Source organism: Shewanella sp. 2_MG-2023 (genome assembly GCF_030548905.1).
In the GTDB taxonomy this organism is placed as follows: Bacteria; Pseudomonadota; Gammaproteobacteria; order Enterobacterales; family Shewanellaceae; genus Shewanella; species Shewanella electrodiphila.
Map to the genome: position 1 here is coordinate 57,672 of NZ_JAUOSO010000015.1, position 57,671 is coordinate 115,342.

The 57,671-nt window shown below is 38.3% G+C and carries 44 protein-coding genes and 4 tRNA genes (2 of these 48 cut by a window edge); 29 read left to right on the forward strand and 19 right to left on the reverse strand.

The features are described 5' to 3' along the window. The 4 genes from Q4600_RS15255 to Q4600_RS15270 all read right to left on the reverse strand — a co-directional run. Positions 1-1,218, reverse strand: partial view of a hypothetical protein gene (locus Q4600_RS15255; RefSeq protein WP_303517163.1) — the 5' end (the start) only. 1,269 nt of this gene lie to the left of the window's left edge; the window shows 1,218 of its 2,487 coding nt (coding positions 1-1,218); the start codon lies at positions 1,216-1,218; the stop codon falls past the left edge of the window. A 303-nt stretch (positions 1,219-1,521) separates the two neighbouring features. Then, positions 1,522-3,756 carry a tetratricopeptide repeat protein gene (locus Q4600_RS15260; protein WP_303517162.1) on the reverse strand — a complete coding sequence of 745 codons (2,235 nt, stop codon included), beginning with the start codon at positions 3,754-3,756 and terminating at the stop codon, positions 1,522-1,524. Between the two features lie 194 nt (positions 3,757-3,950). Beyond that, positions 3,951-5,663 carry an alkaline phosphatase family protein gene (locus Q4600_RS15265; RefSeq protein ID WP_303517161.1) on the reverse strand — a complete coding sequence of 571 codons (1,713 nt, stop codon included), beginning with the start codon at positions 5,661-5,663 and terminating at the stop codon, positions 3,951-3,953. 136 nt (positions 5,664-5,799) lie between these two features. Then, complete coding sequence (locus Q4600_RS15270) at positions 5,800-6,654, reverse strand: hypothetical protein (RefSeq protein ID WP_303517160.1); 855 nt, start codon at positions 6,652-6,654, stop codon at positions 5,800-5,802. A 288-nt stretch (positions 6,655-6,942) separates the two neighbouring features. On the opposite strand from Q4600_RS15270, the gene Q4600_RS15275 reads away from it, so the two are divergent. Continuing rightward, positions 6,943-7,191: a YdcH family protein gene (locus tag Q4600_RS15275; RefSeq protein WP_102527273.1), complete on the forward strand. Its 249-nt coding sequence runs from the start codon at positions 6,943-6,945 to the stop codon at positions 7,189-7,191. Between the two features lie 313 nt (positions 7,192-7,504). Here Q4600_RS15275 and Q4600_RS15280 read toward each other — a convergent pair whose 3' ends face one another. The 3 genes from Q4600_RS15280 to Q4600_RS15290 all read right to left on the reverse strand — a co-directional run bounded on the left by Q4600_RS15280 (position 7,505) and on the right by Q4600_RS15290 (position 13,386). Next, the gene (locus Q4600_RS15280; RefSeq protein ID WP_303517159.1) at positions 7,505-8,776 is read right to left on the reverse strand and encodes an ectonucleotide pyrophosphatase/phosphodiesterase; all 1,272 of its coding nucleotides are present in this window, start codon (positions 8,774-8,776) and stop codon (positions 7,505-7,507) included. Positions 8,777-8,981: 205 nt separating this feature from the next. Next, positions 8,982-12,185: an efflux RND transporter permease subunit gene (locus tag Q4600_RS15285; RefSeq protein WP_303517158.1), complete on the reverse strand. Its 3,204-nt coding sequence runs from the start codon at positions 12,183-12,185 to the stop codon at positions 8,982-8,984. A gap of 4 nt (positions 12,186-12,189) precedes the next feature. Continuing rightward, positions 12,190-13,386 carry an efflux RND transporter periplasmic adaptor subunit gene (locus Q4600_RS15290; RefSeq protein ID WP_303517157.1) on the reverse strand — a complete coding sequence of 399 codons (1,197 nt, stop codon included), beginning with the start codon at positions 13,384-13,386 and terminating at the stop codon, positions 12,190-12,192. Between the two features lie 431 nt (positions 13,387-13,817). On the opposite strand from Q4600_RS15290, the gene galE reads away from it, so the two are divergent. Together galE and Q4600_RS15300 are read left to right on the forward strand one after the other, a co-directional pair. Then, a complete protein-coding gene (gene galE, locus Q4600_RS15295; RefSeq protein WP_303517156.1) occupies positions 13,818-14,849 on the forward strand; it encodes a UDP-glucose 4-epimerase GalE in 1,032 nt (343 codons plus the stop codon). Positions 14,850-15,315: 466 nt separating this feature from the next. Then, a complete protein-coding gene (locus tag Q4600_RS15300; protein ID WP_303517155.1) occupies positions 15,316-16,917 on the forward strand; it encodes a glycoside hydrolase family 43 protein in 1,602 nt (533 codons plus the stop codon). A 105-nt stretch (positions 16,918-17,022) separates the two neighbouring features. Here the strand turns inward: Q4600_RS15300 and tal are convergent, their stop codons facing one another. The 3 genes from tal to xylB form a co-directional block, all read right to left on the reverse strand. Next, positions 17,023-17,973 (reverse strand): transaldolase, encoded by a 951-nt coding sequence (gene tal / locus Q4600_RS15305; protein WP_303517192.1) that lies wholly within the window; start codon positions 17,971-17,973, stop codon positions 17,023-17,025. A gap of 37 nt (positions 17,974-18,010) precedes the next feature. Further along, positions 18,011-19,330 (reverse strand): xylose isomerase, encoded by a 1,320-nt coding sequence (gene xylA / locus Q4600_RS15310; protein WP_303517154.1) that lies wholly within the window; start codon positions 19,328-19,330, stop codon positions 18,011-18,013. 73 nt (positions 19,331-19,403) lie between these two features. Next, entirely contained in the window at positions 19,404-20,864 is a 1,461-nt protein-coding gene (gene xylB, locus Q4600_RS15315; RefSeq protein WP_303517153.1) for a xylulokinase, read from the reverse strand. Positions 20,865-21,071: 207 nt separating this feature from the next. Here xylB and Q4600_RS15320 point away from each other — a divergent pair, with 207 nt between their 5' ends. The 10 genes from Q4600_RS15320 (at position 21,072) to Q4600_RS15365 (ending at position 34,491) form a co-directional block, all read left to right on the forward strand. After that, positions 21,072-22,028, forward strand: coding sequence for a Gfo/Idh/MocA family protein (locus tag Q4600_RS15320; protein WP_303517152.1), 957 nt, complete (start codon positions 21,072-21,074; stop codon positions 22,026-22,028). 257 nt (positions 22,029-22,285) lie between these two features. Further along, entirely contained in the window at positions 22,286-23,320 is a 1,035-nt protein-coding gene (locus Q4600_RS15325; RefSeq protein ID WP_102527282.1) for a LacI family DNA-binding transcriptional regulator, read from the forward strand. A gap of 363 nt (positions 23,321-23,683) precedes the next feature. After that, a complete protein-coding gene (locus tag Q4600_RS15330) occupies positions 23,684-24,400 on the forward strand; it encodes an NUDIX domain-containing protein (RefSeq protein ID WP_303517151.1) in 717 nt (238 codons plus the stop codon). 134 nt (positions 24,401-24,534) lie between these two features. Continuing rightward, positions 24,535-25,890, forward strand: coding sequence for a glycoside-pentoside-hexuronide (GPH):cation symporter (locus Q4600_RS15335; RefSeq protein WP_303517150.1), 1,356 nt, complete (start codon positions 24,535-24,537; stop codon positions 25,888-25,890). Between the two features lie 120 nt (positions 25,891-26,010). Then, positions 26,011-27,048, forward strand: a complete 1,038-nt coding sequence (locus Q4600_RS15340; RefSeq protein WP_303517149.1) for a glycoside hydrolase family 43 protein — start codon at positions 26,011-26,013, stop codon at positions 27,046-27,048. A 373-nt stretch (positions 27,049-27,421) separates the two neighbouring features. Beyond that, positions 27,422-30,394: a TonB-dependent receptor gene (locus Q4600_RS15345; protein WP_303517191.1), complete on the forward strand. Its 2,973-nt coding sequence runs from the start codon at positions 27,422-27,424 to the stop codon at positions 30,392-30,394. 199 nt (positions 30,395-30,593) lie between these two features. Next, on the forward strand, positions 30,594-31,322 hold the full coding sequence (locus Q4600_RS15350; protein WP_303517148.1) for a SapC family protein: 729 nt from the start codon (positions 30,594-30,596) through the stop codon (positions 31,320-31,322). Between the two features lie 129 nt (positions 31,323-31,451). Then, positions 31,452-32,939 (forward strand): tryptophan halogenase family protein, encoded by a 1,488-nt coding sequence (locus Q4600_RS15355; protein WP_303517147.1) that lies wholly within the window; start codon positions 31,452-31,454, stop codon positions 32,937-32,939. Positions 32,940-32,945: 6 nt separating this feature from the next. Next, positions 32,946-33,629: a DUF6445 family protein gene (locus Q4600_RS15360; protein WP_303517146.1), complete on the forward strand. Its 684-nt coding sequence runs from the start codon at positions 32,946-32,948 to the stop codon at positions 33,627-33,629. A gap of 13 nt (positions 33,630-33,642) precedes the next feature. Next, positions 33,643-34,491, forward strand: a complete 849-nt coding sequence (locus Q4600_RS15365; RefSeq protein WP_303517145.1) for a ThuA domain-containing protein — start codon at positions 33,643-33,645, stop codon at positions 34,489-34,491. 1 nt (position 34,492) lies between these two features. Here Q4600_RS15365 and Q4600_RS15370 read toward each other — a convergent pair whose 3' ends face one another. After that, the gene (locus Q4600_RS15370) at positions 34,493-35,482 is read right to left on the reverse strand and encodes an SMP-30/gluconolactonase/LRE family protein (RefSeq protein ID WP_303517144.1); all 990 of its coding nucleotides are present in this window, start codon (positions 35,480-35,482) and stop codon (positions 34,493-34,495) included. A 206-nt stretch (positions 35,483-35,688) separates the two neighbouring features. Between Q4600_RS15370 and Q4600_RS15375 the strand changes: the two genes are divergently transcribed. Next, positions 35,689-36,891 (forward strand): endo-1,4-beta-xylanase, encoded by a 1,203-nt coding sequence (locus Q4600_RS15375; protein WP_303517143.1) that lies wholly within the window; start codon positions 35,689-35,691, stop codon positions 36,889-36,891. A gap of 562 nt (positions 36,892-37,453) precedes the next feature. Continuing rightward, entirely contained in the window at positions 37,454-38,620 is a 1,167-nt protein-coding gene (locus Q4600_RS15380) for an endo-1,4-beta-xylanase (protein ID WP_303517142.1), read from the forward strand. Between the two features lie 153 nt (positions 38,621-38,773). Here Q4600_RS15380 and Q4600_RS15385 read toward each other — a convergent pair. The 3 genes from Q4600_RS15385 to Q4600_RS15395 form a co-directional block, all read right to left on the reverse strand. After that, positions 38,774-38,850, reverse strand: a tRNA-Val gene (locus Q4600_RS15385). Positions 38,851-38,872: 22 nt separating this feature from the next. After that, positions 38,873-38,949 (reverse strand) — tRNA-Val (locus tag Q4600_RS15390). Between the two features lie 204 nt (positions 38,950-39,153). Then, entirely contained in the window at positions 39,154-40,524 is a 1,371-nt protein-coding gene (locus Q4600_RS15395; protein WP_303517141.1) for an MATE family efflux transporter, read from the reverse strand. A gap of 30 nt (positions 40,525-40,554) precedes the next feature. On the opposite strand from Q4600_RS15395, the gene Q4600_RS15400 reads away from it, so the two are divergent. Continuing rightward, complete coding sequence (locus Q4600_RS15400; RefSeq protein WP_102527292.1) at positions 40,555-41,196, forward strand: riboflavin synthase subunit alpha; 642 nt, start codon at positions 40,555-40,557, stop codon at positions 41,194-41,196. 38 nt (positions 41,197-41,234) lie between these two features. Here Q4600_RS15400 and Q4600_RS15405 read toward each other — a convergent pair whose 3' ends face one another. Next, on the reverse strand, positions 41,235-41,435 hold the full coding sequence (locus Q4600_RS15405) for a CPXCG motif-containing cysteine-rich protein (protein ID WP_102527293.1): 201 nt from the start codon (positions 41,433-41,435) through the stop codon (positions 41,235-41,237). A 356-nt stretch (positions 41,436-41,791) separates the two neighbouring features. On the opposite strand from Q4600_RS15405, the gene thrS reads away from it, so the two are divergent. From thrS to Q4600_RS15430, 5 genes are all read left to right on the forward strand, one after another. After that, positions 41,792-43,720 carry a threonine--tRNA ligase gene (gene thrS / locus Q4600_RS15410; RefSeq protein ID WP_102527294.1) on the forward strand — a complete coding sequence of 643 codons (1,929 nt, stop codon included), beginning with the start codon at positions 41,792-41,794 and terminating at the stop codon, positions 43,718-43,720. Between the two features lie 3 nt (positions 43,721-43,723). Beyond that, positions 43,724-44,266 carry a translation initiation factor IF-3 gene (infC, locus tag Q4600_RS15415; RefSeq protein WP_102527295.1) on the forward strand — a complete coding sequence of 181 codons (543 nt, stop codon included), beginning with the start codon at positions 43,724-43,726 and terminating at the stop codon, positions 44,264-44,266. An 88-nt stretch (positions 44,267-44,354) separates the two neighbouring features. Next, positions 44,355-44,549 carry a 50S ribosomal protein L35 gene (gene rpmI / locus Q4600_RS15420; RefSeq protein WP_055023949.1) on the forward strand — a complete coding sequence of 65 codons (195 nt, stop codon included), beginning with the start codon at positions 44,355-44,357 and terminating at the stop codon, positions 44,547-44,549. A gap of 18 nt (positions 44,550-44,567) precedes the next feature. Beyond that, positions 44,568-44,927 carry a 50S ribosomal protein L20 gene (gene rplT / locus Q4600_RS15425; protein ID WP_012325107.1) on the forward strand — a complete coding sequence of 120 codons (360 nt, stop codon included), beginning with the start codon at positions 44,568-44,570 and terminating at the stop codon, positions 44,925-44,927. 108 nt (positions 44,928-45,035) lie between these two features. Continuing rightward, on the forward strand, positions 45,036-45,578 hold the full coding sequence (locus Q4600_RS15430) for a GNAT family N-acetyltransferase (RefSeq protein ID WP_303517140.1): 543 nt from the start codon (positions 45,036-45,038) through the stop codon (positions 45,576-45,578). 42 nt (positions 45,579-45,620) lie between these two features. Here the strand turns inward: Q4600_RS15430 and trxB are convergent, their stop codons facing one another. Further along, a complete protein-coding gene (gene trxB / locus Q4600_RS15435) occupies positions 45,621-46,571 on the reverse strand; it encodes a thioredoxin-disulfide reductase (RefSeq protein WP_303517139.1) in 951 nt (316 codons plus the stop codon). A gap of 157 nt (positions 46,572-46,728) precedes the next feature. Further along, positions 46,729-47,208 (reverse strand): peptide-methionine (S)-S-oxide reductase MsrA, encoded by a 480-nt coding sequence (msrA, locus tag Q4600_RS15440; protein ID WP_102527298.1) that lies wholly within the window; start codon positions 47,206-47,208, stop codon positions 46,729-46,731. Positions 47,209-47,382: 174 nt separating this feature from the next. Here msrA and astE point away from each other — a divergent pair, with 174 nt between their 5' ends. The 5 genes from astE (at position 47,383) to nadA (ending at position 53,515) form a co-directional block, all read left to right on the forward strand. After that, positions 47,383-48,414, forward strand: coding sequence for a succinylglutamate desuccinylase (gene astE, locus Q4600_RS15445; protein WP_303517138.1), 1,032 nt, complete (start codon positions 47,383-47,385; stop codon positions 48,412-48,414). Between the two features lie 150 nt (positions 48,415-48,564). Next, a complete protein-coding gene (locus Q4600_RS15450; RefSeq protein ID WP_303517137.1) occupies positions 48,565-49,743 on the forward strand; it encodes a thiamine pyrophosphate-dependent dehydrogenase E1 component subunit alpha in 1,179 nt (392 codons plus the stop codon). 2 nt (positions 49,744-49,745) lie between these two features. After that, a complete protein-coding gene (locus Q4600_RS15455; protein ID WP_303517136.1) occupies positions 49,746-50,723 on the forward strand; it encodes an alpha-ketoacid dehydrogenase subunit beta in 978 nt (325 codons plus the stop codon). 9 nt (positions 50,724-50,732) lie between these two features. Beyond that, a complete protein-coding gene (locus tag Q4600_RS15460) occupies positions 50,733-52,340 on the forward strand; it encodes a dihydrolipoyllysine-residue acetyltransferase (RefSeq protein WP_303517135.1) in 1,608 nt (535 codons plus the stop codon). 107 nt (positions 52,341-52,447) lie between these two features. Continuing rightward, complete coding sequence (gene nadA, locus Q4600_RS15465; protein WP_303517134.1) at positions 52,448-53,515, forward strand: quinolinate synthase NadA; 1,068 nt, start codon at positions 52,448-52,450, stop codon at positions 53,513-53,515. Between the two features lie 77 nt (positions 53,516-53,592). Here nadA and gap read toward each other — a convergent pair whose 3' ends face one another. Together gap and Q4600_RS15475 are read right to left on the reverse strand one after the other, a co-directional pair. Further along, entirely contained in the window at positions 53,593-54,603 is a 1,011-nt protein-coding gene (gene gap / locus Q4600_RS15470; RefSeq protein ID WP_303517133.1) for a type I glyceraldehyde-3-phosphate dehydrogenase, read from the reverse strand. Positions 54,604-54,837: 234 nt separating this feature from the next. Then, positions 54,838-55,668, reverse strand: a complete 831-nt coding sequence (locus tag Q4600_RS15475) for a DUF2989 domain-containing protein (protein ID WP_248956422.1) — start codon at positions 55,666-55,668, stop codon at positions 54,838-54,840. Positions 55,669-55,869: 201 nt separating this feature from the next. Here Q4600_RS15475 and Q4600_RS15480 point away from each other — a divergent pair, with 201 nt between their 5' ends. The 3 genes from Q4600_RS15480 to Q4600_RS15490 form a co-directional block, all read left to right on the forward strand. Further along, positions 55,870-57,306 carry a glyceraldehyde-3-phosphate dehydrogenase gene (locus Q4600_RS15480; RefSeq protein ID WP_229368680.1) on the forward strand — a complete coding sequence of 479 codons (1,437 nt, stop codon included), beginning with the start codon at positions 55,870-55,872 and terminating at the stop codon, positions 57,304-57,306. 239 nt (positions 57,307-57,545) lie between these two features. Continuing rightward, positions 57,546-57,621: transfer RNA gene (locus Q4600_RS15485), tRNA-Gly, on the forward strand. A gap of 10 nt (positions 57,622-57,631) precedes the next feature. Further along, positions 57,632-57,671 (forward strand) — tRNA-Cys (locus Q4600_RS15490) (it continues 34 nt past the right edge of the window).

Below are 57,671 nucleotides of genomic sequence, written 5' to 3' on the forward strand. Positions count from 1 at the left end.
TGTAGCGATTGGTAAAAGTGACGTGGGTTGTCCATTTGTTGGGTACCGGATGAGGCCAACGTCCATTGAAGCGGTAACAACATCACCATTTTCAGTAATAGCAATACCTGAACCCACAGTGTTAGAGGCGCCAGTTTTGAAATTTTCAGTCCAAGTCTCGCCAGCATCAATACTCCTCCATATGCCCCAATAAGTCGTGAAGTAGAGTATGTTTTCATCTTTGTAATCAAAGTTTACCGACATGATTTTACTGATATCGTTCTGGTTCCAACTTCGGGTTGGGTTTGTATTTGAATAATCAATTTCTTTTAAACTGTTTTGCCAGGTTTTCCCTGAATCATGACTGACCAAGATCCCCGACTTCCAATCTTCATACCAAGCAACTATAAGACTGAACTCACCTAAGCTATTACTCTTGACCGCGAGTCTATGTGCCACACTCGTATCAGAGATGTGTGCTTCAAGATTAAGAGACTCCCAATGCACACCGTCATCAACAGAAATTAATACCTGATTGTTGCTGGTAGCAAATAGATATTGCTGGTCATTTAATCCAGCTACTGTGAGATCCAGTGTCGTACTCGGATGTTGTTTCGTCAGTTGCCATTGATCGTCTAGCTGACGAAAAATATAACGGCTAGTTGATGTGCCTGCCACTATAGTGCCTTGATTACTAACAATAAGACTTGAAATTACTTCTTCTGATGGGGTTGTGATCAGTAGTTGAGCATGTTCAGATTCATAACGATAGATATTGCCTTTTCTGTCACCAAAAATGAATTCAGTTGGTATTGACTCATCGATCGCGATGTTATTGAACGTTTCCCATCGTTTGAAATTTACGTTATCGGGGAGGTTGTTGAGGTCTTGCCATGTTTCACCCCCATCAATGGTTTTAGAAATACCTGATTTTGTTGTTGCGTAACCAATGAGTGGTTGAGATGTAGAAAAGACAATATTCGATACACTCAGGTTAGCAAGACCTGAATTAGTTTGTTGCCATTCAGCTTCTGCAAAACCCGCATTCCAGATCCCTGAAACATCCGATATTAAGTAAACTTTATCGTTGTGGCTTAAAATTTTAGGGTAAGCACCGCCACCAGACCAGTTTAATTGGTGTTGGTTTGTTGGACAAATTTTGACTTGTTCTGCTAAACAAGATGATATTGACAATATAGCCACAACTAATGTGATACACCGTATAGAAGTAATATCCATATTCAATTTATCCCTTAGCGTAAAATTCATCTTTAACTTTTAAATAAAGTAGTACTCAATATTATAGTGAGATGGTGGGTTAATAACGCCAACTTTAGTTGGAAATACAGTTATAAGGATGAATTATACTCAGCAATCCTTTCGATTTTGCTACGAAAATATTGCAGCACTAAAATACTCAACATGCATTCATATAATTGCTTCCTCACTCGTTCAAAAGAGAGGAAGCCATTATTTAAAGAATGATTGTCTTATCAATTATTGTCCTATCAATTATTGTCCTATCAATTATTGTCCTATCAATTATTGTCCTATCAATTGTTGTACAACTTGCGGGGGGACTATCTTAGCAAGTTGATTGATACAAGCTTGTGTCGTTGGATCTCGATGCCTAATTTTAAACTCACAAAGCGCATATAGATGTTGAGGATTGCCACCAACTTCATAAGCCTTGGTAAGCGACTTCATTGCTTGGGTAACACTGACTTTTTCTTGCGCAAGACCTAGTACATACCAATATTGTGGGTTAGTCGCTTCAATCTCAGTTGCTTGCTCAAAATAATCAATCGCACCTGTTAGTTGTTGCTGTCTGAAAAGATTTAAGCCAGCGCTGTACCTTAACAATGCTGCCTTTGGTTGATTCGCAATCCCTTTTTTTAAGGTGGCTAATGATCTCTCATCATCACCCAGTTGACGGTATAAGTCTGCAAGGTTTGCATAGCTTGTTGCAAATATTGGTTCTATCTCGATGGCTTTTAAGTAAAGTTTTTCTGCTTGCGTTATGTTGCCTTTAGCGTTGTGAATATTACCGAGGTTCATCAATCCGAAACCTCGGTCAGAATTGAATTGTTGAATTTCAATATATTCATTCAAAGCAGGGGTCAATAGTGCTCTTTGAGCATCATTCATATTTTGCCATTCACTCATCAAAGTGCTGGCAGTTTCAGTTCTGACAGCATATACAGGATCACTGAGTAATGGACTGACTATTTGCCAGCGGTCATTAAACGGATAAGGAGCAGAACCGGTTAATGCACCTAATCTTATTTGAGGGTCTTTATGCTTTATACCTCTCATCACTGCGACCATAGTATTTTGGCTTGGGAATCTATCCATTCTACTAAGCGCCGAAGCCCGGATAATGTTGGATTCTAGGTGGTTTTGAGCAATATATGAAAGCTTATCTCCACTTGTTTGCACACCGGCAGATGCTTGTGCGAATGCTAACGAAAAACTGTCACTGTTTTGATAACTGGAGTCTGGAAATTGCTTTTCAAGGGCATTAACAGCCCATAGATTAGATTTTTCATTGTGACAAGAGGTACATACGTTTGGTGTGCCGATTTTTTTACTAATATCGGGTCTAGGAATTTGAAAACTATGATCTGCTCTAGGGTCTACTTCCATATAGGTTGTTTTTGGCATGTGGCAGGTTACACATTGAGCAGCTTCAGTTCCATCTTGGTGTTGACTATGTTTGGCTGAAGTATATTCGCTAGGTAAATGGCATTGAAAACAAATTGATTCAATTGGCGCTTTAAGTTTAGTACTGTGCGGATTATGACAATCGCTACATACAACGCCAGCAGCGTGCATTTTAGATTGTTTGAACGACCCCATGACAAAGACTTCCTCGTAAATTTGTCCGTCGGGATAATATAAACTTGGTGTAATTGCATTTAGATTATATTTATCGAAAAAATCACCTTTAATAGGGTCATGACTGTTATTGAGTTGTGCTCTTCTACTATGACATTGGGCACAAGTATCTAACTGATCGGAATCTGTCAGTTGTTTAGGTTGAAGTATTTTTTGTCCTTTCGTAAATTCCCATGAGCCAACTTTAGGTTTCAAGTTGCGATCAAAGCCATTTAAGGGATTCGTATTATTAGGAGTTTGAGCCCATATGATGTGCTCGCTTGCCGGCCCATGACACGCCTCGCAGGCAACGTTAATTTCAGACCAAGTGGTGTTATAGGTGTTTGTTTTACTATCATAGTTTTTGTCGATGTTTGTAGAGTGGCAATCTGCGCACATATAGTTCCAGTTTTGGCCATTATTAGTCCAAAAAAACTCATCATGTACATCCATGTCAGGATAAAGATTAAACCAACGTTGGCCACCTTGGCCTTTATCTCTGCTATCCCAAGCTAGTGGAATAAGTTGCACTCTACCATCCGGAAATTTAACCATATATTGTTGTAATGGCTCATAGCCAAATGTATAGCTAATTTCATAGTCATGGCTTTTACCGTCAGGTCCTTTGGTATTGACCCAATATTGAGTGTTTTTACGATAAAACCTATGTGATTGATTGTTTTCTTGAAGTGTTTGATTATCAAAATTACCGAGAACGGAATCTTCACTAGCATGGCGCATGGACATATCGTGATGAGAAGCTTGCCAGTCAGAATACTGTTGCTGGTGGCAGTCAACACATTGTTCAACACCAACATAATCAGCAGCGACAGAGTGAGTTTGATGTATAACAAAAATGATGACTAAACAAATAAAAACAACTAGCTGATTGAATTTCATATTAAAACTGTACCCAAGATTAATTAACCCTATCTTAAGGTCTAATTAACAAATCACCAACACCAAACCTGTGACTATTTGTAAAATTCAATCTCACTATGAGTTAATCATTTTTATAATGAGAAAGGCTGCCTACAGCAGCCTTTACACCAACATCTATAAATTGAGGTGGATTTACGTTGAGAAGCTTGTCGCTACTTTACCAAAACCTCTTTTAGTGGGTATCCGACAGCACTTGAAGGAGCGTTGATATTCATCAATGCACTGAGTGTCGGTGCTAAGTCGACAGTTGCAACAGGCCTGTTTATAGTTTGTCCTTTAAGTTTCATGCCAGCAAATATAATAGGAACATGGGTGTCATAGCGCCACGGAGAACCATGTACAGAGGCAACATTGAGACCGTCAAAATCTGCCACAAACACATTTGGCTCAAAAACTAAGTAAATATCTCCTGAGCGGCTAGGGTAAAAACTGTTTTGCACTTTTTGAGTAATTTCATCGTTAGGCACATTGCCATTTAATAAATGATTAAAGCTATATGCTCGATGAATACCTGAAACACTATTGAGTATATTAGCGACTTGTGTTGTTGCTTCCGCTAATGGCACTTTTTGTTTAGCTAGCTTGTCATGATCCAAATTAATATAGGGTTGCCATGCATTAACAAACAAATCCCCTGTAATTTTCCATTTGCTTTTTAAAGACTGAATGGCAGCATTTTTTTCTAAACTTGCTAAGTCGAAATGTTTAGCTTTGATACCAAATTGCGTTAAGTATCCCGGCGCCTCAGGAGCACCATGATCAGCTGATAACACGATCAGTGTGTTTTCTAAACCAATGTTGTCATCAATAAAACCAAATAAAGAGGCCAATGTCCTATCGAGTCTCAGTAGATTATCTTCTGCTTCTAAGCTGGATGGGCCAAAGATATGGCCAACATAATCGGTTGACGAAAAGCTTATCGATAAATAATCAGTCACGATTTGGTTATCATGACTATTGTTACCAAGATTATTGTTAGTAATGACTGTTTTAGCGAAATCAGCAGTCATTTCATCACCGATAGGACTTACGGTTAAAAAAGTACTAAAGTAGGGGTTATCACTAGGGCCAAATTCATGTGGGAATGTAATTCCGTAACCTGGCAATTTTGTTTTCCAATCGTGATTCTGATTATCACCGAATAAATATTGCTGAGCAGGTTTTGATAATTGCCATTGGGTGTTGGCATATGTCGATATTGGATTCGCTTTATTCCAGTTTGTTACCCATTGTGGATATTGTTTGTAATAATAATCGCTACTAACAAATTCACCGGCTGATTTAGAAAACCAAAATGCTTTTCCTGTGTGACCTGCTAATGTGATAGCTCCGCGGTCCTTAACTGATACTGCAAAGACTTTAGATTGGCCATTGTTACTGGCAGTAAGCTCATCACTAAACGTAGTCACCATAATATTTTTTGGTGAACGGCCTTCAACTTTACTGGCTTTTTGTGTGGGATCGATTTCATTTTTCGCATCGACAGCAGCATTTGCACTTAAAAGTGGGTGTTGTTCATCTTGTACATTGTAAATTGGTTGCTGCATTTGCTTATCAAACCATAAATTACTCACCATGCCGTGTGTTGAAGGATGTGCTCCTGTGGCTAGCGTTGTATGCCCGACAACCGTTTCAGTAATCGCATGTTGATGATGAGCTTCTTTGTAATAAACCCCTTCATTGATTAAATATTCAAAGCCATCGTCAGAGAAATGCTGCTGATAACGTTGCAATAAATCCCCCCTGAGTTGATCTACAGTGATTTGTAAAATCAATTTTGGTTGTTTTGCCTGAGCATCTTTGAATGGGGTGACTAGTGTAATTAAGCTTATCGAGACGATTGATATTGCTGGAAGCCATTTCATCAACTATTCCTTCTATTAGTACTATTTGATAACAAATCCTTGTATGAATAGTATTAGCAGAGAAATAGGCAATGATAAATAATGCTTTGGTGTTGATAAGCAAAGAAAAGGGTATTGTTAAAGTAAATTCTTAAATCTACTGATAGCCAGATAAATGTTGCTGACACATTGCTAAATTAAAACGAATTTTATCTAACCATGTTGAAGCTTCATTATCAGATAAATACCAAAAGCCTGATAATTTTTCAGGGTATTGGTCGAAAAACACTTGTTCAACATCAAGCAGTTTTTGTTGTGTCACTGCAGCCAACCAAGCAGACTGCGGAAGTTGGTTAAGATATCGTAAATTATTGAGGGCAGCATGGGAGCTTTGATTTTGTAACGTTAACTCAATCATTAACTGATATGGGTCATGTATTTGATGCTGAATAGAATCAGTTATAGGTATAACTTGTGTAACACGGCTAGATTTTTGAGTCTGGAAATCAGTTTTCCGTGCTGCCGTTTCATTCAATAATAGAGCAGGCCACATAGCTTGTTGTGCATTACTTTGTTGATGAACTTCTATTGCAATCCTACGTTCACCAAGCCAATTATGAACAACACAGGGTAAATGTTGTTTTAACGACATATCTTCACTGCGTTTAAGGCTAGGTAGTAATGACATTCTTTCAAGTGCTAACTCACAGTTTAATCGACTAAATAACACAAAACTGACTAACCCAGATGAAGGCCAGCATTTGAGCTTCAATTCTAATTCGCGAGCGACTATTGATAAATTGGTTGTTAACCAATCACTATGAGGTCCAGTAACGACAAAATCTTCAGTTGAACCTGCATAAGGACCATTACAAATATTGATAATGTTATCGCCACTAGCAATAGTGCCATTAAATATAATGGTATAACCGTGAGTAGCAGCTTGCCAATCACCATTGGCATTACCAATAATAGTGACTTTGCCAAATTGGGGTTGTGCTTTAGATGTCATATTGAATTCGATTCGTACTCTTTTTTATAGGCATATATTTTAGCAGTGATTCAGTACTTTTATTCAAAGTTTTGAATAGATTAGATCAAACACCTTGTATTTATAAAGGGTTGAATGTTTTTTGAGCACTTATTTTGTGTCAGAAATTCTATATTGAGAAAATATGCTTGTATTTTATGCTAAGTGCTCTACATTTTATATGAGATTTAAAGTTGAAAATCGTTACCTTCAAAACTCGAAAATAGAACCAATGAACATGTAATATTAAGATAAATAAATGAGGCTTATATGTTAGGTGAAAATCACTCTCTTCGAAATGAATTTCCTGATCACTTAGACACCATTGCAGCGCTAAATAAATCTGATGCTGAATTTGCAACTGTATTACAGCAATACGATAAGTTGGACAAACAAATTCGTGAATTAGAATTAAAAGATTCACCCATATCTGATGATTCTATTCATGACTTAAAGCAACATCGCGTTGAGATGAAAGACAAGTTATATCAACAAATCATGGCGGCCGAGAAAAGTTAGTGACATTCAGTACAACAAAGGCCAATTGAATTTGGCAATTGGCCTTTTAAGTTGGATTTGTATAATTGATTTTTTACACAAAACGTACCTGATAGGCTATTCACCCGTTATCAATAATTTTATATCTCGTTTGTGCATCTCTTTACCTAAGCAAACAGGTTACCACGAAGGCGTTTTGCCTCAGCAATCATGTGATTCATAATGTTCTCTTACATTTACGCTTTCAATGCGGTAACAAACCAATTTAACCGTTTAGCTTACTCAGTTAACTCGTCATAAAAGGCTTTAGATTGGTTTTATCCATTTAGTTGTTTTAATGTTTTAAAAGCGGACTTAATACTGACAATTCACCATCAATCTTTTCTGTTACTGTTAAACCTAAAATATGAGCGATGAGAGGGTACAGGTGAATGTTTTTAGCTTGTTGTATCGTAGCGCCTTGTTTAAACATTGGCCCTTGAGCATAGAGTACGGTATTCATATCTGAGATTACTTCAGGATCATAACCATGCTTGCCGATAACGCCTGGTTTAGCATCAGTACTAGTAATATAGTAATTATTACTCACAATGACAGCATCCCCAATTGAAGCATTACCGGTAAAGTGCAGGTGGCTTGGCACATCTGCTTGTAAGTAAAACTCGAGTCCTTCAACCTGAGAAACCAACTCTTTAAGTTGCTTGAGATCCTGTTGTTTATCTTTACCCGTTGCTGTGACTAACGAAAATGCCGCGTCATTGTTAAAAATAAACTTTTTAATTAGTTTTTGATTATTGGCGATTAACTGATCTGTATATACCCGATCAAATTCATCCACTTTTGCCATACCATGATCTGAAGTGATAATCACGTTAACTTCAAAAGGTAAATCTTTTAATTCAGTAAGCAAATTACCGATCATAGTGTCTATATATAGTACTGCATCTCGCGTTTGTGATGCTTCTGGACCATGGTGATGTCCTGCGCTATCAACATCTGAAAAGTATAATGTCACGAATTGTGGTCGTTCATCTTCAGGTAACGAAAACCAGTCGATCACTTGCTGGACTCTTTCTTCATTAGGAGTACGTCCATCATATTTGAGCCAGTAATTCGGTCTAAAACCCGCTATTTCAGCTTCTGAACCAGGCCAAAAATAAGTAGCTGACTTTAACCCTTGCTGACGCGCTAATGACCATAACGGTACACCTTGATAAAATTGACCATCCGTTACGGCTTCACTAATGTTCATCGCATAATCACGTTCTAATTCAGGATTATAAAAACGGTTTGAAATAATGCCGTGATTCGCAGGATACAGGCCGGTAACGAGTGTCAAATGATTCGGGAAAGTGACTGTTGGAAAGGAGGGCACAAACTGCTTAACGGTGGCAGCATTGTTGGCAAACTCTTTGATATGTTGTGGTTGGTGTAGTTCATTATAGTCATAGCGATAACCATCAATTGATATCAACAATACGTGTTCTTGTGTAGATTCTGAAGCATGATTAAACGGCTGTTGTATATCGGTAGCTGTGACAGATATCGATAATATAATACTGCCTAATGTAAATATGAATTTCGAAACTAAGGGAATCTTTGACACAATTGATCCTTACTAATTATTGTTATGTTCATTCTCATCATAGCGTCACTATATGACATTCTTTTGTAGTTGTAGCTGATTTAACAAAACGTCTAGGCATCGATACTAAATTTATGAGCTATTACAAAAAAAGCGAAACTGACGTTTCGCTTTTTTAATTAAGGTAATCGTTTAACGATAAACCGATTAATACATACTGAGTTATCTAACTAGCACGATGACTAGGTTGTTGCTCTAAGCCTGAATTTGTTTCGGCTGGTTCCGGAACATATAATCTCCAAATTCTTTGAGCAATACCGCGCATATCTTCAATGGCAATATAAAGACAAGGGATTAAACAAAGCGTCACAACTGTTGCAAACAAAACACCAAAGGCTAGTGATACAGCCATAGGAATAACCATCTGCGCTTGCATACTGGTTTCTGTCATAATCGGCATCAAACCAATAAATGTAGTTAACGAAGTCAACATGATCGCTCTAAATCGACGACAACCCGCATTAATAACCGCTTCATTTAACGGTATACCTCGCTTACGAGAGTTATTAACGTAATCGACCATGACCAGAGAGTCATTCACCACCACACCTGCAGCTGCAATAATACCGAATACAGAAAGGGCACTTAAATCAATACCTAAAATGATATGGCCTAACATCGAACCAATAACACCGAATGGGATCACAGACATAATCATAAATGGCTGTACGTAAGATTTAAGCGGGATAGCAAGTAAACTGTAAATCACTAACATTGAGATTATAAAATCTCGTAGTTGCGTGTCAGCACTGTCCAATTGCTCTTGAATATTACCTGACACTTCACTTTTAACCCGTGGATATTTGGTTAATAGTTCTGGCATGAAGTTATCACGAATATCTTTTGCAAGTTTAAACGGCTCAGCTTGCTCAGCATCTACAGATGCCCATACATTAATAGTACGATTACCGTTTTCGCGGCGAATACTATTAACCCCTTGTACTACTTCAATGTTAGCGACTTCAGATAAGGGAAGTTCTGCACCTTGAGGTGTTTTAATTAATACCTCTTGTACCAAGGCGATGGAGTTTCGTTGTGCTTCAGGGTAGCGAAGCATTACTTTAATTTCTTCACCATTACGAATGATACGTTGTGCTTCAAGACCGTAAAAACTATTACCTACCTGCGAAGCAATATTCGCCAGGGTTAGCCCAAGACTATGGGCTAATGGTTTTAAGTTAAACTGCACTTCTTTCGCTGAAGACTGACGGCTGTCATTAACGTCACTAACCCCTTTTAAGGTATTAAGCTTATCTTTTAGTGCTTGAGAAGCAGCGATCAGCTGTACGTCATCGTTGCCTTCTAATCTAAAGCTAATATCACCATCATCGCGTCCACCACCAAACAAGCTATCTTGGACTTCAAAAGACTTAACGCCGGGTATTTTCGGCATTGCTTGACGCCACATTTCAGCGACTTCAAAGGTATTAATCGGCCTTAATTCTGGGTCAACAAGTTTGGTTCTTACTTCAGCACGAGTACGACCTTGTAATTCAACTTGTAATTCAGCAATCATGCCTTGCCCGTATTTATCTTCAAGCTCAGTTTCAACTTGTCTTAATGCGGCTTCGATAGAATGCGCTGCATCAAGTGTTGCAGTCTCTGCTGCATCAACATTCATTTCCAAGCTGATCCTTGGAAAATCATGTGGAATTTTGGGTTGCCCAATAAAGCGGACTAAACCACTAATATATAACGCAGCACAAATCACAATGAGCATAATAAAGGTTGAAATAACCGCATAACGGTATTTAACGGCTAATGTAAGACTTGGTTTGTAGATATTACTGATAAATAGGGTTAAGTACTTCTCAATTTTACCCTGAATAAAATTAACCCCATTTCGTAACCAATCTAAAGGATTTTTAGAGCCTGGTTGAACAACCTTAGGTTTATTCATGTGGGCTAAATGAGAAGGGAGGATCAGTTTAGATTCTACTAATGAGAACAGTAAACAGAGTATCACTACAAAACCGATTGCCTGACCAAAGGCAGAAGAAGGGCCATCATCAAGAGTGATTGGCAAAAATGCGGCTATGGTGGTTAATACACCAAATGTTGCCGGCATTGCGACACGCTTTACACCACGGATCACGCTATCAATATTCTGACCATTTTCTTGGCACTCAGTATGGGCACTTTCACCCATCACAATGGCGTCATCAACGACAATACCCAGTACTAAAATAAACGCGAATAAGCTAATTACGTTAATGGTTACATCAATAAATGCCATCGGCATGAATAATAAGGTACCGAGAAAACAGACGGGTAACCCCATCATCACCCAAAAAGCTAAACGTACACGTAGAAATAATGCCAGCATGAAAAAGACCAACACAGCACCTGTTTTCATACTGTCTAGCATTAAATCAAGGCGACCATCAAGATAGTAGGTCATATCTACCCATGGCTCTAGCGTGACTCCTTCTGGTAGTAAGGCCTGCTTCTTGGCAATGTAGGCTTTCATGGTATCAGCGACATCGGTGATACTCTGATTTTTAGCCGCACCGACAAAGAAAGTCACTGCATTTTGGCCATTGAATTTAGAATACTGAATCCCTTCTTCAAAGCCGTCATTGACAGTCGCAACATCGCCTAATAAGAGGTTTGTCCCATCATCTAAAGTGAGTAAGGGCAAATCTTCGAATTCATAGCCGACATAAGCTTGGTTTTCTACACGTAGGTTAATATATCCATTTTCTGCTTTGATTTGACCAGCAGACATGTTGCGAGAATAACCTCGAACTGCTTCAGCAACATCATTAAAATTAAGCCCAAACTCACGTAATCTATCTTTACTGACTTCAACACTAATTTCATAATTTAACCCACCATAGAAGTCTGCAATGTTAACGTTAGGCAGCTGCATGATTTCTTTATGGATTTTTTCACCTAAATCTTTAAGTTGTCGCTGTGACAAATCTCCATAAAGACTTAAGTACATGACTTCTTGACGAATTTTGATACGTTCTACTTTTGGAAACTCCATTCCAGCAGGGAAGGTAGATACTGAACCAATTTCAGATTTAACTTCATCAAGTACGATTTGCGGATCATAAGAATCTTCAATTCGAAAGTAGCCATTAGCTTGATTTCGATTAGAGTAGGTGATGACACGTTGTAATCCCTGAACGGTTTCAAGTGCCTGTTCAATTTTTACGGTAATGCCTTCTTCTACTTCTTGCGGAGCAGCGCCTGGATATACAGCACTGAATTCAATCCAGTTGATTTCAACAGCGGGGAAAAATTGTTTACGAATCGTATTAGCCGTTAACAAGCCGCCTAATAAAATAATGATCATTAATAAGTTTGCCGCAACGCTGTTACGGGCAAACCAAGCAATTATGCCTTTATGAGTATCTTCCATGAATTTATTCCTTATCGTCCATGGCGATAGCAGTGTCAGAATCAACACCAACCTTAGGCTCTACTTGAAGAATTTTATCGGTCGGTAAGGCCACCGTCATTCCTTCAACAGGGTAATCAAGTGCAGAAGTAATGATGCTCATACCTTCTGCTAAACCACTTGAGATAATGACGTTGCTGCCATCTTGTCTGATAATATTAACGGGCAGATAACGTAATTTTTTGTCTTTATCCATTGTCGCAACGAGGCCATTCACGATTAAATGGCGCGGGACAACGGCCACTTGACCTGCATGAGTACCGCCAATGTGAGCAGTAACATAAGTACCGTATCTTAATTCTTTATGGTTACTATTAAGCCCATATGGGTCATCAATCTCAGCAACTAAGTATGTCATCCGACTTTTACTGTCAATCACCCCTTCGCTACGAACGATAGTGCCAATCCATTCTTGTTTTTCACCTGCAAAGTTACCCACCAAAGTGACTTCTGCATTTGCACCTTTACGATCTAAATATTGCATTTCTTTGTCTGCAAGTGGTAATCGAACTTCAGCTTTATCAGTGCTATAAACTAAACCGATAGGCGATCCGTTACCTACGTATGTGCCTAAACCGATATTACGACTGCCAATTAATGCATCATAGGGCGCTTTAATTATTGCTCGTTCAAGATTCCTTTTTGCACGTAACAATCCAGCTTCAGCACTTTTTAGTTTGGCAATTTCTTGGGCTAATTGTGGTTTACGCAAGCTTAAATCACTTGGCTTACTGTCAGTAATCTCAGCCCATTCACGCTCAGCTACTTGTGCGTTAGCTTTTTCTTGAACTAACGTTGCTTTGGCTGAAGCCAAATTAGCTTGTGCATCTAACAGCGCTGACTCGTAGTCGCTAGGATCAATTCTTGCGAGGACATCGCCTTTTTTAATGAAACCGCCTTTAACAAATGCGTCAGATAAATAAGTGATTTCACCACTGACTTGTGCCACCAATTCAGTATGATATTTGGCATTGACGACACCATAAGAGCTAACGGTAAATGTCATTGGTTTATAATTAATGGTTTCGACAGATACAAGCGGGGTATTATCAACTGACGGCTTCTCTTCGGGTGGTTTTTGCATAGAAACCAACAAACCAGTAATGATTACGCCTACACCTATTATGCCAATAGGGAGAATAATTTGCTTTGCAGTAGCCACGGCACTTCCTCTTGCTTAAAGCTAAATCATAGACTTGTGCCTATGACAAATTCGTTAACAGTATTATAAGTGCATGTTACAGAGTTTGTTAAACCCTTACTGTTTGAATGTGTAATTTTATGTGTCAGATGTTTCAAACCGGTTTTTATTTTTAATAAACGTAGAAATATTAATAGGATGGGCGCAAATAATGAAATTACTGAGTCAAATTTAGATATAATAAATTCAGGATTAAGCCAAAAATCATATCTCAACTTTTAATTTAACTGTAATAAAAGAACATAAACGCATTGTTTACAGTGGTTTTTGTTGAACTCCGCTTTTTTATTAGCTTTTTTTGTAATAAAAGTTCAAAATCAGTAAATGTAAACATGATGTGAGCAGAAATGGTTAATGACCATTAAATAGTATGAATTCATTAAGGAAGATAAATGAACGTTTTAGTTACAGGTGGCGCAGGGTATATCGGTTCGCACACTGTTTTGTCATTATTAGAAAATAACTGCAATGTAGTCGTTTTCGATAATTTATTTAATTCAAGTATTGAATCTATTAAACGTGTTGAATCATTAACAGGTAAAAGTGTTACCTTTATTGAAGGCGATATAAGAAACAAGCATCAGCTGTCCAACGTATTTAGTTCGCATAATATTGATACAGTAATCCACTTTGCAGCGCTTAAAGCTGTAGGTGAATCTGCACAAATTCCGTTAGAGTATTATCAAAATAATGTTCATGGCTCGGTTTGTTTGCTAGAAGCGATGGCAGAACACAAGGTCAATAATTTTATTTTTAGTTCATCAGCAACCGTTTATGGTGAAGAAAATGAAGTGCCTTATGTAGAGACCATGAAATTAGGCACGCCATCAAGTCCTTATGGGGCAACCAAAGTAATGGTTGAACGTATAATGGCAGATACTGCAGCTTCAAATCCGCATTTTAGAGGTGTGTCACTGCGCTATTTTAATCCTATTGGAGCACATGAAAGCGGCAAAATTGGTGAGTCACCAAAAGGTATCCCAAATAATTTATTACCTTATGTAGCGCAAGTGATGGTGGGTAAGCGCGAAAAACTGAGCATATTCGGCTCAGACTACCCAACAAAAGATGGGACTTGTGAACGAGATTATTTACATGTGATGGATCTTGCTGAAGGTCATGTCGCAGCAATGAAATGGTTGAACGACAATCAAGGTTTTGCTGGAGTTGAATCGTTTAATTTAGGAACAGGCAATGGTGTGTCTGTTTTTGAAATTGTTACTGCGTTTGAGCAAGCAGTAGATAAGAAGATACCTTATGAAGTTAGTCCACGAAGAGCAGGTGATTTACCCGCTTTTTGGGCAAATGCAACTAAAGCTAATGATGCCTTAAACTGGCAAGCCAATCGCTCTTTAGATCAAATGATGGTCGATACTTGGCGCTGGCAATCAGCCAACCCTAATGGCTATGATGAAGATGAATAATGGAATGAAAGTCTAAACAGTGTTTTTGTTCCTTATTCAAGGTTTAGACATGAAGTCGCAGATACATATTACTGGTTTAAAAAACGATAAGCTAATTTTGAATCTTAATGTCACTCATAACAGAGTGACATTTTTTAGCTGTTTAACACCATATAAATTTTCTGATAAATCTTAGTTTAAAAATAGTTCAACTTGATACTAAGCATTAATCTTCATTTTAAAACTATGTTTTAATTTACCCCGCAAACCAATACAGAAATTCGAAAAGTATAGCGTCCTTTTCAATAGTAAAAACACGATTAAATGCTCCCTCGATTTAACTTTTGTGCTGTTTTCTCATGATTAATTAGCAATCAGTTTAGTAATGATGAAAGTAAATTCATTAAAAGTGGTGTTAGCGCTAACAGTGATGTTGTGATATAAAAACAATCAATGAGTAACATTTTAGTCACACTGCAGGTTAATTATGAGTCAACAAATAAATCCAATTTTGCCAGGTTTTCACCCAGATCCCAGTATTGTGAGAGTGGACAATGACTATTACATTGCCGTATCAACTTTTGAATGGTATCCAGGGGTACAAATTTATCACTCAGTGGATTTGGTAAATTGGACATTAATCAGCAGACCATTAAACAGAGCTTCATTATTGGACATGACAGGTTGCCCCGACTCTTGTGGCATTTGGGCACCTTGTTTGAGTTATGCAGATGGTTTGTTTTATCTCATTTATACTAACGTCCAACGATTTGATGGTAACTTTAAAGATTGTCCCAATTACCTTACGACTTGCTCCACAATTGATGGTGAATGGAGCGATCCAGTTTACTTAAACAGTAGTGGTTTCGATCCATCATTATTTCATGATGATACTGGCAGTAAATGGCTAGTGAATATGCTGTGGGATCACCGTCCAGGTAAGCATCCTTTTGCCGGTATTGTGCTACAACAATATTGCCAACAGCAGCAAAAACTCATTGGCACCGCAGTTAATATATTTTCTGGCAGTAAACATCAGTTGACCGAAGGACCGCATTTATACAAGATTAATGATTACTATTACTTATTAACTGCAGAAGGTGGGACGAGCTACGAACATGCTTGCACGTTTGCACGCTCTAAAAGTATCACCGGTCCTTATGAAATTGATCCTAATGTTCATGTGCTAACGTCTAAAGATAATTTGGATAAGCCTTTGCAACGAACTGGACACGGTGGATTAGTGCAATCTCCAGATGGACGATGGTTTTTAACACATCTTATGTCTAGGCCGATTACATTAGAAAACGGAGACAAGCGCAGTCCACTTGGTCGAGAAACAGGTATTCAAACCTTAATTTTAAAAGATGATGGCTGGTTTAGCTTAGCATCGGGCCAAGTTTACGGAGAAGTTAATCCTATAGGACTAACAGGTAAACCGCTGCGAGATTATTCACATCATGATGATTTCTCTAGCCCTGTATTACCTGATCATTATCAATGGTTAAGAATCCCCAATCCTGAATGCTTTTATAGTTTAACTGATAACAAAGGTGCGTTAACGCTATACGGAAAACATTCAGTTGGCAGTACGTTTAAACAGGCATTAATTGCCAGAAGACAGCAACATCATTCATTCGTTGCACAAACACAATTGCGCTTTAAACCTACGAGTTTTCAACAACAAGCAGGATTAATTTGCTATTATAATGCCCATAAATTTCATTATCTATATGTATCATATGATGAAAATGGGATACATATCGATGTCATGAGCTGTTTAGGTGATGAGTCTTTAAAGGCTGACTTTCCTATTTATCAACAACGTATACCTATTACCAGTCAGCAAAGTGAACACATAGGCTTAAGAGCTGATATTGATTATGGACAGTTAACTTTTAGCTACTCTGTAGATGGTAATGCGTGGCTGCCGATATGTGAATTAGATTACAGTCTCATTTCTGATGAAGCAGGTAAGGGTGAAGGTGCTAACTTCACAGGGGCATTTGTGGGTATGTGTTGCCAAGATCTAACGGGAGCGAATATTGCTGCTGAGTTTGATTATTTTACCTATAGCGAAAGACATTAGTACATTCTTCATCGATCGATAAACAAACATTTGGAATTAACATTTAGGCCATCATAAAAATTATGATGGCCTAAATAATAACTTAAATCTCAGTTAACCTTTTGGTTAACTTTCTGCTTTGCCAAGCTGTTGGATCATTTCAACTAAGATAGCCTGATCTTTAGCAAAATTACGGATCCCTTCTGATAATTTATCACAAGCCATTTCATCTTCGTTTAGCTGCCACGAGAATTGTTCAAAACTCAACGTTTTAAGTGCCTTAGGCTTAACTCTGCATATTTCTTTAGCATTTAATTTATGGACTAACTCACCTTGAGTATTGTTTAATACAGTCAGTAAACTAGGTGCGATAGTAAGTAAATCGCAACCGGCTAACGCTATAATTTCATCAACATTTCTGAAGCTTGCTGCCATAATTTCTGTTTGATAGTCATATGTTTTGTAATAGTCAAAAATAGCTTTGACAGACAATACGCCAGGATCTTCAAAAGCCTCAAATTGTTTACCCGATTGTTGTACATGCCAGTCTAAAATTCGTCCCACAAAGGGGGAAATTAAGGTGACTTTTGCTTCAGCACAGGCTATGGCTTGAGTCATTGAAAAAAGCAAGGTGAGGTTACAATGAATACCTTGTTTTTCAAGCTCTTCAGCTGCCTTAATACCTTGCCATGTCGCGGCTAATTTAATTAGTACCCGGCTTTTATCTATGCCATTGGCGGCATATAAAGCAATTATCTTTTTTGCTTTCTCAATGCTTGCTACCGTGTCAAATGACAACCTAGCATCAATTTCACTGGATATACGTCCTGAAATACACTTTAAGATTTCACAGCCAAAATTAACGGTTAAATGATCACAAATATCATCGATGTTGTCTTTACCTTGAGATATCGATTTAGTAACAAGGTATTGGTATTGTGGTAGTTTTGATGCTTGTAAGATCAGAGAAGGGTTAGTCGTTGCATCTATAGGTTTGTGAAGCTTAATCGCATCAATATCACCGCTATCAGCAACTACAGTTGTGATTTTTTTTAATTGTTCCAACATATTCATGATAAAAAAATCCCCCATTTATTAGATGGGGGAACAGTCCTTAGATATAACGATTGACGACGTTTTCGAGTAGTTCTTGTCGCCCTGAAGTCGATGTAGGATTGATATTTTGTTCATGAACGACTTTTGATAAGCTTTCTAAGCTATGTTGTCCATCAAAAATATCTTTACCTAGGCCTTTATTCCACCCTGCATAACGTTGCTCTACAAATGAAGATAACGGTGCATCTTCAATAAGTTGGGCTGCGTTGAGTAATGATTTAGCCATGGTATCCATACCGCCAATGTGGCCATGAAATAAATCGTCATTTTCACATGACTGACGACGAAGTTTTGTATCGAAATTTAACCCGCCAGTGGTAAAGCCACCTGATTTTAAAATTTCATACATGACTAACGTACACTCAGCTACGTCGTTCGGGTATTGGTCTGTATCCCAACCATTTTGCATATCGCCACGGTTAGCATCAATACTGCCCATAATGCCTTCAGCACATGCTACAGCTACTTCATGATGAAAACTATGACCAGCCAAAGTAGCGTGATTCGCTTCAATGTTGACTTTGATTTCATTCTGTAAACCGTGCTTGTGTAAGAACCCTGCAACTGTTGCGGTGTCATAGTCATATTGATGCTTAGTCGGCTCCTGTGGCTTTGGCTCAATTAATAATGTGCCTTTAAAACCGATTTTATGTTTGTGTTCTACGACCATTTTTAAAAAGCGAGCATACTGTTCACTTTCTTGTTTTAAATTAGTATTAAGTAGTGAGTCATAACCTTCACGGCCGCCCCATAAAACATAGTTCTCACCACCTAAACGGTGAGTGACTTCCATGGCATGTTTAACTTGTGCAGCGCCATAGGCAAAAACTTCAGGGTTCGGGTTTGTTGCACCACCGGCACAAAAACGTTTATTTGAAAATAAATTGGCTGTACCCCAAAGTAATTTAACCCCAGTGCGTTGCATTTCTTTTTCTAGTACATCAGCAATATGATTTACGTTAGCATGGCTTTCTTTTAACGTAGCTCCTTCAGGTGCTATGTCTGTATCATGAAAGCAAAAGTAAGGTACACCGAGTTTTTCAAAAAATTCAAAAGCGACTTTAGCTTTTTGTTCTGCTAATGCAAGTTGATCACCGACAGGTTGAATCCAAGGTCTATCAAAGGTGCCTTCACCAAATATATCAAAACCTGTAGAACAGAAGTTATGCCAGTAACATGCAGCAAAACGTAAATGTTCTTTCATTGTTTTACCCATTACTACACGGTTTTCGTCGTAGTAACGAAATGCAAAAGGGTTTTTACTCGATTCGCCTTCGAATTTGATTTTTTCTACGTTATTAAAAAATTGTTCGCTCATGATGACTCCATATTTTTTCGGTTAGTTTGTATATGATTTGTGTTAGATTTTTATCTTATTTATAAGGTGCTAATTAGATAAAGAGGTGTTTAGTGGCTTGATATAAACTTTTGAATTGTTGATATTGCGTGGCGTAATATCCCTGCATTTCAGGATTAGGTAATACAAGGTGTTTAAGTTTGCCAGAGGTACAGACTTTTTCTGTGGGACTTTGCTCAATGGCTATTCTTGCTAATCTAGCGGCACCATAGGCAGGGCCAACTTCGCCGCCTTCACGATAGGACAATGGACGGTTTAATACGCTAGCAAGAATATCTCCCCATAATCGGCTTTTTGAGCCACCACCGATAACCGTTATTTCTTCAATCGTTGCACCAGCATCTAATAAAACTTGTTGCCCATCGGCAAAAGCAAAGGCTACGCCTTCTAATACCGCTCGACCCATGGTGGCGGCATCAGTGTTATGGTCTAAACCAAAGAAAACCCCTTTAGCCGTCGGATTATTGTGAGGTGTACGCTCACCTGATAGATAGGGTAAAAACAATACTGAGTTTGGTTGGCTAAAATCACATTTAGCTATTTGAGCTAATAAAGCCGATTCGTTGTCGTAGCCCGTTAGTTTAGTCACCCAGTTCAAGCAACTTGCTGCACTTAATACCACAGACATTTGGTGCCATGTATTACTCAAGCAATGGCAAAATGTATGTACCGCATTATCCGGATTGGGTAAATATTGCTCATTTGCCACAAAATATACCCCTGAGGTGCCCAGTGATAAAAATGCTTGATTTGGTTTTATTACACCAATACCTATAGCTCCAGCCGCATTGTCACCTGCACCTGCGACAACAGGCACCGTGTTCATCCCCCATAAACTGGCGATGTTCGCGCTTAATGTTCCGGTAATGTCAGTGCCTTCATATAACAACGGCATTTGCTCAATCGTCATTGATGTTGCTGTTAACATTGCTTCAGACCAGCAACGGTTCTTTACGTCTAGCCAGAGTGTCCCGGAAGAATCAGACATGTCAGAGGCATAGTCTCCGGTCATTTGTAAACGTAAGAAGTCCTTAGGTAATAGAACCTTAGCAACTTTATTAAAGTTCTCTGGTTCATTCTCCTTTACCCATAATAATTTAGGAGCAGTGAAGCCTGGCATCGCGATGTTGCCAGTAATATCACGTGAATCAGGTTCAATTTCTTCTAAGGTTTTACATTGAAGTTGGCTACGGCCGTCATTCCACAATATCGCTGGACGAATAATTTGGTCATTGCTATCGAGTAGGGTGGCGCCATGCATCTGGCCTGACAAACCAATAGATTTAATTTTTTTGAGTAAATCAGCTTTGGTTAATTTGAGCTCAGCCATTGCTAAACAGGTCGCTTGCCACCATTGGTTCGGATCTTGTTCTGACCATTGTGATTGTGGTCGAGATATTGTTAGTGCTGAACTAGCTTGCGCTAACAACTGATCATCATTGTCTAAAATAATGACCTTTACACAAGAAGTTCCTAAGTCGATTCCAAGATACATAATTCAATCCGTTGTTATATTGTGTTATACTTTGTTAGCGCTAACATTAGCATTGAGTTTTAAATCTATCAAGGGTATTTTGTGTAATTAATGTTAACGTCTGTTGTTTGTTAATTATTGCTATAGCCAATTAACCTTGGTGATAACACAGTAATTGCAATGTAGTTTTTGGCAAAATATATCTTTAAACACAAAAGGGAATGAGAAATGACTCAACTAAATTGGGGTATTGTGAGTGCAGGAAGGATTGCAGGTTTATTTTGCCAGGACTTAGTGTTTTCAAAGAACAGCCATTTATATGCAGTAGCCGCAAGAAAGCAAGCTGACGCTGATGAATTTGCTAAACAATATAATGTTGAAAAATCCTACCAAGGCTACCAAACATTATTTGATGATCCCAAGGTGGATATTGTTTACGTCGCCACGCCTCACAATTTTCATTTTCAACAAGCCTTTGATGCCTTATCAGCCGGAAAACACGTACTGTGCGAAAAACCCATGACAGTTTCACATAAAGAATGTGAAATATTAGTCAGGTTAGCGAAAGATAAAGGCTTGCTACTAATGGAAGCATTATGGACCTATTTTTTACCCGCGATGCAAAAAGCTAGAGAGTGGTTAAATGATGGCCGCATTGGACAGCTTAAACATATTAAAGTTGATTTCGGTTATCCTGTGCCTTTTAAATTAGATGGCCGAGAGTACAATCCTAATTTAGCGGGAGGATGCTTATTAGATATGGGTATTTACCCGTTAGCTATTGCAGATTTCTTTCTTGAAGCAGATATCGATAACTTGTTCGTTAAAGCCAATTTCTGTGAAACCGGTGTTGAGGATGATGTCATTATCATAGGTAAAAGTGATGATGTGATGGTCAGCCTTGCGACATCCTTTCAATGTCGATTAAGTAATAATGCCTATCTTATCGGTAATGAAGGTTATATTTTAATTCCTGATGCCTTTAGAACTAAAGAGTGTCGTTTATTTCATCTTGATGAATTGGTTGAAAGTTTTACTGATAACAGGCAATCACTGGGCTATCATTTTGAAGCAGATGAAGCATGTCGAGTTATTGAAGAAGGGAAGTTAGAAAGTGCGGTTGTTAGCCATCAACATAGCTTATTATTTCAAAGCCAGCTGGCCAGTGTCAAAGCTCTTTTTTAGCGCTCTAATTTAGTTCTCATATTTATATAACTACTGATTGTCTTTAGAACGTTACTAGCAATTACGTAGAACGTGTAGCGTGAGTTTGATTTCATTATTTAAAAATGACTAATGGTCGCTTCTTAGGAAAGTACGTTTTTACATTTATGATTTTAAAAATGTTATTATTCAGAATGTAACGTATCAAAATAGCTGTCTATCTTCATACAGTTATTAACTGTTTAATTTCTCGATGTAGTTTTATTAGTAGGTAAGCAATGGTCAAAGTAAAAAAAGCCCGCATACAAGATGTAGCGCTAGAAGCGGGTGTGTCAATGATGACTGTATCAAGAGTGTTAAATCAAGATCCTAAAGTCAGTGATAGCACTCGCAGTAAAGTGCTAGCCGTTGCCGAACAGTTACAATATCGACCTAATGAATCTGCTCGTCGTTTAGCCAGTAATAAATCTTATTTAATTGGATTACTTTATGATAATCCTAGTGATGCCTATATAAGTCAGTTTTTGTTAAGCGCGTTAAAAAGTTGCCGAACTAAAGGGTTTCATTTAGTCGTTGATGAGGCGGATAAGAACATTGAAAAAACACTGCAATCTGTAAAAGATTTGATCAATGAAACCAAAGTCGATGGGATGATATTATTGCCGCCTGTGTGTGAGCAAAAAGAAATTATTGATTGCTTACAAGATGCTAATGTTCCATTTGTGAGAGTGGCTCCCGACAGTCAGTTAACCATCTCTCCGTATATTTGTATGGATGATTATCAAGCTGCGTTTGATTTAACTGAAATGCTTATTAAGCAAGGCCATAACAAAATTGGCCATATTATCGGTGATGCTAATCAAGGTGTTAGTCGCTTACGCTATCAGGGTTATTTAGATGCTTTACGCTCAAATAAAATCAACACGCCACCAGAATACATTGAACAAGGTTGCTTTACTTATCAATCTGGCATGGTTGCAGCGAAAAAAATGTTAGCTTTAAAAGACAAACCTAGTGCCATATTTGCTGCCAATGACGATATGGCGGCAGCGGTAATCTCAATTGCACAAAATCAAGGGATCAATGTCCCAAATGATTTATCCGTTGTCGGATTTGATGATACAACCCTTGCAACGGTAGTATGGCCAAATATTACGACAGTAAGACAACCTATTGATGAAATGGCAAAGTTAGCTGTGAGTTTGTTTACTTCTAATAAGGTTAAAGATTTTACCGAGTTAAAAAGCAATCAATTACGTAATATTTTAGATTTTAAAATAATTCAAAGAGAGTCCAGTAAACCAATTGAATAAGCTTTTGTGGAAAAATTTTATACAATATAAGCAGGACTACAGTTTCGAGTTAGTCGGTGAATGAATATTTACAGATAAATATTCAATTTATTTTGTAAACACAAAGTGTCTGTTTATCAATTGGCCAAAACCGCAGCTATACAGACGCTTATCACACCAGGTATTTCTTCCTTTTTATTCAACTCTTCTTCCTAAAAGCGATAAATGGATTTTGTAACAGTCATTTACAATTATGTTTTTGATGAGTAAAGTGATTATCAATTATGTTGTGTTTAACTGTTAGAACATTTGGTAGTGGTGACTTAACTGCCGTGCGTCTTAATGTTTTATATCAAAGCTTGCTTTAATAATTGGAAACCTCCTGTGAATTTTATAAACGAAGTTATTGATGAAGAAACCATCCCAGCTGATTGTATTAGTAACTTAACCGTCGATAATCTTATTTTTACCCTACATGAAGGCAAACTGAAAGTGTTGCTGGTTAAATATAATCAAGGTCTTGCTACAAATAAGTGGGGACTAGTAGGTCACTGGGTTCGTAGTAATGAAAACCTTGAAACGGCAGCATCTCGTGTTGTAAAAAATACTACAGGTGTTGAAAACTTATACTTAGACCAACTTGGTGCTTTTGGCGATGTTGACCGCTATCCTGCAAGACGCATTATTACCATTGCTTTTTATTCCTTAGTCCGTTTTGATGACACCAACTTAACTCATGGTGCTAATGCGATTGAGTGTGAATGGTTCGATGTTAGACAAGTACCAACCCTGATGTTTGATCATGATAATATTTTGGCCAGTTGTTTAAATCATCTGAAATACAAAGTAAGGCATGAACCTATTGGTTTCAGTTTATTACCTGAAAAGTTCACTCTGTTACAACTGCAAGATTTATATGAATCTATATTGGGCGTAACGCTAGATAAACCTAACTTCCGCAGAAAAATATTAAAAATGGATTTACTCATCGACTGTAAAGAAAAGCAACGCAATGTAGCGCATCGTGCCGCTGCACTGTATCGGTTTGATGTGGAAGTCTATGAAAAATTGGCACAATTCGGTTATACATTCGAATACTAAAATCAAATTTAAAAATATCACAAAGACAGCATTCGCTGTCTTTTTTTACATCTTGTTAAAAGTTAATCAAAATTGTTTACAATGTTAATGGTTTGATATAGTGTTTGTGACTATAACCTTTAGTTGGAACAGTAATGGACACTTTTATTAATAAACTCAGCATTAAAGAAAAGCTTGGATATGGCCTTGGGGACACTGCAAGTAATATCGTGTTTCAAATGGTCGCTAATTTCATGCTGATTTTTTATACCGATGTTTATGGCTTGTCGGCAGCTGCAGCTGGCACATTACTTCTATCAGTACGATTGTTTGATGGATTCACTGATCCAATCATGGGCGGAATTGCCGACAGAACCCGTACACGTTGGGGCTCATATAGACCTTACATTCTATTTTTAGCATTACCTTACGGTCTATTAGCCTGTTTAGCGTTTATAACCCCTGATTTTAATAGCACAGGCAAACTCATATATGCCTACGTTACTTATGGACTGTTAATGACATGTTACACCGCAATTAATATTCCTTATGGTGCATTAGGCGGAGTGATGGCGTCAGATCCTAAAGAACGTACATCATTACAATCATATCGATTTGCCATGGCAATGGCTGCATTAGTGGTTATCGTTTGGGCAATACCGCGTTTAGTTGAATATTTCGGTCAAGGCGAAGATGCTGTTGGTTATCCGCTAGCGATGATATTCATGGGCTCATTAGCTGCAGTTTGTTTTTTATTGTGTTTTGCAATGACAAAGGAAACATTAACCAACGAAACTGATAAACATGAGCGCTCAACTCAGAGTATTTTTAAAGACTTTTTTCAGCTATTTAAAAATGACCAATGGCTTGTTATCGCGATTATTAGTCTTGCTACGTTGATCCTTATCGGAATTCGAGCATCTGTTGCACCGCACTATATTAAATATTACATCGGTGATGAGGACTTACTATCAAACTTCTTAACCTTGGCGGCAGTTGGTTCAGTCTTGGGGGCAATCTCGACTAACTTCCTCTCAAAATTCATTGAGAAAAAGATTCTGTTTCAAGTGGCTTTAGTGGTTGTGATCATTTCTCATTCATTATTTTACGTCATTGATAGTAATCAAATCGCACTTATATTTGTGACTTATTTCATTGCTAACTTTGCACATATGATCATAACGCCCATCATGTTTTCTATGGTTGCTGACACTGTTGATTATGGTGTTGAGAAAATCGGTAAAAGACTGACTGCAATTACATTTTCTGGACATTTACTGGCAATTAAATTTGGTTTTGCAATTGGTGGGGCGTTAGCTGGCTGGATATTATCAGCTTATGATTATATTCCTAATCAAGTGCAAACAGATCATACACTATCAGGTATTTTACTTGCCTTTGCTGGTATACCTATTATTTGCACGGTTGTTTGTCTAGTTGTTATTAGTAAATATCGATTAACAGAATTAGAAGTTAAAAAGATTCAATTAAACCTGGCTGAAATTAAGTGAAGTTAAGAAGCCTTATTCATAGTAATTAAGGTTTAACTTAATTGTGTGCTGGTTAATTAAACATATTAAAAATATTTTTGAGGAATTGTTATGGCTTCTGCCGTAAATAAAAGGGAAATCATGATTAATAATGAAGTGAGTGATGCTGAAAGGAAGCAAGCGTTAGATATTAAAAAAGCCAATTCTTTTAAACAAAAGGATGAAGCATTAATTACTAGCATTTATACAGCAGATCCATCTGCTCATGTTTTCAATAATAAAATATATATTTATCCTTCTCATGATATAGAAACAGATAATGCTATTAATGATGATGGCGACCACTTTGCAATGAATGATTATCATGTCTTGTCTATTGAGAATGACACAAATGAAGTTGTTGATCATGGTGTCGCATTAAGTCTTGAGAATGTTAAATGGGCTAGCAAACAACTTTGGGCGCCAGATGCAGCGCATAAAAATGGCACTTATTATTTTTATTTTCCCGCTCGAGATTTAGAAGGGATTTTCAGAATAGGCGTTGCGACAAGTTTATCTCCAGCAGGGCCATTTATCGCTGAAGACAGTTACATCGAAGGATCTTTTAGTATCGACCCTGCTATTTTTGAAGATGATGATGGTAGTTATTACTTATATTTCGGTGGTTTATGGGGCGGTCAATTACAAAACTGGCATCGAGGACAATTTTCATCTAAAGATCAATATCCAGCTGATGATCAAGCTTCATTACCAGCAAAGATGGCTAAACTATCAGACGATATGTTGTCACTTGCCGAACCTGTGAAAGATATTGTGATCCTTGATGAAGATGGAAACGCCATTACAACTGAAGACAATGAACGCCGCTTTTTTGAAGCGTCATGGGTTCATAAATATAATGGTAAATACTATTTTTCATACTCAACAGGCGATACCCATAATATCGCATATGGTATTGGTGATAACCCTTATGGGCCTTTTGTTTACCAAGGAGTGATATTAAACCCAGTGTTAGGCTGGACAAATCATCATTCAATTGTATCCCATCAAGGCAAATGGTTTTTATTTTACCATGACTCCACTTTATCAAAGGGACAGACACATTTACGATGCGTTAAAAAAACAGAATTACTTCACGATGAAAATGGAAAGATAATCACAATAACGGCTTATGAATAAAGAAATCATAGTTTAGGTTGTGATTTTTATTTGTTTAAATAAGTAATAGTCAAAAGGACTAATAACTAATAACCAATTAGGTTTTAAGCCTAATAACGCAGAAAAGTTTACACATTTAATAAAGCAATAAATGAGCAGAGAATCGACAAACTATAGCTTTATATTGAATTTAACGATTTAATAACATACGAAATCGATTGCCGTCTTTGTTAGTACTCTTTATTGGATTTTTAAATCAAGAAATTAGTGACTTCTGGGGAAGTTACTAATTCAAAAAGGAGTCATTGCCATATTGGCAATAACGAAGCGAGGGGAGAGTGAAATGTTTAATAAAAAGATAATAACCACTTCAATTCTAGCAGCACTAGGTTCTATGGCTGCAACACAAAACAGTTTTGCTGATGAAGCAACTGATGAAGTAGAAGTGATTCAAGTTACAGGTATTCGTAGCAGTTTAGTCCGTTCAATGGATTTAAAGCGAGAAGCAAATGGCGTAGTCGATGCTATTTCTGCTGAAGATATCGGTAAATTCCCTGATACTAACTTAGCTGAATCATTACAACGTATCACTGGTGTTTCGATTGATCGTTCAAACGGTGAAGGGAGTACTGTCACTGTACGTGGTTTTGGGTCAGAGCAAAATTTAATTACTTTAAATGGTCGCCAACTACCGAACACTACAGGTAGCCGAACCTTTGATTTCGCAAATATAGCTGCAGAAAGTGTATCAGGTGTTGAAGTTTATAAAACTTCAGATGCCAGTGTTACTTCTGGCGGTATCGGTGCGACAATTAATTTAACCAGTTTTAAACCACTAAGCGCGCCTGGTTTAACAGCAACGATTTCAGGTAAAGGTGTTGACGATCAATCAACTGAGACTGGTGGTGTCACGCCTGAACTGAGTGGTTTATATTCACAGACTTTTGCTGATGACACATTCGGTATCGCTATATCGGGTAGTTATCAAGAACGCGAAAGTGGTATGAAACAATTCCTTCAAGATCAGGGGTATCGCGCAAGTGATTACACCAATACAGGTTGGGGTGGTGTTCCTGCTGGTGAAGCCGGTGGTTCAAACCGTCCAACATCTGGAATTTACTCAAACCCTCAACAGCCACGTTATGTTATTGAAGAACGTCAACGTGAACGTATTAATGGTCAATTAACGCTGCAATACCGTCCTATAGAAACGTTAACTATTACAGCGGATTACACGACTTTTAGAAATACTATCGAAGAGCAACACACTGATGCATCAGTTTGGTTTAACTATGCAGGTGATCGAAGTGAATCAGTATGGACTGGCGAGCCCAATGCTGTCCCCCTTATATACTCTGAAATTTATGACATTAATAGCCCTGCAGATTTGCGAGATACTTCATTAACAGTAGGTGCTTGGGGCCGTGAAGAAATCACAGATTCAATAGGGTTAAATATTGATTGGCAAGTAACTGAGGATCTAGTGTTAACACTGGACCATCACAGCTCTAAAGCCAATATGGAAGCAACTGATCCACGCCATGGTACGCGAAACAATGTTCAATTGCCTTCATATACTCGTACTCGTTCTGGTCTTGATTTAACAGGAAGCCTACCTGGTATTGCTATCGGTGATATTGAGAACTTTAATCCAAGTACCATGCGTTTATCGGGTAGTTGGTTTGCCAATGATAAATATACTTCAGAAATTGATCAAACTCAGTTGGATGGTAAGTATCATTTAAACAGTGATTTAAGTATCGATTTTGGTGTGTCAGTTAATACAGTCAATAACCGCTATCGCCATACCCAAGTACAACGTCCTGATTGGGGCGGAGTGGGTGAAGAAGGTGATTTCGAAGATATTAATTGGACTGAAGACACCATTTTAGACAAGTTTGATGACAGCACTGGCAATTTTGAAGGAACAGCGACTCAAAGTGATTATGATTTATTCAATCGTATTTTCTTTGCTGATTTTGACGAAATTATTAATGCTGCAGAATACGCAGATCCCGTAGCTAATGTTGATGGTTTATATGGTGACTGTCAGGCCGCATCAGGCGCAGCAGCTGGACCTAATGGTGAAGGCCAGTTCTGTGCTTCAACCCAGTGGGATGCTGATACTAACCGCTTTACCGAAGAAGAAACCACCGCTGCTTACATTCAAGCCAATTACTTAGGTGACATGTTTGATATGCCATTTAGTGTGCATGTTGGCTTACGTTACGAGCAAACAGATGTGGTATCAACAGCATCAGCACCAGGTTATAGCCGTGTTGAGTGGAATGAAGATACATCGACTTCAGTTACTGGGCAAACAGGTATTGAAACCTTAAGTCAAAGTGCAGATTATGATTTGTTCTTACCTAACATTAACTTCAATCTTGATGTAACTGACGAATTACGTGTCCGTGCTGCTGCGGGTAAGACGATTTCTCGTGCGGGTTATAACTCATTACTAGGTGGAACCACAATTAATACCGGCGGTAACTTAAGCGGTTATACCGGTAGTTCAGGTAACCCTGGCCTTGAGCCATTAGAGTCAATCAATTACGACTTATCGACAGAGTGGTATTACGACGAAGGAAGCTATGCATCTATCGGCTACTTCAAAAAAGACGTGTCGAACTGGATTAGTTATGGATCGAAACAATCAGATATCTTCAATTTGTCAGATCCACTTAATGGCGATAAATTTAATGCGGCAGTTGCTGCTTTAGGTGCTAATGCGTCAAATGAACAAATTAGAACTTATATCTTCGAAAATTATGCAGATGATCCAAATGTAACACCAAATTTTGATGAAGATGGACTGCTTGATGGCGGTAGTATTGTTGGCGACCCATTAACAGATGAAGGTGTAGTATTTAACCTTAATGTCCCTGTGAATGGCGATACAGAACATACTATCGATGGTTTTGAATTCAACGTTCAACATTTATTTTGGGACTCAGGTTTTGGGGGGATAGCTAACTACACCATGGTTGATTCTGACCTGCAATATGATGATAGTTCGCTTGAAGATACTGAAGCATTGGTTGGTTTAAGTGATACCGCAAATTTAGTCTTGTTCTATGATAACTATGGTTTTCAAGCTCGTATAGCTTATAACTGGCGCGATCAATTCTTATCAGACAAAAGAGTTAACGGTGATTTAACTACGCCTATTTATACTGAAGAATATTATCAAATAGACTTTAATGTTAGTTATGATATTCCTGCTGTTGAGGGCCTAACCGTCTTTGCTGAAGGTATTAACATCACTGAAGAAGTCGTAAGAAAACATGGTCGTCAAAGCCAATTAGTGTTTGAAACAACACAAACTGGCGCAAGATATGGATTAGGGGTTCGCTATACGTTCTAGTAGCGAGCTGTAAATGATAGCGGCTGCCCCCAGTCGCTATCACCCTTAATCTAAATCTAGTACAAAAACTGAATTTAAAGCTAATCACAACTCGCTGTTAAATATGCATATTGTTATCACAATAATCATCAAATTGTATGCTTAGTTCTTCATTCACGCATGACTCAACAGTAATCAATTATTATCAAAGGGTATCCCCATGGCCAAGCATGTACTGCTCAATAACATTGAGCATAAAGACCTTAAAATCATTACCGAGCGTTCTGCAAAATACGGCGATGACCAGTGGTTTTCCCAAACATTTGTGGCGGAATTTAAAACCGTGCAAGCTCATTATCCGATTATGTTCCAAAAGAATGCTGATACGGGAGAATTTACCCCAGTGACTTTATTTGGCTTCACTAATAATGAGAATCTATTCTTAAACGATGGTCATTGGGATGCCAGTTATATCCCTATCTCAATGCAAAGAATGCCTTTTTATATTGGAATGCAGCAATCAACGCTAAGCAGTAACACTGAACCTCAACGTGTAATTACGCTTGATATTGACTCTCCAAGAGTGAATGAAGAAACAGGTATTGAGCTATTTCTACCCTATGGTGGTAACAGTGAATATTTGGAAAACATTGCCAATATGTTGGAGTTGCTTCACCAAGGTGTTGATGAAAATAAAATGTTTATCGAAGTCCTTACAAGATATGAGTTATTGGAAGCGGTCACTATCGACGTTGAGTTAAACAATGCCAGCAAACATCAACTGATCGGCTTTTATACTATTAACGAAGATATATTGGGTCAATTAGCAGCAGAAAAAGTACTGCATCTGCACAAAGAGGGTTATCTAGAAGCAATATATATGATCATTGCTTCACAAGCCCATATAAGAAAGTTGGTTGAACTTAGAAATAAGCAGCAAACACACTAGTCATTTTTTATTCCTTAAAGTGTTTTTAAATAGGTTTATCAAACTGTTTTATATAGATTTTATTTCAAATTTATCATAAGTTATAAAAACAAATTCCATTAGTACTAATAAATTTTGCAGGCGACTCACATGACAAAAAAAATCACCAATGTAGTAATCGCTGGCGGCGGCACTGCGGGGTGGATGGCCGCAGCGGCTTTCTCGAAGTTATTAGGTAAAAATATTAATGTGACGTTAGTTGAATCGGACTTGATCCCCACCGTAGGCGTGGGCGAGGCCACAATACCCACCTTGCATGTGTTTCATGACTTATTAAAAATTAAAGAAGCCGACTTTATGGCGGCTACCAATGCCACGTTTAAGTTAGGTATCTCATTTGAGAATTGGCGAGATGTTAACCAAGACTATATGCATTCGTTTGGCTATATTGGTCAAAGTTGTTGGGCTGCGGGGTTTCAGCATTTTTGGCTTAAAGGCTTTAATCAAGGCGTTGCTAGCGACATCGGCGACTATTGCCCGGAGCATGTAGCAAGTCGTGTCGGTAAATTTGCAGTGCTACCTAACCAAGATAGAAACCATGCTTTTCATACTGATGCAGGATTATATGCCCGCTTTTTAAGAGCCTTTGCTGAAAAGCACGGTGCAAATCGTATCGAAGGAACAATAGCCAAGGTAAATTTGAATAATGAAAATGGCTTTATTGATTCATTAACGTTAGCTAATGGTGAATGTATTGCTGGTGACTTATTCATTGACTGCACAGGTTTTAAAGGTCTGTTGATTGAAGAGGCGCTTCATACTGGTTATGACGACTGGCGCCACTGGTTACCTTGTGACAGTGCTGTGGCAGTACAAACTAAACAAACAAAACCATTAGTACCCTATACTCGTTCTATTGCGCGAGAGTCAGGTTGGCAATGGCAAATTCCACTACAAAATAGAATGGGTAACGGATTGGTATTTTGTAGTAAGTACTTAACTGATGATCAAGCCAAAGCCTTGTTAGTGGAAAATATTGAAGGTGAACAACTTAATGAACCTCGGGTATTAAAGTTTCGCACCGGTACACGACGCAAGCATTGGAACAAAAATTGTGTGGCTATTGGGTTATCCAGTGGTTTTATTGAGCCGCTAGAATCAACCAGTATTCATTTGATCCAACAGAGCATAGTAAGATTAATGCAAAATTTACCAACAACAGCCATGGAAAGCGGCGTTGTTGATGATTTTAATCAGAAAATGCGAGTAGAAATAGAAAATATTCGTGATTTTATTGTACTTCATTACCATGTAACTGAGCGTCAAGACAGTGAATTTTGGCGTTACTGCAAGCAAATGGATATACCAGAGAGCTTACAAAAACGAATTGATATGTTTAAACAAAGTGGCCAAGTGTATAAAACAGATCAAGAGTTGTTTGGCGAAGCTTCATGGCTACAAGTGATGTTAGGCCAAGGGTTGTTACCTGAACAATATCACCCCATTGTCGATAACATGTCAGATCAAGAATTGGCACAATTTTTAGGGACAATTAAGCAGTCTATAAAGCGTCGAGTTAATAGCTGGCCTAACCATATTGATTTCATTAATAATTATTGCAAATCTAATATACTGTAAAGCGCTATGTTCAGTATTAACCCTAATATTACACCCAGTGTTGAGTATATTGGTAACAGTAGAATACCTATTGTTATTGTTGATGATTATATTGCAGATATAGCACTTGTTCGTGATGTCATTATTGCTGGCGCATATTTTACACAGGACAAGCATACTCAATATCCGGGAATAAGATCTGCCATGTCTAAAGCTGATGTGGTTTCCTATCTCAAACCTTTGATGCAGCCTTTATATAGCGTTTTTAACTTGCCTCGGGAGCTTACTCCAAGCCCACGTGATAACTACTATTCGTTACTGACAACACAGGAAACTGATTTGTCATTAATACAAACCATTCCGCATTTTGATACTTATCAACCAAACCTGATTGCTTGTATTCATTACTTATCTAAATATCAACATGGTGGTACAGCATTTTATCGACATAGAAGCAGTGGCTATGAATTTATTAATGAAGGGCGTTTACCTAAATACCAAGCGACAGTAACTACGATATCACACAGTGGTTATTGCGGTGAGCATCATCCAGATTTTGAATGTTATAAAGTGATCCCATACCAAGAAAATAGGCTGATTATTTTCCCTGGTCAGTTACTGCATTCTAGCCTGGTAATACCAGAGTCAGACATCAATACCAATCCAATGACTGGAAGGTTAACAGCCAATCTATTCATTAAATTTAACTAGGATAATAATGATAATGAATACGTTTTTTAAGCACGAAATACCTCAATTCAATTTGACCATTAGTCATTTGTTGATTGTTTTTTTGCTTGTCGTCTTAAGCCTGCCCATTAATAAATCAGCTCATGCAACGAGCTTTGAGTCTCTGCCTGACAAACAATTCAATGTGCTGTTGTTTACTAAAACAAATGGATGGCATCATAAGTCAATTCCAGCAGGTGTTACCGCATTAGAACAGTTAGCTGACAAACATTTTTTTAATTTGATTTGGCATGAAGAAAGCCATTACTTTAACGACGAATATCTCAGCAATGTTGATGTAGTGATATTTCTGTCGACGACAGGTGATATTCTGTCTAATGAGCAGCAACAAGCGTTGAAACGCTATATACAGTCGGGCAAAGGGTTTGTCGGTATTCACAGTGCATCAGATACAGAATACGACTGGCAATGGTATCAACAACTCGTTGGGCATACTTTCGTTATACACCCGGTGGTGCAAACAGCTAGGCTGTCTAAAGTGTCTAGTGAATTTCCTGGTCTAGAGTCAATGCCTGAAAAGATGCTGTGGACTGACGAATGGTATGAGTTTGGTGAAGCTAATTCAACGGGACTGAATTATCTTTTGACTGTCGATGAAACCAGTTATAACCCTAACGCTGATTGGGGCACTAAGCAGGGCAAAGGTATGGGAAGCTTTCATCCCATTGCTTGGTACCAGAACTATGATGGCGGCCGCTCATTTTATACATCATTAGGTCACATCAAACCTGTTTATCAAAATGACCTGTTCTTAGCTCATTTATACGGCGGAATATATTGGGCTGCAACTGGAAAAGGAATTGACACCACTATTAAACATTAGATTAATTTAAATAAGTTGGAGTTATACCTGGGATATTAGATCTAAAGGTAAATAAACCATTGCCAGTAGTGACTAGAATGGTTTTTAAGTCTTTTCCACCAAAAGCCAAGTTAGTAATTTTAGGGGCGACATAAACGCTTTGAAGTAATTCGCCCTGTGGGTTATAAACATATAAATTACCTTCATTATGACTGGCTGCATAGATGTTTCCTGCGCAATCCACATTAATGCCATCCGGTGTATCAATGTTTATTTTGAACAACAACTCCCCAAGCTCATTATTTTTGGTAAGTTGATGTGCAAATATTTGATGACTGTGATCTCCGATATATATGGTTCTATTGTCAGAAGACAAGCTAATCCCATTGGGTTTAATGAACTTTGTTGATAGTAAAGTAACTTTATTATCTTCACTGACTTTGTACACGCCAGTGAAGGGTATTTGTTGTGGTCGTTCACTTAGTTGCCAGTCTGGATCAGTAAAGAATAACTCACCAGAAGGATGTTTTATAAGGTCATTGGGAGAGTTAAACAGCGCGTCGTTATAATCATTTACCATTACCACTCGTTCTTTAGTCGTTAGCGAAAAATTACTCACTGAACGTGTATCATGATTCATGCTGATTAACTGTTTACCATCAGACAAGAGTCCGTTGGTACCGCTATTTTCAATAAACAGTTCAATACCGTCTTGTTCGCTCCATGAATAAATAGCGGCTTCTGGCCCATTTGTTTGAGGGCTATTAAAATCCATTTCTGAGAAATAAAACGTCTCTGTAAACGCTGACCAAGTTGGCCCTTCTAAGAATTTTAGCTCAGAAGTAATTAACAGGGGTGATAAGTCACTTGCAAGAGGCAGTATGTTTTTAGGACAAGTTTCTATTATTTCAGGAATTGTATCTTTTATATCCATACTGTGTAGCTTATCAACTGCCATGGGATGTGATGAAAAAGCGGCCAATATTCCAAATGTAAAAAATCTTTTTATCATTATATTACTTATTGTATTCATTCTAAAAATGTCTCAGTGAGTATTGTCATCAATGCAATTTCTTGGATCGGTTTGAGCAATAAAGTTAACGGCCTACAGCAGCGCTGCAACACCAAGTTAACAAATATAAACCTAATGGTTAAATTGACTATTAGCTGAAAATCCTAATAAGATGACTAACACTATTTTATACAAAGGATGTAAGAATGAGACAAATCTTAAAAACGTTATTTTTAAAACATCAGGGTTTAAAACAATTGGTGGCAATGTTAGGTGTCACAATATTTCCGATAATGTTTTCAGCTCATAGCTCAGCAGAAGAAAAGGCAACGTTAAATGACTCAAATAATAAAGAAATTTTACAGCAACATTTTAAAAATGATTTTAAAATTGGTGTCGCTGTAAATGATGAAATAGTCTCAGGGCTTGATCCCGTTAGTGCAAAAATTATCACCAAACAGTTCAATACCATCACCATTGAAAATGCCATGAAGGCAGAAATCGTTAACCCACTTCCAGATCAATTCAACTTTACGGCAGCGGATCAATTTATTGATTTTGGTAAAAATAACGATATGTTCGTCGTTGGGCATACGCTTGTGTGGCATAACCAAACCCCTGATTGGTTTTTCAAACAAAAAAATGGTGAACAAAATTCTCCAGAACAACAAATTGAACGTATGGAGCAACACATTAAGTTAGTTGCAGGAAGGTATCGTGGCAAAGTGGATGCTTGGGATGTGCTCAACGAAGTCATTGGTGATGATGGCAACTATCGTCAAACCGTGTGGACTAATGTCATCGGCAATGGTGATGAAATGGCAAAAGCCGCTTATACCTTTGCCGCCAAGTATGCGCCCAATACTGAACTTTACTATAACGATTTTAATGCCTGGAAACCGGCCAAGCGTGATGGCATTGTTAAAATGATTAAAATGCTCCAACGTGAGGGCATTAAGATCGATGGAATAGGGATTCAAGCCCATTGGGGGCTCAACTTTCCTAAACGTCATCTCATCGAAGACGCAATAGATGTATACGCAGCATTGGGGCTGAAGGTGATGATAACTGAACTCGATATTGATGTGTTGCCATTTACCAAAGAAGGGCAAGTTATTGGGCAAGGGTTTATGCACCCGCAGTTTCAAGAGCAAGAATTTAAAACTTACTTAGAACCATATTCAAATCATTTACCCGCTGACATTGAAGCAAAATTAGCAGCACGATATACAGAGCTATTTGATATATTCAAAGCAAAGCGTGAAAAGATCGATAGAGTCACATTTTGGGGATTACATGATGGAATGTCGTGGAAAAATGACTATCCAATTCCGAACCGCACCAATTATCCGCTGCTATGGGATAGAAAACACCAACCTAAGCCTGCATTCAAGGCACTGTTTAACTAGACATCCGATTTCAAGCTGAATGCTTAGCGCCGCTGTTAGACATTGTTGTTATTTATTTCATATTCCCGATCTTAGTGGTTGATAAACCTTATAGCCATTTGGTACTGGCTTTAACGGCTATTGGTGATAACGACTCTAATCATTCGTTTGGTGCTCAAGTTAAATCGTCAGTGAATATAAAATTAATGTTATATAAATGTTTTATTAAGCAGCCAAATAGTCTATTTTAGATTAGCTTGTTGTCCAAAAGACCATTTGGTGATTTCTCATTATAACCTAGCAGTATAGGAATAATCATAATGAGTGCTTTGGACTTGATTTACAAAAAGGGGCGACCAACTGAAAACTTTACTCATTAGTTAGGCATTTCTAACCTTGGTATTAGCAGGCTATTGGTTGCAGGCATAATTGAGAGCCTGTAATTAAAGCCAATATTTATTCGGATGAGAGACTGTCAGTCACTAATTAGATCCGATTAAACGACAAATATGAACCTTGTTTGGTCTATGTATTGCATTAATATTCGGCCAGATTACTTACAAATAGCTGGACATGGAAAGTAATGAAAATAATTAATAAATTCAATAAATCGTTAATTGCAGCTTGTGCCACGGTAGTTTTAGGGCTGTCAGGCTGTAATAGTGGCCAAGGTGTCACTCAGCAATCAAAACCTGAAGCACCAGCAACATTGACTCAAGATATTATTTTAAAAAATCAATTTGCTGAAAACTTTAAAATGGGTACAGCAATCAGTAAATCTCAAGTATTGAACCCTACCGATCCAGAGCTATTGTTAGCGGCTAAACACTTCAATACCTTCACGCCTGAAAATTCGATGAAATGGGAGTCAGTGAATCCGCTACCAAACGAATATCAATTTGACGTTGCTGATGCATTAGTAAACTTTGCTATGAACAACAATCAACAATTGGTTGGGCACACTCTTGTTTGGCACTCGCAAACGCCAGATTGGGTGTTCGAAGATGATGCAGGAAACCCTTTAAATCGTGAGCAATTATTAAAGGTTATGGAAACACATATTAAAACTGTCGCTGGTCGTTATGTTGATCAAATATTTGCTTGGGATGTAGTAAATGAGGCGCTTAATGAAGATGGCAGTTTGCGTGAATCAAAATGGCAGCAAATTATTGGTGATGACTTTATTGAACAAGCCTTTATATATGCACATCAATCGGCGCCTAATGCCAAACTATATTACAACGATTACAACATGTTTAAACCTGAGAAAAGAGCAGGTGCAATTAAGTTGATAAATCGCCTTAAACAAAAAGGCATTCAAATTGATGGTGTTGGCATGCAAGCGCATTATTCACTCGATTATCCTGACTTCAATGAAGTTGAAGATTCAATTGTCGCGTTTGCAGCAGCAGGTGTTGATGTCATGGTCACAGAGCTTGATATTTCAGTCCTACCATTTCCTGAAAACTTAGCAGCAGGCGCTGATGTTTCATTAGATGTCGCACTACAACAACAATATAATCCGTACGCTGCAGGTTTACCCATTGAAGTAGAGCAGCAATTAGCATCCCGCTATCAAAATTTGTTTGCTATCTATAAAAAACATAGCGAAAGCATAGGCCGTGTTACGTTTTGGGGCGTGAGTGATAAGCAAACTTGGCGCAATGGTTGGCCAATGGAGGGGCGAACAGATTATCCGTTACTCATTGATAGAGATATGAAGTTAAAAGCTTTCGTGAATTCTTTATAAGCCTTTATACAAACGACAAAACAGCCACTCTTTGAACAATCACTGAGTGGTTTTTTTATGATATGTGGAAATAGTTGATTATATTTTTGTAAATCTTAGGAATTTTGAACACAAAAAAACCAGCTTTCGCTGGCTTAATCTCAATTATTGATTTGGTACAACTGAGTGGATTCGAACCACCGACCCCTACCATGTCAAGGTAGTGCTCTAACCAACTGAGCTACAGTTGTATATCAAAATCAAATTTAGAGATGGTACAACTGAGTGGATTCGAACCACCGACCCCCACCATGTCAAGGTGGTGCTCTAACCAGCTGAGCTACAGTTGTATTGTTTCAAGAAAACAAATTGATGTAATCTTTGGAACGAGCGATATATTACGGTATACAGAGACTGATGCAAGTAAAAAAACTAAAAAAGTGTTCGAGTGGTGATTTGCTGTTCACATTGAACTTAATAACAGCATATAAGCTTAAATATTCGTAGCTTATATGCTGAAAATTAATTTATTGGTTTTTAACTCTTAACCTTTATCAGCTGTGATCAGAAATAACCGCTTTTAATTTTCCTGAAGTTTGTATGTATCGCAGTCTTATGGCAAAAAGGATTGCAGCACTGGTTAATCCTGCGATTAAGCCAATCCAGAAACCATGAGCGCCCATCGCAGGGACAATCAAATCTGTTCTTGCCAAGGTATAGCCTAATGTCATTCCTATAGCCCAATAGGAAACCAAGGTAATATAGAACGCACTCTGAGTATCTTTATATCCTCTTAATGCCCCCGCTGCGACGACTTGAATAGAGTCAGACAACTGATACAAAGCAGCTAAGAACATTAAACTACCCGCTAAGGCGACAACCTCAGGATTATTATTATAAAGCAGCGCAATTTGGGTTTTGAACAAGACGGTAATTACTGCAGTGAATACGGCCAATGAAAACGCGATAAATAGGCCAATTTTTGTTACCAAGTTACTGATCTCAAGCTTATCTTGACCAAGGTAGTAGCCCACGCGAATTGAAACGGCAATACCTATTGATAATGGCAACATAAATACAATAGAAGAAAAGTTAAGTGCAATTTGATGACCTGCTACCACTGTTGCGCCTAAAGGGGCTAACAGAAGGGCAATTACTGCAAATAAGCTAACTTCAAAAAACAATGCCATCGCAATCGGCATACCATGTTTAGTCATTTCCCAAATGGTTTTCCAGTTTGGCTTGTTCAATGTACTAAAAGGCGCGATTTGTTTAAACTTTTGATGAAACTGCATGTAAATCATCATAGCAATGAGCATTGCCCAGAACACTAAAGCTGTTGCAATACCACAACCTGCGCCGCCCATGGCAGGAACACCAAAGTGTCCATATATAAATATATAGTTAGCGGGAATGTTGACAGCTAAACCCACAAAACCAATTACCATGGTAGGTAATGTATAGGATATGCCTTCAGAGCAACCTCGTAAAATTTGATAGAAGATGAACGCAGGTACACCCCACATAAAACCATGTAGGTATCCTGCACTTAAATCTGCTAATTCAGGATCCAGCTCCATCATTGTAAAAATGGTTTTTGAAAATGAGAGGAACAGCAAAACACCTATAGTACCGATTATGGCAATATAAAAAGCTTGCGACATTAATGGCTGTATTGCTTTCGGGTTATTCGCACCATGGTGGTGGGCAAATACAGGTGTAAATGCGAGAATAAGACCTTGTACAAAAAGTAATGCTGGTAACCATAAACTGGTTCCAATTGCGACAGCAGCCATATCGACAGCACTGACTCTGCCAGCCATTACAGTATCGATAAACCCCATCATTGTTTGGGTAACTTGTGCAATTAATACTGGCAATGCCAGTTGTATTAATTTTTTGGCCTGAAAGCCTGTGTGATTCATTAGAAAACCTTTTAACTAACGAGTGAAAATATGTTTACTGGTATCGTGCAAGCCACATGTGATGTGGTTTCGATTAAAGAGCAAAGCGGTTTAAAAACGTTTGAAGTCAAAATTCCAGAAGAGCTGCAACAAGGTTTAGAAACCGGTGCGAGTGTTGCAAATAATGGCGTATGTTTAACTGTCACTAAACTCGAGAATGATAGAGTTTATTTTGATGTAATGGAAGAGACGTTACAGGTTACAAACCTAAATTTTGTTGAGCCAGGTAGCAAAGTTAATATAGAGCGGTCGTTAACCTTTGGAAAAGAGATAGGCGGTCACATTTTATCTGGCCATATTCATGCTATGGCAACCATAACCGAAGTAAGTGAAACTGACTCACATTATAATCTCACCCTAAGTGTTCCTGAAAAATGGATGGATTATATTTTTTATAAAGGCTTTGTGGGTGTTAATGGTTGCAGTTTAACCGTCGGAGAATTAGAGAATAATCAATTTAAACTGCACCTTATTCCTGAAACACTTAAATTGACTAATTTAAGTGACTGTATCATTGGTGATAAAATTAACATCGAAATTGACAGCCAAACACAAGTAATAGTCGATACTGTTGAGCGTATTCTTGCCAAAAAAGCATTAACGAATATCGACCTAGCTAATCTAATCAAATAACGCTGAACCGGAGACATTAAGATGAATAGCTTTAATTATTAATAAAGCTGTTCATCGTCAGAATCTATAAAGAGTTGAATTGTTCGATTAGAATCATTAACTTGTAGGCGCATGTGGATTGAATTACAGCAAATACGGCAATCATCATAATATTCCTGATCCCCTAAACTGGTGTCGATATGCACATGTTGGTTATGTCCGCAGTGTGGACAGCTAATTATTTTACTCACTAAATTCATACAAACTCCTTGATGACTTGAATAAGTGTGTATCTGATAAATCCGTTTCTTTCGTCAGTAATTATAGTTGACTCTAGTCAATGTCAATTGACTTTAATAACTAAAGCTTCAGTCAATTTAATTCCATTTAAGAAGGAATATTTTAATCAATACCTTAAATAACAGAAAAAGTGTCAATATTGTAGATTAACACTAGCGCATCACTTGCTTGCAAAAGTGCTTTTCACATACAATGCAACTTCATGCCACTATCAGCTCAGGCTCCTGTAATGTCTGTAGTTCGGTGGCATTTCTTTTATTTATTATTTATTACCAAGTGGCCCTACGTGTGGGTCACCACTGGATAAGGAAATTTAATGCCAATTATTACATTGCCTGATGGCAGCAAACGCGAGTTTGCAGATTCTGTTTCAACGTTAGATGTCGCTGCAGACATCGGTCCTGGTTTAGCTAAAGCATGTATTGCTGGTCGCGTAAACGGCGAGTTAGTTGATGCTTGTGACTTAATAACCACAGATTCAGAGCTTTCAATCATTACGGCTAAAGATGAAGAGGGTGTTGAAATCCTTCGCCATTCTTGTGCACATTTACTTGGTCATGCAATTAAGCAAATGTGGCCAGAAACAAAAATGGCTATTGGTCCAGTTATCGATAATGGTTTTTACTATGACATCGATTTAGACCATAAATTAACTCAAGAAGATATTGATGCTCTTGAGAAACGCATGACTGCGTTAGCAAAGACAAATTATAGTGTTGTTAAGAACGTTGTTTCTTGGCAAGAAGCCCGCGATACTTTCGAATCACGTGGTGAAGAGTACAAAATTGCCATCTTAGATGAAAACATCAGTAAAGATGCAACACCGGCTTTATATCACCATGAAGAATATGTTGATATGTGTCGTGGCCCACACGTACCTAATATGAAATTCTGCCAACACTTTAAGTTAATGAGTGTTGCTGGTGCATACTGGCGTGGTAATTCAGATAATAAGATGCTGCAACGTGTATACGGAACAGCATGGGCTGATAAAAAAGCATTAAAAGTACATTTAAACCGTCTTGAAGAAGCGGCAAAACGTGACCACCGTAAAATTGGTAAACAGCTAGATCTTTACCATATGCAAGAAGAAGCACCAGGAATGGTATTCTGGCATAACGATGGTTGGAGTTTGTACCTAGAGTTAGAGAAGTTCATTCGACAAAAACTAGGTCAATACACTTACCAAGAAGTTAAAGGTCCATTAATGATGGATCGTAACTTATGGGAACGTTCAGGCCATTGGGATAAATATGCAGATGCGATGTTCACTACTAACAGTGAAAACCGTGAATATGCAATTAAACCTATGAATTGTCCTGGTCATGTTCAGATCTTTAACCAAGGTCTTAAATCATACCGTGATTTACCACTTAAAATGGCAGAGTTTGGTTGTTGTCATCGTAATGAGCCATCAGGATCATTGCATGGACTAATGCGTGTTCGTGGATTCACCCAAGATGATGCCCACGTATTCTGTACTGACGCACAAGTTCAAGAACAAGTGAGTGAATGTATCCAAATGGTATACGACACTTACGGCAGTTTCGGCTTTAGCAATATCGTCGTTAAATTATCAACTCGTCCTGAAAAACGAATTGGTGATGACGATATGTGGGATAGAGCTGAAGAAGCATTAAAGCAAGCACTTGTTGCTAACGAAATTGAATTCGAGATTTTACCAGGTGAAGGTGCCTTCTATGGTCCAAAAATCGAATTTACACTTCATGACTGTTTAGACCGTGCATGGCAGTGTGGTACTGTGCAATTAGATTACGCATTACCATCTCGTCTTGGGGCAACTTATGTTGCTGAAGACAACACGCGTCAAACGCCAGTTATGATCCATAGAGCGATTTTAGGGTCTCTTGAACGTTTCTTAGGTATTCTAATTGAAGAATACGCAGGTAAATTCCCAACATGGCTTGCACCTGTGCAAGTAATTGTTATGAATATTACAGACAAACAGTCTGATTATGTTGACGAAATTGTTAAATCTTTCAAAGAAAGTGGCATTCGTGCATCTAAAGACTTGAGGAATGAGAAAATAGGCTTTAAAATACGTGAACATACGTTAAAGCGTGTACCTTATTTATTGGTCGTCGGCGATCAAGAAATGGAAAATAAGGAAGTTGCGGTCAGAACACGTGATGGTATCGATTTAGGCAAAATGAAAATCAATGATTTCAATGCCAAGATACAAGAACAAATTTCTAGCCGTAGTCTATTATTGTTGGAGGAATAGGTCATAAAGATCAAGAGAGCAGCAGGGCGACAGCCAGCCCCTAATCGTATTAACGATGAAATCACTGGCGTACCAGAAGTTCGTTTATCGGATATTGATGGTGAGGCAGTTGGAATCGTTAGTATTTCACAGGCACAGGAATTAGCTGATGAAGCAGGTGTAGACCTGGTTGAAATCAGTCCTAATGCTGAGCCACCTGTCTGTCGCATAATGGACTACGGTAAGTTCCTTTTTGATAAGGCTAAAGCCCAAAAAGAACAAAAAAAGAAGCAGAAACAGGTCCAGCTGAAGGAAATAAAATTCCGTCCTGGCACTGATGAAAACGACTATCAGGTAAAACTACGCAACCTGATTCGTTTTCTTGAAGATGGGGACAAAGCGAAGATTACGCTGCGTTTCCGTGGTCGCGAAATGGCACACCAAAGCTTAGGTATGGATCTTTTGAACCGTATCAAAGCAGATTTGGAAACATATGCTGTTGTTGAATCTTTCCCGAAAATGGAAGGTCGACAAGCAGTTATGGTCCTCGCACCTAAAAAGAAATAGTAGGGCAACCCACTAAAAAGTAGCAAAGTCCTTTTGAGGATTTTGCTCGCCTTACGTTTTATTAATGTCCCAATGCGGAGTTTTAGCAATGCCTAAAATGAAAACAGATAAGGGTGTTCAAAAGCGCTTCAGAAAAACCGCTAATGGTTTCAAGCGTAAACAAGCACACTTACGTCATATTTTGACAAAGAAGAGCACTAAGCGTAAACGTCACTTACGTGCTAAATGTTTAGTTGCAAAGTCTGATGTGCCAGCAATCGCACGTCAACTACCATACGCTTAATTAAAGGAGATATGAACAATGCCTAGAGTTAAGCGTGGTGTAACCGCTCGTGCTCGTCACAAGAAAGTACTTAAATTAGCCAAAGGTTATTACGGAGCTCGCTCACGTACTTACCGTGTTGCTGTTCAAGCAGTAACTAAAGCTGGTCAATATGCTTACCGTGACCGTCGTCAAAAGAAACGTCAATTCCGTCAACTTTGGATTGCACGTATCAATGCGGCTTCTCGTCAAAATGGTCTTTCTTATAGTCGTTTCATTAACGGCCTTAAAAAAGCATCAATCGAAATCGATCGTAAGATTTTGGCTGACATCGCTGTATTCGACAAAGTTGTATTTACAACTTTAGTTGAAAAAGCAAAAGAAGCTTTAGCTAAGTAATTAGTTAAAATGCTTTAAAAAAGGAGCCTTCGGGTTCCTTTTTTTATGCCTATAATTTACTGTATCTTATTGTTAGCCTTAAACAATCATTATTAACGGAATACTACGATGACTGTAATTACTACAGAACGCCTTACTATCTCACTTATGACACTTAATGATGCGGATTTATTATTTGAATTGGATCAAAACCCTGTTGTGATGAAATATATCAATGGCGGTAAAAAAACAACTCAACAAGAAATTGATGAGGTTTTTATTCCACGCTTAGCCAGTTACCTTAACCCTGCTAAAGATTGGGGGCTTTGGAAAGTATTTTTAAATGATACACAATTTGCAGGTTGGATTTTGATTAGACCAATGGGCTTTTTTACAGAGTCGCCTGAGTTTAACAATATCGAAATTGGTTGGCGATTTAAACAAGAAACTTGGGGTGAAGGAGTTGCAACCGAAAGTGCCATAGCGGTCATTAAACACATTGTATCTCATCAACAAAATGTGAAAAAGTTTTCCGCTATCGCTGATAAACACAATAGCGCTTCAATAAACATAATGGTTAAATTAGGTATGACATACCAAAAGACAATTGTGCACCCAGATGTCGATGGCGAAGTAGATGTAGTTTTATACTCAATGGATTCGACACAATAAAAAAGCCAGCATTCGCTGGCTTTATCTTAATACATAACGCGCTTATTGAGCATCAAGGAATCGTTCAGCATCCAAAGCTGCCATACAACCTGAACCTGCTGATGTAATCGCTTGACGGTAATGTTGATCCATAACATCACCACAGGCATAAATACCTTCAATGCTGGTTTGTGTTGCATTACCTTGTAAACCACTATTAACCGTAATGTAGCCGTGATTCATATTCAGTTGATCATTAAAAATACCAGTATTAGGGCTATGACCAATTGCAATGAATACACCTGCAACTTCTAGAGACGAAATAGACCCGCCTTTAGTGCTCTTCATATTCAAACCAGTAACGCCCATATTATCACCAGTCACTTCATCAAGCGTTTGATCTAAGTGAAGGATAATATTTCCGTTTGCCACTTTGTCCATCAGTCGATTAATTAGAATCTTTTCTGAGCGGAAAGTGTCACGGCGATGAATTAAATGAACTTCTGATGCGATGTTACTTAAGTAAAGTGCTTCTTCAACAGCGGTATTACCGCCGCCAACAACGGCTACTTTCTGGTTACGATAAAAGAAACCGTCACAAGTTGCACATGCTGATACACCTCGCCCCATAAATGCTTCTTCAGAAGGCAAACCTAAATATTTAGCAGAGGCTCCAGTTGCGATAATTAGTGCATCACAAGTAAATTCGCCGTTGTCACCTTTTAATTTAAAAGGGCGCTCACTAAAGTCGACTTCATTGATGTGATCAAAAATGATTTCAGTTTCAAATTTTTCTGCGTGCTGTTGCATTCTTTCCATTAAAGCAGGACCGGTTAAACCTTCAGCATCACCTGGCCAGTTTTCAACTTCTGTTGTTGTGGTCAATTGACCGCCTTGCTGCATACCAGTGATCATGACTGGTTTTAAATTCGCACGAGCGGCATAAACTGCAGCAGTATAACCAGCAGGACCTGAACCTAAGATAAGTAGGTTAATATGACGAGCTTGACTCATTTTTGTATTTCTCCGTATTCATGCCTTAAGCAATTTGCATGGATTGTAGGGAATTTAACGGATGGGGTAAAGTGCAGAACTGTCTAAGATATAGATTGTATTAATCGCTTTTGTATAAAAAAGGCACCAATACAAGTGCCTTAAGTCATTTCATAAACTAATAACTAATATGACAGCTTGGTAACTCATTCTTCTCTAAGTAATTTTGATGATATTCTTCTGCAGGGTGGAACTGCTGAATTGGAACAATTTCAGTTACAATATGCTTAGTTCCCCATTTACCACTGCGTGCTAGATCAAGTTTGGATTTTTCAGCAGCGTCTTTTTGAATTTTACCATGAAAAAATACAGCACTGCGATACTGATTACCAATATCGCCACCTTGTCTATTCAGAGTGGTTGGGTTGTGATTTTGCCAGAACACTTCCAAAAGCTCTTGGTATGAAACAATTGATTCATCAAACTCTACTTGAACGACTTCAGCATGACCTGTTGTGCCTGTTTTTACTTCTTCATAACTCTGAAATTGATCTCTTCCGCCCATATAGCCGCATTGTGCATTGGTAACACCATCTACTTGCTTGAAAAAATATTCAACACCCCAAAAACAGCCTGCACCAAATGTTGCTAAAGTCATACTTACATCCATAAAGAAGTCTAGATGGCTAAAATTATATTTGTTCTGAATGAGAATGCAAGTAAAGTTTTACACTATGTTAATTGTCCCTTAACGTCAGCTTCCACTTGTTGTGTTAGAATCAACATCTGTTATTGAAACCAATTTCGTTTTACCGTTTTTCAAGGAGTCTTCGTGTTTCAACAATTAATGGAAGAAAAAGATTTTTTAGCGTTCACTTTAGCTAACATCGATAAAGTCATTACCTCACACAGTTTCACCTTATCTAATCAAACAATAGTCAAAATACATGATAACGGTGTCATCAGCTTTACTCCTGCAACAGGTTCTACTAAGGATATTGTTTTATCGTGTGCCATTCATGGGAACGAAACTGCGCCTATTGAGATTTGTAATGACTTAATCCAAGCGTTACTTAATGAACAAATACAGACAGAACACAGAGTATTATTTTTAATTGGCAACCCAGATTCCATTTTAACTGAAACCCGTTTTGTAGAAGAAAACATGAACAGGTTATTTAGCGGCGCGCATTCAAAAGGTGAAGGGCTTTGCAACAAGGAAAGAGTTCGCGCTAAAGCATTGGAGGGTTATGTAAGCGATTTTTTCCTCGATAATCACGTATCACAACGTATTCATTATGACTTGCACACAGCGATTAAGCCTTCAAAACACGAAAAATTTGCGATATATCCTTATCGACCAGGCCGTAGTTTTAGTGCTGAACAAATTATGTTTCTTGCTGGTTGCGATGTGGACACCATTTTATTTCATCACGAACCGACAACGACATTTAGCTATTATTCGTCAGAACAATTTAAAGCCGACGCTTTCACCGTTGAGCTTGGAAAGGTGATGCCGTTTGGTCAAAATGAAATGAGTAAGTTTGCTAATACGCGCAAAATGCTAAATCACTTGATAACCAAGCAGCAAGTATCAGTTGCTGAATTTAACAGCGACCAGCTTAACTTGTATAAAGTGTCTCGTTCAGTAAACAAGCACTTCGATGATTTTACATTCGCATTTCCAAAAGCCACGGTTAATTTTACCGGCTTTAAGCAAGGTGAAGTATTAGCAACTGAAGGCGGAAAAGAAATTTTAATTGAATATCCGTATGAAGCTATCGTTTTTCCAAATGAAAATGTACCTGTTGGTCAGCGCACGGTATTATGCTTAATACCAGCTCCTAACGAAGATATTCAGTAATTTGTAAAGCTAGATATACAAATTAAATGAGAAGTTATTCACTAGATGGAATGAACATTAGTTGATCGCTAGTTTACGTTAACGTAATGTTCGTTCGCATAGTATAAATTAAGCTTTATTTTATAAGGCCTCACATAATAAGAGCACAATATGAGCAACGCACCACTGAATAATGAAACAGTGCATCGTGTCAGCTTCTTAGACAAAGCTTCATTGCACATTCCTATTTTAAAAATTCTTCAAGCTGATGGTACGACATACGAAAATGCCGTCATGCCAGTGATAGATAAAGCACTCGCTGAACGAATTCATGATACTTGTGTTTTTACCCGAGTATTAGATGAACGTATGCTAAGTGCGCAAAGACAAGGTCGTATCAGTTTTTATATGACATGTACTGGTGAGGAAGCATCAATTATCGGCAGTACAGCCGCGTTAGATGATGGCGATGTAATTCTTGCTCAGTATCGCGAACATGCCTCATTACGATACCGTGGTTTTACTACTGAACAATTTATGAATCAGATGTTCAGTAATGAAAAAGATTTAGGTAAAGGCCGCCAAATGCCGATTCATTACGGTAGTAACGAGCTAAATTACCAAACCATTTCATCCCCACTTGCAACACAAATTCCGCAGGCAACTGGCGTTGCACATGCTTTTAAATTACAAGGTAAACGTAACGTAGCCATTTGTTACTTTGGTGAAGGCGCAGCATCAGAAGGGGACTTTCATGCAGGTTTGAATATGGCTGCAGTGTTAAAATCTCCAACTATATTTTTCTGTCGTAATAATGGTTATGCCATTTCAACGCCTACTGAAGAACAGTTTGCCGGTAATGGCATTGCTAGTCGTGGTGTGGGTTACGGTATGCATACCATTCGTGTTGATGGTAATGACATGTTAGCTGTGCTTGCTGCAACTCAACAAGCTCGCGCGCACGCGCTTGAACACAATGCACCTGTATTAATCGAAGCAATGACATATCGCTTAGGTGCGCATTCATCATCGGATGATCCTTCTGGTTATCGTTCGAAAGAAGAAGAAGCGAAATGGGAACAACATGACCCAGTTAAACGCTTCAAGCTTTGGATGATCAATAAAGATTGGCTTAATGAAGCTGATGATGCAGCACGTTATGAGAAATATCGTGAGGAAGTACTTAGCGCCGTTAAAGTGGCTGAAAAAGTGCCTTTACCACACATTGATGGTTTGATTACAGACGTACTGGATAAGCCTACAGCTGTTTTAGAAAAGCAGCTTGCAGAGCTCAAACAACATATTAAGAAATATCCAAAGTCGTATCCTAAAAGCGCAGGGAGAATTTAATTGTGGCTGAAATGAATATGTTACACGCCATCAATGATGCATTGGCAATTGCAATGACTGCTGATGAACGAATGGTTGTGTTTGGCGAAGATGTGGGTCATTTTGGTGGCGTTTTCCGTGCAACATCTGGATTACAAGAAAAGTTTGGTAGAGATCGTTGTTTTAATACTCCGTTAACTGAACAAGGCATTGCAGGTTTTGCTAATGGCTTGGCTTCAAATGGTATGACGGCCGTTGCTGAAATTCAATTTGCTGATTATATTTTTCCTGCATTCGATCAAATAGTGAATGAAACAGCAAAGTTCAGATACCGCAGTGGTAACCAGTTTAACGTTGGTGGGTTAACTTTTAGAACCCCGTACGGCGGTGGTATTGCAGGTGGTCATTATCACTCGCAATCGCCAGAAGCGTATTTTACCCAAACCCCTGGTTTAAAAGTGGTCATTCCACGGAATCCAGAACAAGCCAAAGGTTTGTTATTAGCTTCAATTCGCGATCCAAATCCGGTCATTTTCTTTGAACCAAAAAGATTGTACCGTGCATCTGTTGGTGAAGTCCCTGCCAGCGACTTCGTAATTGAGCTTGGTAAAGCTGATGTCGTAAAAACGGGTACGGATATTACCTTACTTGGTTGGGGCGCTCAGATGGAAATTCTTGAAAAAGCGGCAAAAATGGCTGAAAAGGACGGCATTTCTTGTGAAATTGTCGATTTAAGAACCTTGTCACCTTGGGATATTGATACCGTTGCTGCATCTGTCAAGAAAACAGGTCGTTTGCTCATTAACCATGAAGCACCGTTAACAGGTGGTTTCGCCGGTGAAATCGCAGCGACAATTCAAGAAGAGTGTTTCTTACATTTAGAGTCACCTATAAGCCGTATATGTGGCTTAGATACACCATATCCGTTGATTCTGGAGAAAGAATACATGCCAGATGAACTGAAAACTTACGAAGCCATTAAAGCTTCAATCAATTTCTAGGAGCAAGATATGATTAAAGATTTTATTTTGCCTGATATTGGTGAAGGCGTCGTAGAGTGTGAGCTTGTTGATTGGATGGTTAAAGAAGGTGATGTTGTTGTTGAAGATCAACCAATCGCTGATGTGATGACTGACAAAGCCTTAGTTCAAATACCTGCACCTCATGCGGGCGTCATTACCAAGCTATATTACGCGAAGGGTGACATTGCAAAAGTTCATGCTCCGCTTTATGCAGTAGAACTTGAGGCAACGGGTGTTAACACTGCTGATGAATCCAGTGCACCTTCAACTCAAGAAACGGCAACAGAAGCTAATGAAGAAACCAGCAATGAAGTTGCAAGAAATGTTGAACAAATAAGTCAAACTACCACACATGATGTTGAAGAGTTCTTACTCCCTGATATCGGTGAAGGTATTGTTGAATGTGAACTTGTTGAATGGCTTGTCGCTGAAGGTGATATTGTCACAGAGGATCAGCCGATTGCTGATGTGATGACAGATAAAGCTTTAGTTCAAATACCAGCGATTAAAAATGGCAAGATTGTAAAATTACATTACAGAAAAGGCCAATTAGCTAAAGTTCATGAGCCTTTATTTGCAATCGAGGTTGAATCTACAGTCACTCAAGTTGAAGCGGCTCAAACAGTCACGCATTCAGCTGCCGTTAACGAAGTCTTTACTAGTGAACCAGTTGCTCAAGGTAAAGCGTTAGCAAGTCCTGCAGTACGCCGTTTAGCTAGAAGTTTGGATATCAATATTGCTAACGTGCCAGGTACGGGTAAAAATGGTCGTGTGTATAAAGAAGATGTTGAAGCGTTTGCTAATGGCTCCAATTCAAACCAAACCTCAGCCTCTAAAACGACTACCGTTTCTAATAGCGCTGCAATACCAGCTAATATTCAAACTACAAATGCAGACAGAGTTGAGCCAATTAAAGGTGTTAAAGCTGTCATGGCTAAGATGATGGTTGAGTCTGTTTCTACGATTCCTCATTTTACATATTGTGAAGAATTTGATTTAACAGATTTAGTTGCATTACGCGCCGAGATGAAACAACGTTATTCAACTGACGAAGTTAAATTGACTATGATGCCTTTCTTCATGAAAGCAATGTCATTAGCCATTAATGAATTTCCAGTATTAAACAGTCAAGTCAACCCTGATTGCACTGAGTTAACCTATAAAACGAGTCATAACATTGGTATGGCTGTTGATTCAAAAGTGGGTTTGTTAGTACCGAATGTTAAAGATGTACAAAGTAAAACTATTTTAGAAGTTGCCGCTGAAATTACACGACTCACAACTGCTGCTAGAAGTGGCCGTGTAAGTCCTGCTGATTTAAAAGGTGGAACAATATCAATTTCAAATATTGGTGCTTTAGGTGGGACGGTTGCTACACCTATTATCAATAAACCGGAAGTTGCGATTGTTGCCCTAGGTAAATTACAAACACTCCCTCGTTTCAATGCCAATGGCGAGGTAGAAGCGCGTAAGATTATGCAAGTCAGTTGGTCTGGCGATCATCGTGTAATCGATGGTGGAACCATTGCCCGTTTCTGTAATCTCTGGAAGCAGTACTTAGAGCAGCCACAAGAAATGTTACTCGCAATGCGCTAATTCTATAATGGCAATCTAATTAACTCATTAAAGGACGCTATTGCGTCCTTTAATTTTGTTAACTGATTTTGTATAATCTCCGGACGTTGTAATTTCTCGGAACCATAATGATCACCTCGGCACCGAATATCGAATCTATCGAGTATCCTTTTCCTGCGAAACCTGCTTTATTGTCTCATGCTGAAAAAGCTGCAGCTAAAGCAAGAATAAAACAGCTATTGATCGACCAAGATGCTGTTTTAGTTGCACACTATTATACAGATCCTGAAATTCAAGCACTGGCTGAAGAAACCGGTGGTTGTGTTTCTGACTCCCTCGAAATGGCACGCTTTGGCCGTGATCACCCAGCAAAGAAACTGATTGTTGCTGGTGTAAAGTTTATGGGGGAAACCTCTAAAATTTTAAGCCCTGAAAAAACTGTCTTGATGCCTACGTTAGAAGCCACTTGTTCTTTAGACATTGGTTGCCCAATTGATAAGTTTTCAGCATTTTGTGATGCCCATCCAGACCATACCGTAGTTGTTTATGCGAACACCTCCGCGGCTGTAAAAGCCCGTGCAGATTGGGTAGTAACCTCTAGTATCGCGTTAGAGATTGTTGAACATTTGGATAGCGAAGGTAAAAAGATTATTTGGGGACCTGACCGTCACTTGGGTAGTTACATTGCTAAAGAAACTGGCGCTGATATGTTGATGTGGCAGGGCGATTGTATTGTTCATGACGAATTCAAATCTAAAGCATTAAAGGAACTTAAGATACAGCATCCTGATGCTGCTATTTTGGTTCACCCTGAGTCACCTGCAAATGTCGTTGCTTTAGCGGATGCTGTGGGCTCTACGAGTCAGCTAATTAAAGCTGCACAAACCATGGACAACCAAGAGTTTATTGTGGCGACTGACCGGGGTATTTTTTATAAAATGCAACAAGCAGCACCAGGTAAAACACTCATTGAAGCACCAACAGGTGGTAATGGCGCTACATGTAAAAGCTGCGCTCATTGTCCTTGGATGGCAATGAATGGTTTACAAGCTATTGAAGCGTCACTGACAGCAACAAATAAAACTGAACATGAAGTGTTCGTTGATGATGCATTACGTGATGATGCACTAGTGCCATTAAACAGAATGCTTAATTTTGCGAAAACCTTAAACATGAAAGTGAAGGGTAACGCTTAATCAAATTGATAGCTAATAACAAAAAGCCCTGCAAGTGCAGGGCTTTTTCATGTTTCAATTTTACAAATTAAAACAAATTATTTAGCTGTCATTAATGCAACAGTATTATCTAACATGCGGTTACTGAAACCCCATTCGTTATCATACCAAGCCATTACTTTAACAAGTCGACCATTAACACGTGTTTGAGTCGCGTCAAAGTTAGAAGAAAATGCATTATGGTTGAAATCGATAGAGACTAAAGGTTCTACATTAATAGCAAGCGCTTCATTCAATGGTGAAGTTTTTGCTGCATCTGCCACTATCTGGTTAATTTCTTCAACTGTGGTGTCACGAGACGCTTGGAAAGTTAGATCTACAAGAGATACGTTGACAGTCGGTACACGTACAGCTAAACCGTCAAACTTACCTTGAAGTTCAGGAACCACTAAACCTACAGCAGCAGCTGCCCCAGTTTGCGTTGGGATCATAGACATTGCTGCTGCACGAGCACGACGTAAATCAGTGTGGTAAACATCTGATAAGCGTTGATCATTGGTGTAAGCATGAATAGTAGTCATTAAACCAGATTCAATACCAACAGAGTCATTCAACGGTTTCGCAAAAGGAGCTAAACAGTTGGTTGTACATGAAGCATTTGAAATCACAGTCATATCACTGGTTAACACGTCATTGTTCACGCCGTAAACAACAGTTGCATCAACATTCTTGCCTGGAGCAGAAATAATAACTTTCTTAGCGCCAGCTGTTAAATGTGGTTGTACTGCTTCTTTAGATGTGAAAATACCAGTACATTCATAAACAACATCAACGTTTAATTCTGCCCAAGGTAATTTAGAAGGGTCTCGTTCTTGAAAAGTCAGGATTTTATCGCCATTAACGTAGATGGCTTCATCATCATGTTCAACTTTAGCGTTGAAACGACCATGTACTGAATCATATTTGGTAAGGTGAGCATTGATTGAAGCATCACCCAAATCGTTTAAAGCTACGATTTCAATTGGGTAATCCTTTTCGCTTTCATAAAGCGCACGTAAAACATTTCTACCGATACGGCCATAGCCGTTAATTGCTACACGGATAGTCATTGCATATCCCTCAAGTGATTATAAATCTGTTACGTAAATCATATGGTAGTAAAATTACCAAATTAACGATTTTCGTCAAGTAAAAAAGCCTCAAAACGCTAATAAAGTGCAAAATATCTGTATTTAATTTACAAATTACAGAAATAAGCTGCTGTTGGCGATTTTTTTGAAAGTGTAATACAGCGTTAACTGTTAATTAATTGTACTCAGTGTAGCTAACAAGGTGGTCTTTGTTTATTCAAATTTTGATTTAATTTCACTTGTATCGAACTGAGCTGTTTTTAATAGTCTAACGAGCTCAATCGCTTCTAAATCTAATTGCTGCGCTCGGTTACTGTCATTAGCTATAAGCGCTAATAATTTTTCTTGTGAGGCAATGTTGTCACTCATTAATGTATTCGCCTTAGTCAATAAGTATTCATTATCAACATTTTGCTCCCAACGATAAATTGTAGCGAGAGCGAGTAACCAATCAGGGTCAATTGTTTTAGGCTTAACGTGGGACAATAGGTGTAAATAAAGCATCTTTGCTCTATTCATATCCGTTTTAATATAATGTGACGCAAGCTGAGCAAGTATAAATGGTTCTGTTATTTCACCATTTTTCTCAGCTTTAATTAACGTATCACGCGAAGGTATATCGTTAAACGTTGTCCAACGATAATACACAAGGTAATTGTCTGGGTTGTCCTTGGTATATTCTCTTAACTGGATTAAATTTTGTGTGCTAACAGCATATGCTCTTTCTCTATCTAAAGTCCGGTCGGTGTTTTGTATATGGATAACACCAGCAGCTAATTCTATGCACTTGCTATATGACTCAAGCTTTATTAATTGGTCGTATAGTTGTTTTCCTGTAGGCTCAGTGGTTATCTTTAATTGGTATCTACTACGAATTAAGTCGCCTTTTTCTACTAAACACCAACTATCTCGGTGTAAATCAGCACAAAGTTCAGGATTATTTTTACAAATGCTGCCACTATTTCGGCCAACATCACAACCAAATAAGCCGAATAAAGCAGCAAATATCGAAAATGATGTAATTATTACTAAACTTTTACTCAAAACAGGCTCCAAAAGTGGAATTTCTCTAATAAAATTACACGTTTACTAAAAATTTCTTACTGGCGAAAAAGCGTAAATTTCATTACAATGTCGCCGACCAAACGGGGATAACCCTATAAAATAATGACTATTGGTCTTTTCTTTTTGTTACTCAATGCTTTCTGCACCCTATGCTGAAATGTGAGATAAAGGATCTTTTTAATGAGCGCTGATAAACACCTACAAAGTTGGCAAGAACGTTTCGAAATGGCAGAGGCTATGCAGCCTTTACTTGGTAAATTATATCGTAATCAAGGCGTTGAAGTCTTAGTTTATGGTAAACCACTTTTAAACGCATCTACAATTGAAATTATTAAAGCGCATCGCCTAGTTCGTCGTCATATTGGCGAAAAATTACGCCTACGTGAAAGCTTTCCATTCGTTGAAGCATTAAGCAAGTTATCAGTAAAGCACTGTAAAGTGGATATTGGCAAGTTAGCTATTAATTACTGGCGTGATAATGCCGATGCTTCTCAAATTCAAGCCTACATGACTAAAGAGTTAGAGCAAGGCTTAAACTTTGGTGACGATGTAGAATCTAAAGATGTTGTCTTATACGGTTTTGGACGTATCGGCCGTCTATTAGCCCGCTTAATGATTGAAAAAACGGGTAAGAGTAATAAGCTTTGTTTACGCGCAATCGTCTTACGTGGCGGTAAAAAAGGTGATTTAGAAAAGCGTGCTAGTTTATTACGTCGTGACTCAGTTCATGGGCCATTCAATGGCTCTGTTGAAGTAGACGAAGAAAATAACGCCATTATTGCTAATGGTACATATATTCAAATCATTTACGCTAATTCACCTGATCAAGTAGATTACACACAATACGGCATCAATAATGCGCTTGTTGTGGATAATACCGGTATTTGGAAAGATGAAGATGGTCTTGGTCTTCACCTTAAGAGTAAAGGTGCAAGTAAAGTACTGTTAACCGCTCCTGCTAAGGGTGCAATTAAGAACGTCGTTTACGGTGTGAATGAAAATGATATCCTTCCTGAGGATATGATTGTTTCGGCAGCAAGTTGTACAACCAATGCTATTACACCTGTATTAAAAGCAGTGAATGATAAGTATGGCATTGAAAACGGACATGTTGAAACAATCCATTCGTATACTAATGACCAAAACTTAATTGATAACTATCATAGTGCTGACCGTCGTGGTCGAAGTGCGCCATTAAACATGGTTATTACTGAAACAGGTGCAGCGAAAGCGGTTGCAAAAGCATTACCTGTAATGGAAGGTAAGTTAACTGGTAACGCTATCCGTGTACCGACACCAAATGTTTCAATGGCCATTATCAGTGTTAACTTAAACGGCGAAACAAATCGCGATGAGTTAAATGAATACCTAAAAGATATCGCATTGACTTCTGAGTTGAAAAACCAAGTTGATTACACTGATTCTACTGAAATTGTATCAAGTGACTTAGTGGGTTCTCGCTATGCTGGTGTTGTTGACTCTCAAGCAACTATTGCTGATGGCAAGCGTGCTATTTTATACGTGTGGTATGACAATGAGTTCGGTTATAGCTGTCAAGTAGTCGGCGTCATGCAAAAGATGCTTGGACTTACAACGCTTTCTTTACCAGAAGCGTAAACTTACTAAGTTAAGAACCATCATTTCAAAGGCACTTCTTAGTAGAAGTGCCTTTTTTGTTGGCTGTCATGGTTTAATAGACAATAATTGTTCAATACGTTGATTTATACATCAAACGGTTATAAAAGCTCTAAAATATAGTAATTCTGCATTGACACATTTGCGTAAAACGGTAGAATTCCATTCCGCACTCAGGGACAAATTGATTTATCGTTTTAACTAAGTGTTTTGTTTGATATGCGACATTAGCTCAGTTGGTAGAGCGATACCTTGCCAAGGTATAGGTCATCGGTTCGAACCCGATATGTCGCTCCAATCAAACAACGGCGCGATGGCAGAATGGCTATGCTGCGGATTGCAAATCC

Excerpts from the sequence above, each read along its gene's own strand:
- nadA (WP_303517134.1), top strand. The coding sequence starts at position 52,448 with ATGATCACCTCGGCACCGAATATCGAATCTATCGAGTATCCTTTTCCT.
- Q4600_RS15450 (WP_303517137.1), top strand. The coding sequence starts at position 48,565 with ATGAGCAACGCACCACTGAATAATGAAACAGTGCATCGTGTCAGCTTC.
- Q4600_RS15430 (WP_303517140.1), top strand. The coding sequence starts at position 45,036 with ATGACTGTAATTACTACAGAACGCCTTACTATCTCACTTATGACACTT.
- Q4600_RS15460 (WP_303517135.1), top strand. The coding sequence starts at position 50,733 with ATGATTAAAGATTTTATTTTGCCTGATATTGGTGAAGGCGTCGTAGAG.
- Q4600_RS15265 (WP_303517161.1), bottom strand. The coding sequence starts at position 5,663 with ATGAAATGGCTTCCAGCAATATCAATCGTCTCGATAAGCTTAATTACA.
- Q4600_RS15270 (WP_303517160.1), bottom strand. The coding sequence starts at position 6,654 with ATGACATCTAAAGCACAACCCCAATTTGGCAAAGTCACTATTATTGGT.
- Q4600_RS15380 (WP_303517142.1), top strand. The coding sequence starts at position 37,454 with ATGAAAATAATTAATAAATTCAATAAATCGTTAATTGCAGCTTGTGCC.
- Q4600_RS15360 (WP_303517146.1), top strand. The coding sequence starts at position 32,946 with ATGTTCAGTATTAACCCTAATATTACACCCAGTGTTGAGTATATTGGT.
- Q4600_RS15400 (WP_102527292.1), top strand. The coding sequence starts at position 40,555 with ATGTTTACTGGTATCGTGCAAGCCACATGTGATGTGGTTTCGATTAAA.
- Q4600_RS15300 (WP_303517155.1), top strand. The coding sequence starts at position 15,316 with ATGAGTCAACAAATAAATCCAATTTTGCCAGGTTTTCACCCAGATCCC.
- Q4600_RS15405 (WP_102527293.1), bottom strand. The coding sequence starts at position 41,435 with ATGAATTTAGTGAGTAAAATAATTAGCTGTCCACACTGCGGACATAAC.
- xylA (WP_303517154.1), bottom strand. The coding sequence starts at position 19,330 with ATGAGCGAACAATTTTTTAATAACGTAGAAAAAATCAAATTCGAAGGC.
- Q4600_RS15345 (WP_303517191.1), top strand. The coding sequence starts at position 27,422 with ATGGCTGCAACACAAAACAGTTTTGCTGATGAAGCAACTGATGAAGTA.
- Q4600_RS15260 (WP_303517162.1), bottom strand. The coding sequence starts at position 3,756 with ATGAAATTCAATCAGCTAGTTGTTTTTATTTGTTTAGTCATCATTTTT.
- thrS (WP_102527294.1), top strand. The coding sequence starts at position 41,792 with ATGCCAATTATTACATTGCCTGATGGCAGCAAACGCGAGTTTGCAGAT.
- trxB (WP_303517139.1), bottom strand. The coding sequence starts at position 46,571 with ATGAGTCAAGCTCGTCATATTAACCTACTTATCTTAGGTTCAGGTCCT.
- Q4600_RS15320 (WP_303517152.1), top strand. The coding sequence starts at position 21,072 with ATGACTCAACTAAATTGGGGTATTGTGAGTGCAGGAAGGATTGCAGGT.
- galE (WP_303517156.1), top strand. The coding sequence starts at position 13,818 with ATGAACGTTTTAGTTACAGGTGGCGCAGGGTATATCGGTTCGCACACT.
- rplT (WP_012325107.1), top strand. The coding sequence starts at position 44,568 with ATGCCTAGAGTTAAGCGTGGTGTAACCGCTCGTGCTCGTCACAAGAAA.
- Q4600_RS15395 (WP_303517141.1), bottom strand. The coding sequence starts at position 40,524 with ATGAATCACACAGGCTTTCAGGCCAAAAAATTAATACAACTGGCATTG.
- Q4600_RS15355 (WP_303517147.1), top strand. The coding sequence starts at position 31,452 with ATGACAAAAAAAATCACCAATGTAGTAATCGCTGGCGGCGGCACTGCG.
- Q4600_RS15375 (WP_303517143.1), top strand. The coding sequence starts at position 35,689 with ATGAGACAAATCTTAAAAACGTTATTTTTAAAACATCAGGGTTTAAAA.
- gap (WP_303517133.1), bottom strand. The coding sequence starts at position 54,603 with ATGACTATCCGTGTAGCAATTAACGGCTATGGCCGTATCGGTAGAAAT.
- Q4600_RS15370 (WP_303517144.1), bottom strand. The coding sequence starts at position 35,482 with ATGATAAAAAGATTTTTTACATTTGGAATATTGGCCGCTTTTTCATCA.
- xylB (WP_303517153.1), bottom strand. The coding sequence starts at position 20,864 with ATGTATCTTGGAATCGACTTAGGAACTTCTTGTGTAAAGGTCATTATT.
- Q4600_RS15325 (WP_102527282.1), top strand. The coding sequence starts at position 22,286 with ATGGTCAAAGTAAAAAAAGCCCGCATACAAGATGTAGCGCTAGAAGCG.
- msrA (WP_102527298.1), bottom strand. The coding sequence starts at position 47,208 with ATGACTTTAGCAACATTTGGTGCAGGCTGTTTTTGGGGTGTTGAATAT.
- Q4600_RS15340 (WP_303517149.1), top strand. The coding sequence starts at position 26,011 with ATGATTAATAATGAAGTGAGTGATGCTGAAAGGAAGCAAGCGTTAGAT.
- Q4600_RS15275 (WP_102527273.1), top strand. The coding sequence starts at position 6,943 with ATGTTAGGTGAAAATCACTCTCTTCGAAATGAATTTCCTGATCACTTA.
- Q4600_RS15365 (WP_303517145.1), top strand. The coding sequence starts at position 33,643 with ATGAATACGTTTTTTAAGCACGAAATACCTCAATTCAATTTGACCATT.
- Q4600_RS15335 (WP_303517150.1), top strand. The coding sequence starts at position 24,535 with ATGGACACTTTTATTAATAAACTCAGCATTAAAGAAAAGCTTGGATAT.
- Q4600_RS15350 (WP_303517148.1), top strand. The coding sequence starts at position 30,594 with ATGGCCAAGCATGTACTGCTCAATAACATTGAGCATAAAGACCTTAAA.
- rpmI (WP_055023949.1), top strand. The coding sequence starts at position 44,355 with ATGCCTAAAATGAAAACAGATAAGGGTGTTCAAAAGCGCTTCAGAAAA.
- Q4600_RS15480 (WP_229368680.1), top strand. The coding sequence starts at position 55,870 with ATGAGCGCTGATAAACACCTACAAAGTTGGCAAGAACGTTTCGAAATG.
- Q4600_RS15285 (WP_303517158.1), bottom strand. The coding sequence starts at position 12,185 with ATGGAAGATACTCATAAAGGCATAATTGCTTGGTTTGCCCGTAACAGC.